This is a genomic window from Pseudoalteromonas luteoviolacea H33-S (genome assembly GCF_001625695.1).
In the GTDB taxonomy this organism is placed as follows: domain Bacteria; phylum Pseudomonadota; class Gammaproteobacteria; order Enterobacterales; family Alteromonadaceae; genus Pseudoalteromonas; species Pseudoalteromonas luteoviolacea_B.
Genome location: NZ_AUXY01000100.1, coordinates 1 through 57,671, shown reverse-complemented (window position 1 = coordinate 57,671; position 57,671 = coordinate 1). Strand labels below are relative to the sequence as shown.

Genomic DNA, 57,671 nt, shown 5'->3' with positions numbered 1-57,671 from the left:
AATCAAAGTGGCTGTATTTAACCAAGTTGAATTTGATAACCATGAGCAAGTCGTGTTTTGCTCGGATAAAGAGTCGGGCTTAAAAGCAATTATCGCGGTTCATAGTACTAAACTAGGCCCTGCTGTAGGTGGTTGTCGTCTATGGGATTATGCAGAAGATCAAGATGCAGTGTATGACGTACTTCGCTTATCAAAAGGCATGACATACAAAAATGCCGTTGCGCGTTTGCCATTTGGTGGTGGTAAATCAGTCATCATTGGTGATGCAAAAACAGTTAAATCGGAAGCGCTATTTAGAGCATTTGGCAAGCATTTAGAGAGACTAGGCGGTAGCTACTACTCAGCTGAAGACGTAAACATCACAACTGGTGATGTTATGATGATGCATAAAGAAACAAACTATGTGCTTGGCTTAGAGGGCAAAAGTGGTAACCCATCGCCATTTACTGCGCTTGGTACTTTCTTAGGTGTGAAAGCTGCATATCAGCATAAGTTTGGTCATCAAGATTTATCTGGTGTAAAAGTGTCAGTTCAAGGCCTAGGTGCAGTGGCATATACACTATGTAGATACCTTCACGAAGCTGGTGCAGAGTTATTTGTTACTGATATCAATGAAGAGTCGGTAGCACGTGTGGTAAATGATTTTGGTGCAACAGCGGTTGCTATTGATGAGATCTATGACCTAGATGTCGATGTTTATGCACCTTGTGCACTAGGCGCGACTATTAACGATGAGACAATCCCACGCATTAAAGCTTCTATTATTGCAGGTTGTGCTAATAACCAATTAGCAGAGCCAAGACATGGTGATGTATTGCGTGAAAAAGGCGTATTGTATGCTCCGGATTATGTGATCAATGCTGGTGGTATTATCAACGTATACTATGAGACTAAGCCTGAAGGCTATGATGAAGCCCTTTCTACAAAACATGTAGAAGGTATATACGATACATTGGCTGAGATCTTCAAGCGTTCTGATGAAGAGCAGAAGTCTACGCACATCATAGCGGATGAGCTTGCTCAAGAAATCATAGAAAACGGGCTATAATCTAACTAGATTACAGCTATAATTAAGGGCGTTTTACGCCCTTTTTTATTGCAGTAACCTATGAAAACAATAGATCTATCTAAGTGGGAACGTGCTGAACACTTTAAATTCTATCAGCATTTTGAAGACCCTAATTTCAATCTTGTCACTTCTGTTGATACCCACACGCTTTATGCAGACGCTAAAGCTGCCAATATTTCTTTTACTGATTGTTATCTCTATTGCTTGAGTCAAGCCCTCCAGTCATGTGATTTTATGCGCTTTCGGATTGTTGATCAGCTACCGATAGATGTTGAAAAAGTCGCGATAAGTAGTACATTTTTAGCAGAGGATAAAACTTTCCGTTTTATTCTGTTAGATAACGCCAACACCGTTGATGAGTTTGTCACAAAAAATAAAGAGAAGAAGCAAAGAGGACTTGGACAACCACTTTTGAGCGATGATTTTTTATCTTATAGTGGCAATGTTGATTTGGTATTTGTTTCCATTTTACCTTGGTTTGATATATCTGGATTTAAGCATGCTAGGCATAATGGAGATAATTTAGGCATACCTAAGGTTGTTTTTGGAAAATTTAATATAGAAGAAAATCGTTTACCTGTATCGATAGAGGTACACCATGGTTTAGTCGATGGTTATCATTTATCACTGTTTTTAAATGAGTTTTTTCTTAATATCATTGCATTATGTGAATACTTACGAAGTAAAAATAATTTTTAGAGTTGATAATATTGTGTTATATGCAATTCTTTTTTACAGCAAAATTGGCCTAAAGCAATGAATTATAAAGCCAAAATTGCATATTGAAACGTGTTTTTAAGCTAGCTTTGGTTAATTTTCGACTGTAATAAATTGTTAATTAAGTTGCTTTGTGTATGAAAAGTAAGTGATTTAAGTTTTTTTTCTTTGTTTTGTTGTTAATGCAATGTTTTATTTCAATTTATTAAAAGTGGTGATGCAAAATTAGTTTTGAACATGAAGTTGACATGGGCAAATGCATTTAGCATTATTGCACGGTTGATACTTCTAAAAAGGTATCCGGGGTACTCTTCTTTAGTTGAGTGCAAAAATTATAAAAGTAACATTACTTAATTGGTTGGGAACTATGTCTGTTAAAATCAGAAAGAGTCTTGTAGCTTCAGCGTTATTTGGCGCAGCAGCATTTGCAAGCAGCAATGTGATGGCAGATCCTTTGAATGACATACAGAAAGTAGGTCAGCAAACTCAAAAGGCTGCTCAAAAGTCTCAAGAAAAAGTTGATAACATTTACAGTCAGTCAATCGACATGATTGCTGATTACCGTACGACTGTAGATGAAACAGAGCTTCTAAAAGTATACAACGACCACGTTGCACGTTTGGTAGCGGACCAAAATGCAAACATTGAGTCTCTAGAGCGTCAGATCGCAACAGTTGATAAAACTAAGCAAGACGTTGTGCCTTTGATGTATCGCATGATTGATACACTCGAGCAATTCATCAAAGCGGACGTCCCGTTTGATACAGAAAAGCGTTTAGAGCGTGTTGAAAGACTACGCGTAACACTTTCTAACGCAAAAGTAACCACTTCTGAGAAATTCCGTCAAGTACTTGAAGCATACACAGTTGAAACTGCTTACGGTACTGCAATGACTGCTTCTCAAGGTTCACTGGAAATCAACGGTAAGAACATCAACGTTGACTTCGCACGTCTAGGTCGTATTGCATATGTTGCTCAGTCATTCGATCAAAAGAATGCATGGGTTTGGGACAACAGTGCAAAACAGTGGCAATCGCTAGGTGAAGAGTACCTTAAGCCTGTTAAAGACATGATCCGTATCGCACGTGGTCAGGCTGCTCCTGAACTAGTTAAACTTCCTATTTTCGGCGCGGAGTAATAAAACATGAAGAAACTATTTAAAGGTTTTGCAGTTGCTGCAGCATTAACCGTTTCTGCTGGTGCCGCGTTGAATGCACACGCAAACACGGAAGCACTAGATCAGATCCTTGAGCAAGTTAAGCAAAACCGTATCTCTGAAGGTAAAATTAACAAAGCTCGTGAGCAAGAGTTCTTGTCTGATCGCGCAGACAAGCAAGCACTTCTTAACAAAGCTAAGCGTGACCTTGCTGCTGAAAAAGCACGTGGTGAGCGTCTGAACAAACAGTTCAAGCAAAACGAAGTGACACTTGCAGATAAAGAGACTGAGCTTGTAAATGCACAGGGTACTCTAGGTGAGATGTTCGGTGTTGTTCGTCGTTCAGCTGCAGATGCTATCGGTTCAATCGAAGCGTCAATCGTTAGTGCTGAAAAGCCAGGACGTGCAGAAGTTCTTCGTTCACTAGCTGCTGCTAAAGAGCTACCAACGACACGTGAGCTAGAAGACCTTTGGATTGCATTCCAAACTGAAATGACTGAATCTGCAAAGACTTCTACTTTTGAAGCTGAAGTAGCTGAGCTAAGCGGTGACATCAATGTTAAGTCTGTTACTCGTATTGGTAACTTTAACCTAATCACTCAAGATGGTTACGTTGTATACGATGCAGAGAACAAATCAATCGTTCCTTTAGGTAAGCAGCCTGCATCAAACGTTGTTGCTACAATTGGTGATTTACTAAATACACCTGCAACTGGCTTTGTTCCTTTCGTAGTTGACCCAACTCGTGGCGCTATCCTTCGTCTAAACACGCAAAAAGCAAGTGTTGAAGAGCGTTGGCACCAAGGTGACACTGTAGGTTACATCATCACTGCATTACTAGCACTAGGTGCTCTTATTGCATTGGTACGTTTTGTTGACCTAATGCTTGTTGGTGCGAAGATCAAATCTCAAATCAAGAACGCTAGCAACCCAACAGATAACAACCCTCTTGGTCGTATCTTGAAAGTGTACCATGATAACAAGAATCAAGACGTTGAAAACCTTGAGCTTAAACTTGACGAAGCAATTCTACGTGAAACGCCTCGCATCGAAGCTGGTATCAACATCATCAAGATCCTTGCAGCTATCGCACCACTACTAGGTCTACTAGGTACGGTTGTTGGTATGATCTTGACGTTCGAATCAATCACTCTATTCGGTACTGGTGATCCGAAGATCATGGCAGGTAACATCTCTCTAGCACTTGTTACTACAGCGCTTGGTCTAATTGCAGCACTACCATTAATCCTACTTCACGCAATCGTTGCTGGTCGTAGTAAATCAATCCTACACATTCTTGACGAGCAAAGCGCGGGTATCGTAGCTGCGCACGCGGAGAAGGAGAAAGCATAATGCTAGTCCTGGTGGAGACGTGGGAATCTATCAGGGATTTTGTTGCTACAGGCGGTAACGTATTGATCGTTGTCGCAATGGCACTCTTTCTTATGTGGGTATTAATGATTGAGCGCTATTGGTTCCTACTAGTTGAGTTCCCTAGAATGCATAAGGGGATTGTAACTAAGTGGGATGCCCGCCAAGATACTACATCTTGGTACGCACACAGAATCCGTGAAACATGGGTTTCTGAAGCGTCTGAAAAATTAGATGAGCGTATGTTGATTATCAAGACATTGGTTGCAATGTGTCCATTAATCGGTCTACTAGGTACAGTAACAGGTATGATTTCAGTTTTTGAAACCATGGCTACACAAGGTACAGGTAATCCGCGTTTGATGGCGTCAGGCATTTCAATGGCAACGATACCAACAATGGCTGGAATGGTTGCGGCACTATCAGGTGTATTCTTTAGCACTCGTCTTGAGGCGAGAGCAAAAATGGCTAAAGAAAAACTAATCGATAGCTTGCCACATCACTAGAGAGAGATATAAATATGGCACGTAAACAGCGTTTTCGTGAAGAAGAAGAAGCAGCAGTAGATATGACGCCGATGCTTGACATCGTATTCATCATGTTGATCTTCTTCATCGTAACTACCTCTTTTGTAAAAGAGGCAGGCATTGAAGTTAAAAAGCCAAAAGCTGCACAGGCTCAAACTAAGAAAAATGCAAACATCTTTATCGCCATCCGTGAAAACGGTGAGATTTGGATGGACAAGCGTCAGGTTGATGTTGAGCGTGTGAGCGCTAACCTTGAGAACCTATTAGCTGAACAACAGACTGAAACAGTCATTATCCAAGCGGATAAAGGCGCTAAGCACGGTGTTGTTGTGAAGGTAATGGACCAAATCAAGGCGACTGATGACGCACTGAAGATTTCAATAGCTGGAGCTAAGTAATGATTCGATTTCTGTTTTCACTTCTAGCAGGTGGGGCAGTAACTTTCGGCTTATTTTTCTTCATGTCTTACCTTATCTCCGGTGGAGCTGAAAGGGCAGACAACCAGAAGGAAGAGATCATAGTCGAGATTATGTCGAATCCGCCTGAATCAGATGTGCAGGAGAGGAAGCGTGTACCGCCTCCACCTCCTCCACCGCCAAAGCAGCCGCCTAAACCGCAGCCGCCACAGCCAGAGACGTCAAATCCTGCTGCTGGTGCTGTAGGTTTCAACATGCCTAGCATCAACATTGGTGGTACGGCAGGTGGCTTAAGTGGCCCGGGTGATTTCGGTCGTGATGGTGAAGCAACACCTATCGTTCGTATTGAACCTAAATACCCACCGCAAGCTGCGCGTGATGGTAAAGAAGGCTGGGTACAGCTTGAATTTACAATCAACGAGCTAGGTGGTGTAGAAGATATTAAAATTATTGCAGCTGAACCAAAGCGTATTTTCAACCGCGAAGCGCAACGTGCACTTCGTAAGTGGAAATACAGACCAAAAATTGTTGACGGGAAACCGGAGAAGCAATTTGGTATCCAGGTTCAACTTGATTTCAACCTTAACCAGGACTAAGGAGTAAGATATGAAGCAAATGTCAAAAGCAACAGCTCTTGCTCTGATGATGTCACTAGCTGGCGGTGCACTTAGCACCGCGGCTATTGCAGCGCCAGATCCAGCAAAGATCGAAGAGCGTAAAAATGCAAAGACTCAAGTCATGGGCGAGCGTGTTGGTAAAAAGGTCATTAAAGCATTTGACCTTTACAACGAAGATAAAGTTGATGAAGCAATTACTTTACTTCTGGAAATCGATGCATCCGACGATTTTGATAGAGCCACAGTTAATCGCTACCTAGGTAACCTTTATGCTCAGAAAGAAGAGTATAAAACGGCTATCAAGTATATTCGTCAAGCAGTTGCGCCTGATGTACTTAACTTCAAAGATCATGCAGATCTTATGAAGCTTCTCGGTGACCTATTGATAGGTACTGAGCAGTACGAAGGTGCTAAAAAAGCTTATTATGACTGGATGGACTTTACCGGCGAACAAGACGCTAAAGTTTACGGTCGTATTGCACAAGCAAACTATGAGCTTAAAAAGTTTGCTGATGTAATTGAGCCTGCTGACCAAGCGATTGCCTTAAATAAAGAAGAACCTAACAAATCTTTCTATATGCTGAAAATTGGCTCTTATTTTGAGCTAAAGCAGTATAAGAATGCAGTTAGTGTTGCAGAAACGCTTGTCAAAATCTTCCCTGAAGATAAGCAAGTGTGGACTCAACTTGGTTCTTTCTATATGCAGACAGAGCAGTACCGTAAAGGTCAAACTGTGATGGAAATTGCATATGACAAAGGCTATTTCGAAAAAGAGAACCACTACAAGATTCTTGGTAGTTACTATTCATTGAATGAGATCCCTTACAAAGCGGCTATTACGTTTGAAAAGGCGATCAAAAACAAGCACATTGAGCGCACTAAGCAAAATGTGACTGCGACGGCAAGTTACTTCCACCAAGCGAAGAACATTGACAAAGCAGCGAAGTACTACGAAGAAGCAGCTAAGTTTGATAACGATGCAGAGATGTATAGAAAGGCAGGTAGCTTGTTGCTACAGGACCTTCAATATGCAGCTGCTGTTGTTCGTTTAAACAAGGCGCTTGAGTTGGGCTCTAAGAAAAAGGGTACAATCTACTCTGATTTAGCCGAGGCTTATCTTTATCAAGAAAAGTACAAGCAAGCTTATCGTGCGATTACTAAGGCTCAAGAAGATCCTAAGACTCGCAGATTTGCTCGCAGCTGGGCTGCTTTCATAAAAGAAAAAGCACAGCGTAAAGGCATCAGTCTTTAATTTAAAAGCCCCAACAGGGGCTTTTTTATTGTCTGTAGAAAAGTTTGATTCAAAACACACCCACAACGCATTTTTTACGTAAACTAGCAAGTTCTGTATTTCTGAGTAAATCTAGCTCTTATCCGGTTGGAATAGAGATATAGCTAAGTTCAAATCTAACAAGTTAAATTTAGGCCATCAGAGAGCCGTTTGTTTGGAGAGAAAATGTCAAAAAGTCGTGTATTTGCCACCGTGCTGTCTAGCATATTTATTTTAAGCGCTTGTAGCGAATCTAAAGCGCCTGTTAACTTAGCTGACTTTACGCAAAAGCTTCATGCTCTAAACTGGTTTATGTCTGGCTCTCAAGAGTCTGATTTTGATAAGGCAATGCCATATGATGAGGTGTACTTATCACAAAGGCATGCGTTGCTTGATTCAATTAATGCACAAGAGTTGTCTCAGTTCGACGCGAGCACAATTATGTATTTAAAAATACAGCAGCGCTATCCTGAGCGTTATTTAAGCTGGCCGGTACAGACTAATGTTCTAGCATTGTCACAAGCCTATTTTTCACCTCAAGAAATTGATACATGGTTACTGAATGTCAAAAGACGATTGGAAGATGGGGCCGAGAGTAATATCTATCTCTCTAGAATCGAAAAAAGCCAATTAATGGATTATTTATCTGACTCAGATCACCAAAGTGATACGGTAAATGCGTTTAAGGCGTTTCTTACACAATATAAAACGCGTTCAGGCATTGGACTATCTCAACTTCCAAACGGCACAGAGTGGTATCAAAGTAAGCTAAATTACTATACTAGAACAGTGCAAGCGCCACATGACTTTTTGCGCATATTACAAGACAGTAAAAAGAAAGGCTTGTCGAAAGTCGCTTTTGAATGGCGTTCTGTAGGATATAACAAACCATTTGTGTTGGCTTTTCTCGCAAATGCCTGTCAATACAAATCAGGTTTAAATTGGCGAGACCATTTTATTGATATTCGTGAAACGTTTAGTCGTTGTGAATATAAATTAGATAACGATAATCTCTATATTGCCGCCATTGTTGCTGAAGTAGACCTAGGTGTACATGCATTTTCATGGTCACAGCAACAAGCAATGCATAGGCTACAATCTAAATTAGCGCTGGATGAAGCGCAAGCCTATGCTTTACTCAAAAATATCGTATTTTATCCTGCTTCGATATTTGTATTGCTTGAGCAGTTTAAGCCTCTTTAATTTTTGTTACTGGGCAACATTGTGTGCACCTTTGTGTCGCAGGATCTTGCATTAATAAGGCGTCTTCGATTTCTTGTTCACAATCGCAACAAAAGCCAAATTGGCCAATATCAATTTGACACAAAGCAGCTTCTAGTTGTACTAACCGTTGATAGCTCGGAAATTGGCTTGGGCATATCTTCTCGTTAATGCTATCAATCCAATCAGACGGTGCCGTATTTTCTAATAACTCCGCTAACGCCAATATAACGGGGTTTGTGTTTGTTTTTAAATCCAGGACAAAGCTTGCTCGTGTACGAGCAAGCTCTTCCCTTAACTTTTCTTGACATTGCTTTAGTAGATTTTCATTCATGGGCTGCTTCTCCTCTGAAGGCCCATTATCTATTGCAGAGTAACTTAGACGTTATGATTTGAATCAAGAGACGGAGATTTTACGTATTTCTGTAATATGCTAACAACTTCGGATTTGGCTTTTAAGCGTTTTATTTCCTCGAATAAATCGTGCGCTTGAGGATATTGTAATTTTAGGTAACCAAGCCACTGTTTTGTTCTGGCAGAAAAGTATTTCTCACTGACATTCTCATCTTGATGCATAGAGGAGTGGACAATATGGTATACCACCTCTTGCCATTCAAGTGGTTTATAATCTTGTTTATTGATATGTGCTTTTATCTTTGCCGCCAAATCAGGGGTAGCAAGGGCACCACGGCCTAACATTAAATCTTCACATTGACTTTGCTGTTGGCACCTAATTGCGTCTTCTACTTGCCATATTTCACCATTAGCAACGACTGGGATGGTGAGTCTTTCAAGTAGAGGAGGGATTTTTTCCCAATACGCAGGAGGGCGATAGCCGTCGCGTTTAGTTCTTGCGTGAATCGCTAAGCTAGACGCTCCTGCACTTTGCACTGCGTCGACAATTTCACTGCTATTTGCATCATCATCGAATCCGAGTCGGATCTTCGCGCTTACCACATGCTCGTAAGGCACAGCTTCACGCACTGCCTTGATGATTTGGTAAATTTGTTCTGGCTCTTTGAGTAATACGGCACCGCCTTTACTCTTATTGACTGTTTTTGCAGGACAGCCAAAATTTAAGTCAACACCATGTGACCCTAGCTTGACTGCTTTTCGAGCGTTCGCTGCAAGTACATGAGGTACTTGACCTAACAATTGTATTCTAACGGGGGTGCCTGCTCGTGTAAGTCCACCGTTGAGTAGTTCTGGGCAATAACGGACAAATACACGTCTAGGCAAAGTTAAGTCAACAACACGAACAAACTCAGTGACGCATAGGTCAAAACCACCGATATCTGTGAGTAATTCACGCATTTTAAAGTCGACAACGCCCTCCATTGGGGCCAATATAAGCTTCATCAGTACTGCACCAAATTAAAATTCGGGCTATTCTATATGAGATGGAGCGAATTATTAATATAAATCTTATCTGTTCCTCATACTCTAAGTACCCACTGTGTATGGCTGTACACTCAAAAAAGAAAAACTTTGAAATTTGTTTTCAGGTAACTGGGTCTATTAAATGAACCCGAATTAATGATTGAGAGAAAAATTATGAATACAGTAAAGAAAAATTCCTTAGCGTTAACTTTAAGTGCAGCAGTTGTAAGCTCTGCAGCTTTGGCTTCTGGAGAGGCGTCTGCAAACCCATTTTCTTATGAAGTTATGACGTCGGGTTATCAAGTAGATGCGAGTGAAGGCAAGTGTGGCGAAGGTAAGTGTGGTGGTGACGCAAAGAGCAAAGAAGGCAAGTGTGGTGAAGGTAAATGCGGCGGTGCTAAAAGCAAAGAAGGTAAGTGCGGCGAGGGTAAATGTGGCGGCGCTGCAAAAAGTAAAGAAGGTAAGTGTGGCGAAGGTAAATGTGGTGGCGCAGCAAAAAGTAAAGAAGGCAAGTGTGGCGAAGGTAAATGTGGTGGCAGCACTAAAAGCAAAGAAGGTAAATGCGGCGAAGGAAAATGTGGTGGTAGCCACTAATAAATAGTGTCGAGTGGCATGTAGATTAGGAAGTGATAATGAATAAGAGTTTCGGCCATGTCGGACTTGGCCTGCGTAGAGAAATGTTAGATGACATTTTGAACAGTGCGCCTAACACGGTGGATTTTTACGAGGTTGCACCAGAAAATTGGATGACACTGGGTGGGCGGTTTGCTAAGCAGTTTGAGCAGTTAACTGAGCAGCATAATTTTGTTTGTCATGGTTTATCGTTATCACTTGGCTCCTCAGATCCGCTAGATACTCAATTTATTGCTGATTTAAAAACTTTTTTTGAGCAGCATAACGTCAAGTGCTACAGCGAGCATCTCAGTTATTGTTCGGGCAATGGGCATATGTATGATTTGATGCCCATCCCATTTACTGAAGAAGCGGTCATGCATACAGCCAAGCGGATTGCTGAGGTTCAAGAGCGACTTGAGAGGCGCATAGCTGTAGAAAATGTATCGTATTATGCGGCGCCAGGGCAAGAAATGTCTGAGCTTGACTTTACGCTCGCTGTTTTACAAGAGGCAGATTGTGATTTGCTATTGGATATCAATAATATCTATGTAAATTCGATTAATCATAGCTACGATGCCATGTCTTTTCTTGCTGCAATGCCAACTGAACGAATTGCATATGGTCATATTGCGGGCCACTACGAAGAGGCGGAAGATTTATTAGTCGATACTCATGGGGCAGACGTATGTGACCCTGTTTGGGCGTTACTGCAAAAAGCATATGAGTTACACGGGCTGTTTCCAACGCTATTGGAGCGTGACTTTAATATTCCACCTTTAAATTTACTGCTCACTGAAGTGCAACAAATACATCAAGCTCAAGCAGTGCATCAGAAGCTGCAAAGAGGGATTGCTTAATGTCGTTTCAAGAAGTTCAAGCTGCTTTTGTTGCCCATATTAAAGATCCTGAAAATGCAGTAAAACCTAGCGATATTGAAGATCGCAGAATGAAAATTTACAGAGAGTTGTTTTTTAATAATGTAGAGGGGTTTGTTGCATCAGCGTTTCCTGTATTAAAAAGCCTATATGATGAGAAAAGCTGGATAGCATTAGTCAGGCAGTTTTTTGCTGAGCATCAATGTACAAGTCCTTATTTTTTGGAGATCAGTCAGGAGTTTTTAAAGTATTTGGATCAAGGTTATCGCCCTAAAGAGTCAGATCCGGTATTTATGTTTGAATTAGCACATTATGAATGGGTGGAACTGAATGTGTCGATTTTGCAGCGTGATAATTATGACTTGCTATTTGATGCTGAGCTCGACGAACATCAACCCTTATTTCTTTCTAGTGTTGCTCAATGTGTGCAGTACACCTTTCCAGTCCACCAAATTCAAGTTGGCTATCAACCAGAGCAACCTCAAGAGGGGCCATATAGCTTTGTCGTGTATCGAGATTTAGAAGAAGAGATCCAGTTTATCGCATTAAATCCAATGACAAGTCTATTGCTGGCGAGCGTTGAGCAGCAACCAGGTATGAGTGTTTTGGAGATTTGTGAGCAAATAGCCCAACAAACTTCTGGTTTTACAGCTTCACAATTGGTAGTGGGCGCTCTACAAACTTTACAGCAGTTCGCTGAAAAAGGAATTGTTGTAGATAAAAGCAGCCGCTCACCTTTATTGATGTCATAAGTTCTACTAAGATGTGAACGCGATTTGTGCTAACGCCTTGACTCTCTTATTTGGTTTCAAGGCACAAAACTAAGGTTGTTCTCATGTCTAACTCTGAACGAAAAGATCCATTCAAACTTTCCTATTTTCTCGCTTTTCTTGCATGCTTTGTTGGTATCGGATGCTTAAATGCGATCCTTGGCTGGATCTATTTAGGTGGCTAAACTTCTAGATGCGTCTAAGATAACAAATTAGCAAGATTTTATGGGTTACTTATTCACCGAGTTTGGCCCATTTATTGTACCTTTACTCGTTTTTTCTTCGATTTTTTTCCATTCTCGTTTAAAGTCGATCCTTTCTTGTTATAATCACTTTCTTTCTAAAAGAAATCTGAAAAACGAACGATTATGACACAACAAAACTTGTCTTTGATCAAAGATAGCATTGCAACTGTTCCAGACTACCCAAAGCCTGGGATCATGTTCAGAGATGTAACTACATTACTTGCTAATCCAAAAGCATTCCAAGCAACAATCGACGCTTTTGTTGCAGCGTATAAGGACCAAGGATTTGATAAGATTATTGGTACTGAATCCCGCGGGTTTATTTTTGGTGCCCCACTGGCATTAGCGCTTGGTATTCCATTTATCCCTGTGCGTAAACCGGGCAAATTGCCAAGAGAAGTGATCAGTCAGTCTTACCAATTAGAATATGGTGAAGATACATTAGAGCTTCATACTGATGCAGTAGTAGAAGGTGATAAAGTATTGTTGGTTGACGATTTATTGGCAACTGGTGGCACAATTGAAGCGACAGCGCAATTGGTATCTCGTTTGGGTGGGCAAGCGACAGATGCTGCTTTTGTTATTTCACTACCTGAATTAGGCGGTGAAGAGCGAGTGACTGCATTGGGCATTAATATTCTAAAATTAGTAGAGTTCGACGGCGAGTAGTATCAATGAGCTATCAGGTCTTAGCAAGAAAGTGGCGACCCCAGTCATTCCATGAAATGATGGGGCAGAAACATGTAAAACAGGCATTAATAAACGCCTTAAATGAGCAAAGGTTACACCACGCTTATTTGTTTACAGGTACCCGAGGTGTGGGTAAAACGACTATTGCTAGGATCTTCGCGAAAAGTCTAAATTGCGAAGAGGGCATATCATCGACACCTTGTGGTCAATGTAGCACATGTATAGAAATCGAATCAGGTAAGTTTATTGATTTGATTGAGATCGATGCTGCTTCAAGGACAAAAGTCGAGGACACAAGAGAGATCTTAGATAATGTCCAATATGCCCCCACTCGTGGACGCTATAAAGTGTACCTCATTGATGAAGTACACATGCTGTCTAAGCATAGTTTTAATGCTTTGCTTAAAACACTGGAAGAGCCCCCAGAGCACGTCAAGTTTTTATTAGCGACGACCGATCCTCAAAAGCTCCCGATTACGATTTTATCGCGCTGCCTACAGTTTAACCTTAATGCAATGGCAAAAGGACAAATTGTAGAACAGCTGGCTAAAATACTGCCGCAAGAAAGCTTTCAGTTTGAAGATGATGCGCTCAGTATTTTGGCAAAAGCTGCCGATGGCAGTATGCGTGATGCGTTGAGTTTGACTGATCAAGCTATCGCGCAAACGAATGGTAATTTGACCGTCACAGCGGTACAACAGATGCTTGGATTGATGGACAGTAGCCATGCGATGTTATTGATGAGCGCAGTGTTATGTCAAGATGGCAATGCCATGATGGCAGAAGTTGAAAATATCGCACTCAAAAATGGAAACTTTGTCAGTGTAATCGATGATTTAATCTCGCTATTACACGTTATTCAATTGACTCAGTTGGTGCCACAAGCAGCACATATAGGTCAATTTGACCAACAGCAAGTTAAAACACTTGCAGAGCAATTATCCCCTCAAACAGCACAGTTGTTATATCAACTACTTTTAAGTGGTAAAAAAGACCTGAGCTGGGCTCCAGATGCAAAACTTGGCTTTGAAATGGTGATGTTGAGATTGCTTGCTTTTGAAGGCACTGATTTTTCACAAGCGAGCATAGCGCCAGTTTCCACTTCTTCAAATCATGGAGAGGCTAAAAAGTCTAAGGCTGGTGCACTGCGCGATATACTGAATCAAAACCAAAAAAAAACAGTTCAAAACGTACCTGAATCGAATGTAGCTAATGCTTCACATGCAGCAGCGCAAGGTATGTCTCAGCCAGCACAAATGCAGTCGCAGACAGTACTAGAGCAACATGCGCCTCAGCAACCATCTATGCAGACTCCGCAGGCGGTGCCTGAGCAACATGCGCCTCAGCAACCATCTATGCAGACTCCGCAGGCGGTGCCTGAGCAACATGCGCCTCAACAACCATCTATGCAGACTCCGCAGGCGGTGCCTGAGCAACATGCGCTTCAGCAACCATCTATGCAGACTCCGCAGGCGGTGCTTGAGCAACATGCGCCTCAACAACCAGAGCCTGCTAATCCCTCTTTACTTGAGAGTGATTCTTCGCAGGTAGACTCAGGCCCATCAGAGTTTGATCAACAGTATAACGATATAATGGCTCAAGCGACTGCGCAGGGCTTTAGTGAATCGGGTTCATCAGAAGGCTTTTCAAATTCTGGCGAGATGTCATCGCCAGGCAGTGCAGAGATTGCGCCGTCGGCTAGTCAGCTTTATTCCCAAAAGCAAGGCCAAGCACAATCAGCGATAGCCAAAATCTTACAGAACAGACAAATATCTGGCGCAGGCAAGCTACTGGGCGGCACTGAAGAGCCCAAAAAGCCTGAGGCTAATCAAAGTACTTTGAATTCTCACAGAAGCGCTGTGAATAATTCGAATATGCCTGCACAAACTCAGACACAGCCTTCTTCTACGACGGCGCAGCCTCATAGTAGCGAACGATCTAATACACATACGGCGACGACCCATCGTGTACCAGTATCTCGTGCTAAAAAGCCAGAAATCACAGAGCGCTTTAAAAAAGACGAGAGTAAATTAGCGCCAGAATTACTCGAGCAGTTATCTCCTGCTCCGGCCAAAACAGATGAGCCAGAGCACGTGATTGAAATGCCGATCCCTGAGAATTTTACGAGTCCAATTAGTAGCTTGAAATTTGCTTATGAGAAAGATGATTGGGCAAACTTGATAGAGAAAATGGGATTGAGTGGTCGTGTTAGACAGTTTGCTTTGCATGCCATGTTTGAAAAGCAGGGTAATACATGTGTTTTGAAGGCTGAACAGAGCCAACAACATTTAGACTCACCTATGCTAAGGGATAAATTGCAGCAATCATTCACACTTGCTTTGAACGAGCCAGTGGAGTTGCAAATGGAGTTTGTTGAACAGGTGCAATTAACGCCATTTTTAATTCAACAAGATATTGATCAAAAACGGTATTTAGAAGCCGTTGACGCAGTAAACTCAGATCCCATAATTCAGACTATGGTGGTTGAGTTTGACGCGGTAGTAAATGAAAAATCGGTAAAGGCATTGTAATTGACAGCAATAGACTTTATCTTTGAGCCAATTAAATTATTGAAGTAAGAGAGTACACTATGTTTAAAGGTGGAATGGGCAATATCATGAAGCAAGCTCAGCAAATGCAAGAGCGCATGGAAAAAGCCCAAGAAGAAATCAAAAGCTTAGAAGTAACTGGTGAAGCAGGTGCTGGTCTTGTGAAGGTAACTATGCTTGGTAGCCACAACGTTCGCCGTGTAGAAATTGATGAAAGCCTAATGGAAGACGACAAAGACATGATCGAAGATTTACTAGCCGCTGCAGTAAACGATGCTGTTCGCCGTGTAGGTGAAGAGTCACAAAAGCGTATGTCTGACGTAACTGGCGGAATGCAAATGCCACCAGGGTTTAAAATGCCTTTCTAAATTAGAAGCGAATGAACTTCTAACTTATCTGTAGCGGCTTTTATTTGCCAATTGCAAATTATGAAGACTTCTTCTTCAAGCCGCTATATTATTCCAATGACATCAAGCAGTAAGATAGATTGGAATGCGCATCTCAAAATTTCTTTTTCCAACTAATTTTAAATACGTCCTTTATGCATCGTTGACAATGATTGTCGTGATGTTGGTCAGTTCGTTTGGAGTGCCTGTCGAAAAGCTGGGTATTATCCCTCTTAGCCAAAATCATATTACGGGTATTGTGACAGCGCCTTTTGTACATGATTCTTGGTCCCACTTAGGTGGAAACTTAGTCGGTTTAATGATTTGTGGCTACTTGGCCAGTCGGTTACCCGGTTTTAAGACGGCCAGTACAGCGATCATTTCTTTAACGGGTATACTTGTTTGGTTGTTTGCGGGTAGTGGTAACCATATCGGTGCTTCAGGCGTTGTAATGGGGTACTATGGTTTTCTAATTGGCTATGCTGTTTTTAAAAGAAACTTACTAAGTGTCATCAGTTTAATTTTATTAGCTGCGGCCACTTATTATGCAAATATAAACTTGCTTGCCACATTATTTGACTTTTCAGAAAATATTAGTAGTGAGAGTCATTTATTTGGTTTTGCCAGTGGTGTGCTTACAGCTTACTTTTTGAGGTTTAAGAGGCAAAAAAGCACTGATTCTGCAAAGCGTTCGTCTAAATAACAAACACTCATGATGATTTTTGAACGCTTGGTAGTGACTGTACTTTGATACCTTTCAATCAAGCGCGTGATGTCTTATTATCGCGTTTTAAAGATAAAAGTAACTGGTGTTTAGCGCCTAACTTGAGGATATATGCAATTATCACCTAAATTAGCGGCTTTAGTTGAAGCTCTGAGATGTTTGCCGGGGATCGGTCCAAAATCAGCTCAACGAATTGCGTTTCATTTATTAGAAAGAGACAGAGAGGGTGGTTCTCAGTTAGGTAATTGCCTTACACAAGCGATGCAAGATATTGGTCATTGTGAATCTTGTCGCACTTTTTCTGAAACACCCATTTGTGATATCTGTGATAGTGTAAAACGTCAAGATACAGGTTTATTATGTGTTGTTGAGTCTCCGACGGATGTACTAGCAATTGAGCAAACCGGTCAATATACGGGTTTGTATTTTGTATTAATGGGGCATTTATCACCTCTTGATGGCATTGGCCCGCAAGAGATTGGTTTAGATAAATTGCAACAGACTTTGCAAAAGGGAAACATAGAAGAGGTGATTTTGGCTACAAATCCAACTGTTGAAGGCGAGGCCACAGCACACTACATTGCTGAATTGTGTAATAACTCAAATGTGAAAGCTTCTCGAATTGCTCATGGTATGCCTGTTGGTGGAGAGCTTGATTTGGTTGATGGTATGACATTGATGCATGCATTTTCGGGACGTAAGATGCTGTAACCTATACTATTTTGTTTTATTAAATATAGATGCTCTTTTGTACCGTATCGTATTAAATATCGCCTTTTGGTTAGGTTTGTTTAAAAGTTGTAAAATTAAAAGTTGCAATTAGGTATAGAGAAATTTATTATCGGAGAGCTGATAGTTTTTACATCATTAGACGGCTAAAAGCTTGTTATTTTACGATATATGTTTGGTTTTGATTGACATGGAGTTATTAAACAAGTAATCAAAGAGGACACGTCTAGTTTTCTATCTTATTTAAATATATAAGGTTTTCATTGTGATAATGCTCATCGCCGCTATATTGCTTTATATTATTGTTATCGCTATATGTATTTCTGTAATAGTTAAAGGCCACAACTTAAATTTTATTGAAAGAAAAATAAAAAATGTGACCCTGGATAATAAAGATTTTGTAGATCAAGAGATTTCTGAAAAGGACTACCATCAGGCATATGAAATAGTTGATGATCTTGCCGTTGTATTGCAATGTGACAATGATATGGTTAAGTATAATGGTGTAAAGAGTGTGTTTAGACGTGTAGAAGCGTTTAGAGATCAAAAACATGACGTCATGAACAAAAATAATTCGCTTGATGATATAACTAAAGAATTACCTGATGAAAAGAAAGCCAATCTATGGGTCGTTAAATAAAATCCCTATTGTACTTTTTGAATCAAACCCTGTTTCATAAATGAAGTTTTTCATTAGATTAAAATCATTTATGTTTGTTTTGGCACAGGTTAAGTGCATCAATGCAGTCATAAACACTGGTAAAGTTTGCTCTTGAGTACTTAAAAACAAAAGTTTGCCTTTATGGATGAATTAATAAATTTAGCAGCTTGGTTCTCAATCGGGTTTGGCTGTTTTGTAGTATTTAGTTTCCTATACCTTTTTAAAGAGCGTTGGGTGCAACTTGTCTTCGCTGGCAATACAAGTTTAAAAACCAAGTCTGACCATGAACTGCATTCATGCTTCCTAACTGCGTTTGTAACTGTCGCTAGTTTTATTTTATTCCACCAATTACTGGAATTTTTGCCAAGTTTACAAATAGATAAAATGGTAAAAAGGCAAATTCTTTACTTTGTTGCTGCCAGTGGAAGTGCATCATTTATTATTGCACTAACCCTCTTGCATGCAATAAGAGAGTGCACTTTTTCTCAGGATGCCAGGTATGCCTGCTATTTATCATTTGCAGCAATGCTAATAAAAACGGTGCAGTTAGTCCTTTATGGCTATTTAGATATCGAATGGTTTTATCCTTACTACATGTTGTCTATATTAGTGCTTAGCACTGCACAAAGCTTGTTGGTCGCAAAATATCCGTTTAACTGCTTTATGCAAAGAAAGTATGCAAAGGATTACTAGTATGCCATTGTTGATTGTTATTCTATTGATACACTGCCTTGTTATTTGCTTTATTCTTGCGGCCATTATTAATGGCCACAACTTAAATCGATTTGAAGAAAAAATAAGAGCACTCTTTATTAAGCCAAATTCGGAAGAAGAGGTACCGGATGAGCTATATGACGAGGCATATGAAATTGTTATGGACCTTGGAAAGGCGTTAGAAATAGATAACGATATGACAAAACATGATGCAGTTCAGATGGCATTAAAGCGTGTTGAAGGATTTAGAGATGACTCAAAGGATTATAGTCTAAATCCACAGGAACATAGTCCACAAAAAGCAAAGTTAAAAGTTATAAAATAAACTTATTATTTGTATAAAAACGTGGATCAACTAATTTTTTTACTCTGATTGTTAGTTTGCTTATTTAAGAATGGTTCAAGGTCTCTGAGTAAAATCTTTCCACAACTTTCAAAGTTAACTTCTTTTCCTCTTTTAAACCAACCCAAGTGGCAAATGAATAATAAGCTTTCTTTAGCTGTTTTGATAAATTCGTCTTCAAAGTCTTTGTTATACGATTGGGTTACATTAGCCGAGGTCATACCTTGATTAGAAGTATCCCCATTGGGTCGTTGTTCACCAGTAATTAACCAATAAGCGTGGCCTTCTGTTAATGGGTGTGAAAAAAACTTTTCAATTACTGATAGAGTCGGCTCTCTCTCTCCCTTCTCATACTTGCGATAAGAGGCTGTAGGTATATCTAATATTTCAGAAAAACTGATTTGAGATTCCTCTAAGGAAACCCTTAGTTGTTTCAATCTTGTTGCAAAAGATGTTGACATATAACCCAATCCGATCAATTATTTACTCAGTTGACCCAGATAGCCTACATTAAATGTAACAAGTTGTCTAATTGGGTCGGGGTTAATTTTAATCATTTTTTCTGACATGCGTACTTCTACCAAACTTGCAAAAAAGCAAGTATTGTTAAGTAGCTTGTCAGTATGGTGATGTAATAATACGGATATGTTATGAGTATAATCTCTAGAAATGAACGCTCTCGCAGAGCTCAGACACAAGATGCAAAGCGCTACATCCAGATGACGATACGCAGAATGCGTCAAGACATGAACCTAACTCAAGCACAATTGGGAAAAAGTTTAGTAACACCTGTCGATCAGGCAACCATTTCTAATTGGGAATCTGGTAAAACTGAGCTGTCAGCCTCCCAGCTTTTAGATGTTATGATGCTGTTCGGTAAGCCTAATTTCTTAATGTTACTTGACCAATGTGATGTTCAGAGTAATACATTTGAAGATAAGAGAAGCGCTTAAACTCCCCTGACTCAATATGTAGTTGTGTACTGTACTTCTCTGCCAGTAAGTGCAGTACCATAAAGCGGGTGCTCCTGCCTGTTCTTTACAAAAAAAGTAATCTAAAAAAAATCTACTCCAGCCCCTTGAAATATAACGTCACAGCACAATATATCTTTTCATATTACGATTAACAGGTTTAGACCTGGGTACTAAATAGATTAGGATATAGTCGATGTCTGATATTAAAAATAAAGAAAATCATCAGTTTGGAACAGATGTAGGTAAACTATTAAACCTTATGATCCACTCTTTATACTCTAATAAAGAGATATTTTTACGTGAGTTAGTGTCTAATGCCTCTGATGCGGCTGATAAGTTGCGTTATTTGGCCCTGCAAAATGGCGATTTGTATGAAGGGGATGCTGAACTAAAAGTAAGAGTTAGTGCTGATAAAGATGCTAATACGGTTACCATTTCTGATAATGGTATCGGTATGACTCGTGATGAAGTGATCAATTCTTTAGGTACAATTGCTAAATCAGGCACAGCTGAGTTTTTCCAAAATTTAACAGGCGATCAAGCTAAAGATTCTCAGTTAATTGGTCAATTTGGTGTTGGCTTTTACTCTGCGTTTATTGTTGCCGATGAGGTTACTGTCCGTACTCGAAAAGCTGGAGAGCAGTCTGCGATTGAATGGCAATCTAAAGGTGAAGGTGAGTACAGCTTAGTCGAAATTGAAAAAGCCGAGCGTGGTACTGAAATTGTTTTGCACCTTCGTGAGGATGAAAGTGAGTTCTTAGATGAATTCCGCTTGCGTTCAATCATTACTAAGTACTCAGACCATATTTCTATTCCTGTTGAAATGTTTAAAGCGCCAGTACCTGAGTCAGAAGGTCCTGACGGTGAAAAAATTGAAGCGCAACCAGGTGAGTGGGAAGCGATTAACAAAGCGACAGCACTTTGGACGCGTGACAAGTCAGAAGTATCTGAAGAAGAATACAAAGAGTTTTATAAACACGTTGGTCATGACTGGGAAGAGCCTTTAACTTGGGCTCACAATAAAGTAGAAGGTAAGACTGAGTACACAAGCTTACTTTACATCCCTAAAAAAGCGCCTTTTGATCTTTGGAATAGAGATCGTCAAACAGGTCTAAAATTGTATGTTCAGCGTGTCTTTATTATGGATGACGCTGAGCAGTTCATGCCAAGTTACTTAAGATTTGTAAAAGGTCTGCTTGATTCTAACGATTTACCGCTTAATGTATCTCGTGAAATTTTACAGGACAATAAGATCACCCAAGCTATCCGCAAAGGCTGTACATCTCGTGTGCTTAAAATGCTAGACAGAATGGGCAAGAACAAAGTTGATGAATATCAGACCTTCTGGAATGAGTTTGGTCAGGTTATCAAAGAAGGCCCAGCTGAAGATGCAGCAAACAAAGAGGCTATTGCAAAATTACTTCGCTTTAGTTCAACACATACGGATGAGAGTACACAAAATGTATCTTTAGCGCAGTACATTGAACGTATGCAAGAAGGTCAAGATAAGATCTATTATGTTGTTGCAGATAGCTTTGCTACTGCTAAGAGCTCTCCGCATCTTGAGATCTTCCGTAAGAAAGGCATTGAAGTTCTTCTTATGTCAGATCGTGTTGATGAATGGATGATGGGACACTTGACAGAGTTTGATGGAAAGCAATTCCAGTCTATCACACGCGGTGATTTAGATTTAGGTAACCTAGAAGATGAAGAATCTAAAAAAGCGCAAGAGGAGAGTGAAAAAGAAGTTGCGGGTCTTGTTGAGCGTATTACTGAGTCACTAGGTGATAAAGTAAAAGAAGTTCGATTTACACATCGTCTGACAGACTCTCCAGCGTGTGTGGTTGTCGATGATCATGATATGAGTTCTCAGATGCAGAAGTTAATGGAATCAATCGGTCAATCTGCTCCAGAGAGCAAGCCTATCTTCGAACTTAACCCAGAACATCAATTGGTTAAGCATTTGAATGATGAGCAAGATGAAGATAAATTTGCACAGTGGTCTGAAGTACTTCTTGACCAAGCACTGCTTGCAGAGCGTGGCAGCCTAAAAGATCCGGTTGGGTTTGTAACGCGCTTGAACAAATTAATGCTAGATCTTAGTAAATAGCAGACAAAGAGATGATTGTTTAAAGCATGATTTTAGTTGAAATAGTGCTTTTAAATTACAGGGGCTAGTTAGCCCCAATAGATCAAAATAAAAGAGCCAGCATTTGCTGGCTCTTTTATTTTGCATTTAAAACGCTTGAACTAGAGTGCTTTCAACGTGTCTATCACTTCTTCGTAATTTGGTTCAGAAGCGAGATTACTGATCAGTTGCTTGTATTTTACTTTGTGCTTTTTATCGAGGATAAATACGGCTCTGCTTAATAAGCCCATATCTTTAATCAATAGACCATATTGCTCCCCGAAGTTGCGCCATACAGCATCAGAAAGCGTTTGGACTTTATCGACACCTTCTTGCTTACAAAAGCGTTTTTGAGCAAAAGGCAAATCGGTGCTTATTGTGAGCATTGCAATATTTGGATAGTCACTTGCAACTTTTTCATTAAAGTACTTAGTTTGTAGACTGCAAATGCCAGTATCTAAGCTTGGTACTACACTGATTAATACGGCTTGTCCTTCAAATTGAGAAAGCGCAACTGGCGTAAAGTCAGCATTGACGACTTTAAAATTAGGCGCTTGATCACCAATTTCTACACCAGAACCAAGCAAGGTTACAGGTTTGCCGCCAGCGGTGACCTTACCCTTATCAAGTTGGTTCTCATCAAGGGATGCACTGGCAGAAAAGCAGCTCAGTGCGAATATGGTTGTAGTAATAAAGGGGACTTTACGCATAACGTATTCCTTTTTAAATTTTTCGCAATTCACGACAGTGTATTATACTGATTTTATATAACCAAGCTTTGGTAGTAATTTGGATTGTAAATTAATCATGCATTGATTAACATATTTAATCTGAACACTGCTGTTTGATAACTATAATTAGAATTTTGGGTAGTGCACCCAATAGATAGAGAGCTTTTATGTCTACACCTGTCCTAATCTGTGATGATTCCAAACTTGCAAGAAGGCAGCTCGCGCGTTCTTTACCTGACGATTGGGACATCAAAGTAGAATTTGCAGAACATGGATTGGATTGTATTGAAAAGATTAAACAAATCTCGCCTGAAATATTATTTTTAGACCTCAATATGCCACATATGGACGGGTATGAAGTACTGCAAGCAATTCAAGAGCAAGATTTAAATGTATTGACTGTTGTGGTATCCGGAGATATTCAACCTAACGCCCATCAGCGAGTCATGGAACTCGGTGCCATAGACTTTATTAGAAAGCCTTGCGATGCTAAAAAGTTGGAAGAAATAATCACACAGCATGGTATTAAAGATAAGGCGATCCGAGAAAGTTTAGTACATAAACTAGGCGAGCAAGTTGAGCCTGAGTTGCGTGACATTTACCAAGAAATTGCGAATGTCGCGATGGGGCAGGCTGGTGATTTACTTGCAAGATTACTTAATGTGTTTGTTGAACTGCCAATACCTAATGTAAACGTTCTTGAGGTCAATGAACTGCACATGGCATTGCAAGCCATAGATGCCAACGCTTCTACATCCGGCGTTTGCCAAGGGTTTATTGGCGGAGGAGTTTCAGGAGAGGCACTGCTGCTGTTAAATGACTCTAGTTTCAAAGAAATTGCATCTTTGATGAAATATGACGGGAAGTTAAACCAGAAAGTTGAGCTGGAATTACTAATGGATATTAGTAATATCTTGATCGGTGCCATTCTGACGGGATTATCTAAGCAATTAGACATGCCTTTTAGCCAAGGGCACCCCGTTGTTCTTGGTCAGCACTGTGAAGTATCTGAGTTGGTTAAAGCCAACAAATCAAGGTGGCAGAGGACATTGGCAATAGAAATTAGCTACGGAATTGAACACCATAATATTAACTGCGATTTGATGTTGTTGTTCACAGAAGACTCTCTGAAGACGTTGAGATACAAAGTCGCATACTTATTAGAAGATTAGAATTATGCCTGCATCTGATTTTGATATGAATGAAATCCATTGGTTAATGGATATGTTTAACACGGTAGATGTTGGGTTAGTTGTTTTAGACAGAGACTATCGAGTGTGTGTTTGGAACGGCTTTATGGAAAACCACTCTGGTCTATTGCCCAGTGCTGTAAAAGACAAAGATGTCTTTGATTTATTTCCCAGTATTGATGAGTCTTGGTTTCGCGGAAAAGCCGAGCCTGTATTTGTGCTGAAAAACCGCTCATTTACTATTTGGGAGCAGCAACCTTATATCTTCAAGTTTAAAAATTATCGGCCAATAACAGGCAAAGCCGAGTATATGTATCAAAATGCGACATTTATCCCTCTTACTACTTTGACAGGGGAAGTGGGGCATATTTGCGTGATTCTGTACGATGTTACTGACGAAGCGATGAATAAGCTTGAGTTAGAAAAAGCAAATAAGACATTAGAAGAGATGAGCCGTACAGATGCTCTGACGAAGTTATCCAATCGAGGATATTGGGAAGAGTGCTCAAGAACTGAATTCAAGCGTTTAAAGCGTAATCACGGCACAAGCTGTCTGCTTATGTTTGATATCGACTTTTTTAAAAAAATTAACGATGCATACGGTCACAGTGGCGGTGATGAGGCGATACGGCATATTTCTGATCTGTTGAAAAAGACATTACGTGAAACAGATGTTGCTGGTAGGTATGGCGGCGAGGAATTTGCGGTGACACTTGTCGATACTGATGCTGATGGCGCATTGATTTTTGCAGAGCGACTTCGTAGCATGATAGAAAACTCTGTCATTTATTATGATAGTAAAGAAATTAAGTTGACTGTGAGCTTGGGTATTGCTTGTTATGATGAGGCTTTTGAAAAGCATGAGCAATGGATTGAAGCAACGGATATTGCATTGTATCAGTCAAAGGAGACTGGTAGAAATAAAGTCACCGTGTATGACCCGAGCATGTCACAGTAGTTAAATATTTTAAACATCATATCTCAGTTAATATTTAACGAGCTTGCGTCGTAGTTTTTATTCCAAAGAGCTACGACGGTCGATAAACTTCCTATATTCATAGGTATGATACTCACTCTGTCCTTACTTTATTTTTTGCTTACAAGGAAGCTATCCTCTAAGGCGACCCTCATCTAACATCTTTAAAAGTTTTAAGTTTAGCGCTGCTTTTTGGGGGGCTGTACACGACTATATGAATGGCATCATATGGGGAGTTTTTAGAGAAGTGCTTTATAAGCTTGTTGTAAGTGGACTTACAATACAGTTGTATTGAATAATCTGTATCGTAAGCCCGTTTTGATTTAATCGCTGTCAGTGCTTGCTGGTGGGCATTGACCAAGCGTATTAATACTGCCATCATCTTCTACTTGTTCAAGCCTAACCTCAAAGCCCCAGAGTCTATATAGGTGCTTGAGCACTTCTATTTTCGATTCTGCTAACGGGATTTTATCTTGAGGGACATATCTTAACGTTAAAGACCTGTCGCCGCGAACATCTACTTTGTACACTTGAATATTCGGCTCGTTATTACTGAGGTTATAATGCGCAGATAGACTATTTCTTACTTTCTGATAGCCAGGCTCATCATGGATTGCCCTCACCTCTAAGTGAGGAGATGACTCTTTGTCCAATATCGTAAATAATTTGAAGTCACGAATGATTTTCGGTGATAAAAACTGGCTAACGAAACTTTCGTCTTTAAAGTTTTCCATCGCAAAATGAAGTGTGTCTAGCCAGTCTTTACCTGCAAATTCAGGAAACCACTCTTTGTCTTCTGCAGTTGGATTTTCGCAAATGCGTCTGATGTCAACCATCATATTGAAGCCAAGTGCATAAGGGTTTATACCCGAATAAAACTTACTATTGTAGGGCGGTTGATAGACGACATTGGTGTGGCTTTGCAAAAACTCCAACATAAACGCATCACTTAACTTACCTTCGTCATATAAATGGTTAAGAATGGTGTAATGCCAAAAAGTAGCCCAGCCTTCATTCATGACTTGCGTTTGTCTTTGTGGGTAAAAGTATTGTGAGATCTTTCTTACGATCCTAATGATCTCTCGCTGCCAAGATTCAAGTAAAGGTGCATTTTTCTCTATGAAGTACAGTATATTTTCTTGAGGCTCAGAGGGGAACTGAGGTAAATCTTCGGTATCCTCTTGCTTGCTTTTTGGAATTGTTTTCCATAGCTCATTAACCTGGGATTGCAGATAATCTTCACGTTCTTTTTGCCGCTTTTGCTCTTCAAACAAAGAAATCTGCTGTGGGCGTTTGTACCTATCAACACCATAATTCATTAATGCATGACATGAATCTAGTAAATTTTCGACTTCCTCAATGCCATACTTTTGCTCACACTCTGCGACGTAGTTTTTGGCAAATACTAAATAGTCAATTATTGAAGAGGCATCAGTCCAAGTTTTAAATAGATAGTTGCCTTTGAAAAAAGAGTTGTGGCCATAGCAAGCATGCGCCATCACCAATGCCTGCATTGGCATGGTGTTTTCTTCCATCAAATATGCGATACAGGGATCGGAATTAATGACAATTTCATACGCAAGCCCCATTTGGCCACGCTTGTAATTTTGCTCAGTTTGAATGAACTTTTTGCCATAAGACCAATGTGCGTAACCGATTGGCATACCTACGCTGGAGTAGGCATCCATCATCTGCTCCGCAGTAATTACTTCGATTTGATTAGGGTAGGTATCAAGTCGATAGTGCTCTGCAACACGAGCAATCTCGGCTTGATATACTTCCAATCTTTCAAAAGTCCAATCTGGACCATCATTCAAAGGGTTATAGGTCATTAGCGCTTCCCCTCCTGTTTATGCTGCACCTTGCTGTTTTTGGCGGTTCTTTTTAAAGAGCTCTCTAAAGATAGGGTAGATATCTTCCACGGAGCGTATGTGCTGCATAGCAAAATTGTTGTAGGCTGCAGATAACCCTTGATACTCTCTCCAAAGGCTCTGATGTGCTCTTGTTGTTATCTCGATGTAGGCGTAATAACGCACTACTTTAAGGAGCTTATTTGCAAGAATATCAGTACAGTGAGGAGAGTCATCTGCCCAATTGTCCCCATCAGATGCTTGTGCTGCATAAATGTTCCAATCACCTTGGGAATACCTCTCAGCGACGATTTCATCCATTAATTTTAATGCGCTGGATACTATGGTGCCGCCTGTTTCCTGAGAGTAAAAGAACTCTTGCTCGTCCACTTCTTTTGCTTGTGTATGGTGACGAATATACACAACCTCAATGTCTTTGTAGGTTCGAGTCAAGAACTGATAAAGCAAAATATAAAAACGCTTTGCCATGTCTTTAGTTGCTTGGTCCATTGAGCCTGATACATCCATCAAACAAAACATAACGGCTTTGCTGGTGGGATGTGGACGTTTTTCATAGTTTCTAAATCTGAGATCGTAATTATCTATGAATGGCACAGCGGCAATGCGCCTTCTCAAGGTCTCTATCTCTGCTTCAAGCGTCTCTATTTTATGCTGTGGTGGCACCGGCTCAGCCAATAATGCTTCAAGCTCTTTTTCGAGCTCCTTTAGCTTGTTACGCTTACTGGCTGTCATCGCTATTCGTCTTGCGATAGAGCCTTTTAACGAGCGAACAATATCTAGATTACTGGGCATGCCATCGTTGCAAAACCCAGCTCTGTGCGTTTTCATTTGTACCAGTTTATCAAGCTGACTCTTTTGTAAGTTGGGTAACTCCAAATCTTCAAATAACAGGTCAAGATATTCATCTTTAGAAATTGAAAAGACAAAATCATCTTGTCCCTCACCTTGATCACTGGCATTGCCCTCTCCAGCACCTCCCCCTTGGCCGGAGGGAGGGCGCTGTATCTTGTCGCCAGTACTAAACTGATCGTTACCAGGGTGTATATGCTCACGGTTTCCACCTTTACCTTGATGGAACACAGGTTCACTAATATCACGTTGCGGTATCGATATACTCTCGCCGCTACTAATATCTGTCACACTACGTTTATTAATAGCATCTGACACTGCTTCTTTAATTTGCTTTTTATAGCGTCTAATGAAGCGTTGCCTATTTGGCGTACTTTTATTTTTACCGTTCAATCTTCGATCGATGAAATGTGCCATTGACCACCCTCCAATCGCTAGATTACTGTGACTTCCGAACTCTTAAATACCATTCAGAAAGCAAACGTACTTGCTTCTGGGTGTATCCTTTCTCCATCATCCGGTTAACAAAGTCCTCATGCTTTTTCTGATCTTCTGCCGATGTTTTGGCATTGAAGGAAATAACAGGCAGCAAGTCCTCTGTGTTTGAGAACATTTTCTTCTCAATGACTGTTCTAAGTTTTTCGTAGCTCGTCCATACAGGGTTATCGCCATTATGGTGTGCTCGTGCTCTTAGGACAAAGTTGACGATTTCATTTCGGAAGTCTTTCGGATTTGAAATACCTGCCGGTTTTTCAATTTTCTCAAGTTCTGCGTTAAGAGCTGCTCTATCGAAAAGTTGACCAGTATCAGGGTCCCGGTATTCTTGGTCTTGGATCCAAAAGTCTGCATATGTGACATAGCGGTCAAAAATATTTTGGCCATACTCAGAATATGACTCAAGATATGCGGTTTGCAATTCTTTCCCAATAAACTCAACGTATTGCGGGATTAAGTAGCCTTTAAGGTGACTCAAATATCGCTCTTGTACTTCTGCGCTAAATTGTTCTCGCTCAATCTGCTGCTCTAGCACATAGAATAAATGCACTGGGTTGGCGGCGACTTCTGCGTGATCAAAGTTAAACACGCGAGATAAAATCTTAAATGCAAAGCGTGTAGAGAGGCCATTCATACCTTCATCAACACCTGCATAGTCACGATATTCTTGATAAGACTTCGCTTTCGGATCGGTATCTTTTAAGCTCTCGCCATCGTAGACGCGCATTTTTGAGTAAATACTAGAGTTTTCTGGCTCTTTAATGCGTGACAATGATGAAAACTTAGCCAGCGTTTCTAATGTGCCTGGGGCGCACTGAGCTTCTTTAAGTTCACTGTTTTCAAGCAGTTTTTTATAAATCTTCACTTCTTCAGACACTCTCAGACAATAAGGTACTTTTACGATAAATACCCTGTCTAAAAATGCTTCATTGTTTTTGTTATTTTTAAAGGTCTGCCACTCAGATTCGTTAGAGTGCGCGAGAATAATGCCATTAAATGGTAATGCGGATATGCCCTCAGTACCGTTGTAGTTACCTTCTTGTGTTGCAGTTAATAGTGGGTGTAGCACTTTGATAGGTGCTTTGAACATCTCAACAAATTCCATTAGGCCTTGGTTGGCTAAACATAGCGCCCCAGAATAGGCATAAGCATCTGGATCATTTTGGGCAAAATGTTCAAGCTTGCGGATGTCCACTTTACCTACCAATGCAGAAATATCCTGATTATTTTCATCACCTGGTTCTGTTTTGGCAATCGCAACTTGGTCAAGTATTGAAGGATAACGCTTGACAACTTTGAACTTACTGATGTCGCCGTTGTATTCGTGTAACCGCTTGGTAGCCCAAGGAGACATGACCGTTTTAAGGTAACGTTTCGAAATGCCGTATTCTTTTTCTAGTAACTCACCATCCTCTTGAGGGTTGAATAAGCTCAAGGGATGATCGTTAACAGGTGAATCTTTAATTGCGTAAACAGGCACCTGTTGCATTAAATACTTTAGCTTTTCAGCGATAGATGATTTACCACCACCGACGGGCCCGAGCAAATACAACACTTGTTTGCACTCTTCTAAGCCTTGAGCGGCGTGTTTTAAGTATGAAACGATTTGTTCAATGGCATCCTCCATGCCATAAAATTCGTTAAAAGCGGGATAACGTGCTATCACACGGTTTGAAAAGAGTCGACTCAGTCTTGCATCTGTTGACGTGTCGATCATTTCTGGCTCACCGATCGCCATGAGCAACCGTTCAGGCGCACTGGCGTAAGCTGCCTTATCCTCTTTACAGATCTCAAGAAATTCAGCAATTGTGAATTCTTCTTCTTTTGCTGCTTCGTATCGGGATTGGTAATGCTCAAATATTGTCATATCAAACTCCAATAACCTGTTAAATAAAATGCGTGGGCTAAAATGCTAGGCGTACTTAAAGCTTAGTCAGGTTCTGGGATATTTGCTTAAAAAATATGAGAATTTAATGTGATAGAGGTTTTTGATGAGGGGTAAAAAAGGCGCTTACGCGCCTTGTTTATTGCTTAAATTGGTACAGTTATACTGTTGTAATTAAGCTAGATTTTGGTTAGCAAAATCCCAGTTTACAAGTGACCAGAAACCTTTTAGGTACTCTGGGCGAACATTGCGGTAATCGATATAGTAAGCATGCTCCCAAAGGTCAACAGTAATAAGTGGTGTTACACCATCTTGTGTCAACGGAGTTTCTGCATTTGATGTATTAATGATGTCCAAAGAACCATCAGCTAGTTGAACTAACCAAGTCCAGCTTGAGCCGAAGTTATTTACTGCTTTGTCGTTGAAAGCGTCTTGGAATGCCGCAAATGAGCCCCATTTTGCGTCAATCAGTTCTGCTACTTTACCTTTAGCTTCGCCACCACCATTTGGTGCAAGGCTGTGCCAGTAGAAAGTGTGGTTCCAGATTTGTGCTGCATTATTAAAAACGCCGCCTTCAGAGCTAACAATAACTTCTTCTAGAGTTTTGTTTGCAAAGTCAGTACCTTCTACTAGGCCATTCAGCTTAACAACGTAAGTGTTGTGGTGTTTGCCATGGTGGAATTCTAAAGTTTCTTTAGAAATATGTGGCTCTAATGCATCGATAGCATAAGGAAGTGACGGTAGTTCAAAAGCCATTTTAATCTCCATTTTTATGTTGGATACTCTAAACAGTTAAAAAAGATGCCATTGCTAGGGCACTTTTAAGTACGTTTTAGTGCTATATAGTGATACTATAATTCCTGAGTATTTTACTCAAGTTTTGGTAAACAGCAATGCCCGAGGCCAAGACTTGTAGTGTGAATTTTTCGTATGCGTTAATTTTGAGCAAAATGTTGCATGCGAACAGTTAATATCGTCATTTGAGGTATATATGGAAACCATTGATAAGATCAAACAGCAAATTGCAGAAAACCCAATTCTTCTATATATGAAGGGATCTCCTAAGTTACCTAACTGTGGTTTTTCTTCTCAAGCTTCACAGGCGTTGATGGCATGTGGAGAGCAATTTGCGTATGTAGATATCCTTTTAAACCCAGATATCCGTGCAGAGTTACCACATTACGCAAACTGGCCAACATTCCCACAGCTTTGGGTAGAAGGCGAGTTAATCGGTGGCTGTGACATCATCATTGAAATGTTCCAAAAAGGCGAACTTCAACCACTGATCACTGAGACAGCTGCTAAATATAAAGAAGAAGCCGCAGAGTAATCATGCCGCTATAATTCTGAAGAGCCCGAATTTATTTCGGGCTTTTTTGTGTCCGTAGTATTTACTTTCCACTCTCTAAACTCAATCAACCCGTGTTTACCTCCCTATATATGTTGAAGAAATATCAAATATTGCTTTAGTGAATATTTATTCATTACCGGGTTTCTTTACGTTTACGTAAACTGTTCTTTTTTCTTTCCTTTAAATCAAAAGTTTAACATTTGATACCGGTGTCAATTCTTTTTGAGGAACTAAAAAAGCCCGTTTAGTGCATTATATTAAATTTTGGTTACGTTATGGGGTCGTTGAAAAATATTCAACGTAGTGAATATTTATTCGATATCTTGTTGACTCACTTTGATTTCAGCGCTAATTTTGAATATCTGCCAGTAAATCGTCGAAGTCATTCAAGCTGGCAGGTGTAGCAAGGGGAGGGGTCTATGTTATACGACTCGGCATTAGAAAAAGATAACTGCGGGTTTGGTCTGATTGCACATACACAAGGCCAAGCAAGCCATAAATTAATACGTACAGCGATCACGGGTCTTGATCGTATGCAGCACCGAGGTGGGATAGCTGCAGATGGTAAAACAGGTGATGGTTGCGGTTTACTGTTGCAAAAGCCAGATAGCTTTTTTCGCGCTATAGCAGCCGAAAATGAATGGCGGTTAGGCAAAAACTATGCAGTTGGTATGGTTTTCCTAAATGCTGATGATGCGTTGGCACAGTCTGCTAAACGCATTATTAATGAAGAATTAGAAAAAGAAACGCTGAGTATAGTCGGTTGGCGAGTGGTGCCTACTCAACCTGATATGTTGGGACCAATTGCTAAGTCACAATTACCGCAATTTGAACAAGTGTTTGTCAGTGCGCCTGAAGGCTGGCGACCAAAAGATTTAGAGCGCCGCTTATATGTTGCAAGGCGGCGAATTGAAAAGCGCATTACATCGGATGAGCAGTTTTATATTGCGAGTCTTTCTGGCCTTGTCACTGTGTATAAAGGGCTGATGATGCCCGCGGATTTACCAAACTTCTATTTAGATTTGGCAGATCTGCGTATGACCAGTGCCATATGTGTTTTTCACCAACGATTTTCAACAAATACTCAGCCTAAGTGGCCACTAGCACAACCATTTCGTTATTTGGCACATAATGGTGAGATTAACACCATCATGGGTAACCGGCAGTGGGCACGTGCTCGCGCGTATAAATTCTCATCGCCTCTATTACCAGATCTGCAACTGGCTGCGCCCTTTGTCAATGAAGCCGGTTCTGATTCATCCAGCTTAGATAATATTTTAGAGCTATTTTTAGCGGGTGGAATGGATATTTTCCGTGCTATGCGTATGTTAGTGCCGCCTGCTTGGCAAAAAAATCGCGCCATGGATGATGACCTTCGTGCATTTTATGATTTTAATTCAATGCACATGGAACCTTGGGATGGACCTGCAGGTATCGTGATGTCAGATGGCCGCTTCGCCGCATGTAATCTTGACAGAAATGGTTTGCGTCCTGCGCGCTATGTGATTACACAAGATGGTTTTATCACAGTCGCGTCAGAGATTGGGATCTGGGACTATGAAGCTGATGAGGTGGTTGAAAAAGGTCGAGTAGGGCCTGGTGAGCTGCTGGTTGTTGATACGCTTCATGGTAAAATTTGGCAATCTTCAGAAATTGATCAAGATCTTAAAGCAAGACATCCATACAGAGCTTGGCTCGAACAAAATGTTCAGCGCTTAACACCATTTGAGCAGCTCGATGAGAAAGATGCTGGGCAAAGAGACTTTTCTGAGGAAACATTACTGACCTATCAAAAGCAATTTGGTTACAGTAATGAAGAAGTCGAACAAGTGATAAGCGTAATGGGTGCGAATGGTCAAGAGGCTACTGGTTCAATGGGAGATGACACGCCATTTGCTGTGCTCTCGCAAGGGACTCGCTCAATTTATGATTATTTTAGACAAAAGTTTGCGCAAGTAACTAACCCGCCAATTGATCCATTACGTGAAAATCACGTGATGTCATTGGCAACATGCATCGGTCGTGAGCAAAACGTATTTAATGAGACCACAGGTCATGCGAAGCGATTGCAGTTTGATTCACCCATATTGACGTATTCAGATATCAAGCAACTAACTGAAGCAGATGACGCTCACTATCAAGTTGGCAAAGTAAATCTTAATTATGCACCAGATGAAGGCTTGCAAAATGCCATTGTGCGAGTGTGTGATGAGGCTCATCAAAAAGCTGCCAGTGGCTGTGTGATGATTGTGGTGAGCGACAGAGATATTGCTAAAGGCCAGTTGCCAATACCCGCGGCTATGGCGGTAGGTGCCATTCAACAGCGTTTAGTGAATGAAAACCTGCGCTGCGACTCTAACATTATTGTAGAGACGGGTAGTGCGCGTGATCCGCATCAATTTGCTGTACTACTCGGTTTTGGTGCCACAGCAATTTACCCTTACTTGGCCTACGAAACGCTCGTTTCTCTATGTGACAAAGGTGTGATTAAAAAATCATATCGAGATGTGACACTTGCTTATCGCAACGCTATAAACAAAGGCCTGTATAAAATCATGTCGAAAATGGGTATTAGCACCATTGCGTCATATCGTTGCTCTATGTTGTTTGAAGCTGTGGGTCTTGCTGATGATGTTGTGGATCTGTGCTTTAAGGGAGTGGTAAGCCGTATAAAAGGCGCAGACTTTAGTGATTTTGAAGCTGAGAGCAAACTATTAAACCAATTGGCGTTTAGTAAACGTAAACTATTAAGTCATGGTGGGTTACTTAAATTTGTCCACGGTGGCGAATACCATGCTTACAATCCTGACGTTGTGCAATCATTACAAGCAGCTGTTAAGTCAGGGAAATACGAAGACTATCTAAAATATGCAGATATTGTTAATAATCGTCCAGTCACTAATTTAAGAGATTTATTGAAATTAAAACCAGCACATAACGCGGTTTCAATTGAAGATGTGGAGCCTGCAGAGGCTTTGTATAAGCGATTTGACTCTGCCGCGATGAGTATTGGCGCGCTTTCTCCAGAAGCGCACGAGGCGCTGGCAATAGCGATGAACCGTTTAGGTGGTTTTTCAAATTCAGGAGAAGGTGGCGAGGATAAACTACGATTTGGTAATGAGAAAAACTCTCGCATCAAACAAGTTGCCTCAGGCCGATTTGGCGTTACCCCCCACTATTTGCAAAGTGCTGATGTGATCCAGATAAAAGTCGCGCAGGGTGCAAAACCAGGTGAGGGTGGGCAATTACCGGGTGAAAAAGTCACGCCATATATAGCAAAACTCAGGTACTCAGTACCAGGTGTCACTTTGATTTCACCTCCCCCGCATCATGATATTTATTCCATCGAAGATTTAGCTCAGCTTATTTTTGATTTGAAGCAAGTTAATCCTAAGGCGATGATCTCGGTGAAGTTAGTATCAGAACCAGGTGTCGGCACCATCGCAACAGGCGTAGCTAAAGCGTATGCTGATCTGATCACTATCGCAGGTTATGACGGTGGTACAGGTGCAAGTCCTCTTACTTCGGTTAAATATGCGGGTTGTCCGTGGGAGCTAGGTCTTGCAGAAACGCAGCAGGCACTGGTAGAAAACGGTCTACGTCACCGGATCCGTTTGCAGACTGATGGGGGATTAAAAACGGGCTTAGACATCATCAAAGCCGCTATTTTAGGTGCAGAGAGTTTTGGTTTTGGTACTGGTCCTATGGTTGCACTAGGTTGTAAGTACTTACGTATCTGTCACTTAAATAATTGTGCCACAGGTGTTGCAACACAAGATGATACTTTGCGTCAGCGTCATTATCATGGCTTACCAGAGATGGCGATGAATTACTTCAAGTTTATTGCACAAGAAGCGCGAGAATTAATGGCTACCTTAGGTGTGACTAAACTAACGGACTTAATTGGTCGCACTGACTTGCTGGAAGTACTTGAAGGCAAGACGAGTAAGCAGCAAAAGCTGGATTTATCGCCAATTTTGGCCAAGCCGAATAACCCAAGTAATCAAACCTTGTACTGTAGTGCTGAAAATACCTCGCACTATCGAGGTGAGTTAAATGAATCTTTGCTCAATAAGGCACAGCAAGCCATCGACGACAAGAGTGGGACATCGCTAGTCAGCCGGATTAGGAACACAGATCGATCAGTAGGCGCGATGCTGTCAGGCTATATTGCTAACTTATACGGAAATCAGGGAATGGCAGCAGATCCAGTGGCAATTGAGCTACACGGTACTGCTGGTCAATCATTCGGTGTGTGGAATGCCGGTGGTTTGGAGTTAACCCTTGTTGGTGATGCAAATGATTATGTTGGCAAGGGCATGGCAGGTGGAAAGTTAGTGATTAGGCCACCACTTGGCTCTAGTTTCAAGTCTCATCAAGCGACGATTGCTGGAAATACCTGTTTATATGGTGCAACGGGCGGAAAGTTATTTGCTGCTGGAAAAGTCGGTGAGCGCTTCGGTGTACGTAATTCTGGTGTACACGCTGTCGTTGAGGGTTTAGGCGATAACGGCTGCGAGTATATGACAGGTGGCGTAGTGTGTGTGCTTGGCCAAATTGGCGTGAACTTTGGTGCCGGTATGACAGGTGGCTTTGCCTACGTTTTAGACGAAGAAAACGATATGGATAAACGCTTTAATCCAGAATTGGTAGAGGTATTAACGTTAGATAACTTGCCTTCTCATCAAGAGCATTTAAGAGGCATGATTGCTGAGCATTTGGAGTGCACAGGCTCAGATAGAGCTGAGCAAGTACTTGCTAACTTTGAATTATATGTTCCTATGTTTAAGTTAGTGAAACCTAAGTCAAGTGATGTAAAGAGCTTACTTGGACATCGAGCGCGCAGCAGTGCGGAACTTAGAGTACAGGCGCAGTAAAGGAGGAGTTATGAGCGAAAACGTTTACCAATTTATCGATGTTCAGCGCGTTGACCCAAGAAAAAAACCGATATCAACACGCAAGAGCTCTTTTGTTGAGATTTATGAGCCTTTTTCAGGGCAGCAAGTGGATTCACAAGCTGACCGTTGCTTAGATTGCGGAAATCCATATTGTGAATGGAAGTGTCCAGTTCACAACTATATTCCTCAGTGGTTGAAGCTGATCCGCACCGGACGGATTTTTGAAGCCGCAGAGCTATCTCATCGTACAAATAGTTTACCCGAGGTATGCGGACGAGTATGCCCACAAGATAGACTTTGTGAAGGGTCTTGTACTTTGAATGAAGAGTTTGGTGCGGTGACCATTGGTAATATCGAAAAGTACATTACCGATACTGCCTTTGCCCAAGGTTGGAAACCTGACCTTTCGTATGTTACTTGGACAGACAAAAAGGTTGCCATTATTGGTGCGGGACCAGCAGGGCTTGGTTGTGCTGATATTTTAGTTAGAAATGGCGTTAAAGCGGTTGTCTACGATAGAAACCCAGAGATCGGCGGTTTGCTTACATTTGGTATTCCATCTTTTAAGCTGGAAAAAACGGTAATGGAAAAGCGTCGTGAGATCTTCACTGAAATGGGCGTTGAGTTTAAGTTAAATACGGAAGTTGGCAAAGATGTGACAATGGATGAATTAATTGCCCAATATGACGCTGTGTTTGTCGGTGTAGGTACTTATCAATATATGCGCGGAGGCCTGGAGAATGAGGATGCTAAACAGGTGTATGATGCCTTACCATTTTTAATTGGTAATACAAACCGCGTGATGGGTTATGACGAGTCCCAGCAAGCTTATATTAGTATGGCAGACAAGCGTGTAGTGGTTTTGGGCGGTGGTGATACTGCTATGGACTGCGTTAGAACTTCTGTGCGTCAAAAAGCTAAATCAGTGGTATGTGCCTATCGTCGTGATGAAGAAAATATGCCGGGCTCTAAGCGTGAAGTTAAAAACGCAAAAGAGGAAGGGGTTAATTTTCAATTCAATGTGCAGCCTAAAGGCATCGTGTTAAATGAGCAGGGCAATGTAACTGGTGTGCAGATGGTCAAAACAGAGCTTGGTGAGGCTGACAGTAATGGCCGTCGACGAGCGCAGGAAGTCGCAGGTTCAGAGCATATCATAGATGCAGACGCTGTCATCCTTGCGTTTGGTTTCAAACCACACAACCTAGATTGGCTCGCTCAGTATGATGTCGAAATTAATCACTGGGGCGGGATCGTTGCACCAGAGCAGGGGGCCTTTACACATCAAACGAGTAACCCCAAGATTTTCGCTGGTGGTGATGCAGTAAGAGGCTCTGATCTGGTTGTAACGGCAATTTTTGAAGGCAGAAACGCCGCTGAAGGCATTTTAGATTACCTTGAAGTATGACCAAAAACTTAAGATAACTTAGTACTTTGCTTAAAGCCCCGTCATTTCAATGATGGGGCTTTTTTGTTTTAGAGTCGCTAACACCTTACCACTGGCCTTACGTTCTATTTTTTGAATACTTTGTCCATAATTAACCGCAATACAAGGGGGGGCGTTTAGCATTATCATAAGCTTTAAGATTAAACTTAAGTAACAAAATGATTGAGGTATCTATGGCGTTTAAAAATAGCGATACAGACTATGGCAGTATTGCCAAGTGGATCCATTGGCTCATGGTTATGTTATTTTTAGCAGCATATGTGAGCGTATATTATCGCCAGTGGTTTACAGAGGTCAAAACCCCCGAGAACTGGACGGCATTGCAATTACACTTATCGTTTGGCGTATCCATTATGGCCATTGTGCTGCTGAGATTAGTGTGGCGCGCAATGAATAAGTCACCAAAACCAGAGCCGGGTACTAACTTGGAGCATATAGCCGCACATTTAGGACATTACGCCCTCTATGCAATCATGATTATTGCGCCGATAACAGGGTATATTGGCACAGGTGTACATACTGAATTTTTCTTTTTATTCGATATACCAAAGTTTTCCGATACAGCGCTGTTTCAATATCTTGTAGTGGAAAGTTGGGGGCTGACTTTCAAAGAGTTTGAAAAGCCGATTGATTTTATTCATAAAGAAATTTTAGGCGCATGGCTTATGTGGATATTGATTGTCGGGCATGCCGGTGCTGCGTTGTTCCACCATTTTGTAAAAAAAGATCGCACCCTTAAAAAAATGACCTCAAGCGCACCCTAATTACTTCATGAGAGGTATCAATCTTGATACCTCTTTGCTTGTCTACCGCGGCTTAACAGCCCTGCACACTGAGTAGCTCTTTGGCACTGGCTCGCGTGGTATCACTTACGCTGTCACCACCGAGCAAGCGGGCTATTTCATCTACTCGTTTTTGCTCATTTAGCGATACCATCGAGGTGTAAGTTTGCGCATTCTCAACTGTTTTTTGCACAAAAAATTGTTGATGACCGCTGCAGGCAACTTGCGGCAAGTGCGTTACACAAATGACTTGTGTTGATTTACCTAATAAACGCAATTGCTTTCCTACCTGAGACGCCGTAGGGCCAGAGATACCCACATCTACTTCATCGAAAATCAAAGTAGGTGTAGTGACTTTATTTGCGATAATCACTTGAATTGCTAGACTTATTCTTGACAATTCACCACCTGAAGCAACTTTAGCGAGTGCCTGCATCGGTTGACCCGGGTTAGTAGATACCAAAAACTCAATATTATCCATACCGAGCTCATTGGGGCGTCTATCTGCTTCTTTGCTGAGCTCAATAGCAAAGCGGCCATTTTCCATAGACAATTCATGCATACTGTTTGTGATCAGCGTGTTGAGTGTGCTCGCAGCAATGGCACGGCTTTCACTTAGCTGGCTAGCAGAAATGTGGTAAGCGTGTAATGCTTCTGCAATTTCATGCTCTAAGTCGTCGATACGCGCGTTATCTGAACAGATGTTATTTAGCTCTTGCTTTAAAGCAAAATGGTGAGCCGCGAGCTGATCTGGTTGAATTTGGTGTTTTCTTGAAAGCGCCATTGCTTGCGTGATCCGCTCTTCGATTTCTTGTAAACGGATAGGGTCTTGCTCAACGCTTTCACCATAGCTACGGATCTCTCGGCAGGCTTCTTCTAATTGTACAGCCGCTTCGCTGAGCATTTGAGATATTCCTTCTAAAGATTTATCTAACGTACTCAGCTCACTAAAAGTTTGTACACTGTGTTGAAGTTGGCCAAGTACTGTTTGGTCATCTTGTTCATACAGACTCATTAGCTCACGTTGCGAACTCTCCACTAAAGTTTGGGCATGGCTAAGTCTGTTATGTTCAGCTTCAATTTGCTCAAACTCACCCTCTTGAAGCGCAAATTCATCGAGCTCTTCGACTTGATATTCAAGCAGTTGCTTTTTTGCTGCTTGTGCATGCTGCTGTTTTAACAAGCTGGCGTGTTCTTTTTGCAGCTTGTGATAGTGGTTATATTGGGTTTTGACTGCACTTAGCAGGTTATGGTGGCCCGCATACGCATCGAGTAGCCCAAGCTGATGGTCGGGCTTTAACAGCAATTGGTGGGCGTGCTGTCCGTGAATGGCTATCAAGATTTGGCCCAGCTCTTTAAGCTGAGCGGCCGTTACAGAGGAGCCATTGATAAAACTTTTACTGCGACCATTTCGTGTGATCACGCGACGTAAAATACAGTTTTGCTCTTCATCATCGAGCAGTAACTCAGAAAGAAATTTCTGTGCTTGTGGCAGCTTACGAATATCAAATTGCGCAGAAATTTCTGCTTTACTACTTTCAGGACGGATCGCATTTGCATCAGCGCGTTCGCCAAGACAAAGGGATAGGGCATCAATTGCTATCGACTTACCCGCACCGGTTTCACCAGTAATGGCTGTCATGCCGGAACGCCAATCGATGTTAAGTTCACTGACTATGGCAAAGTTTTTAATTTGCAAACTAGTAAGCATGCTGTATATCCAAACAGTATTTTACTGTTAATTTATACAGCATTTCTTAAAAAATCAACTTTTAATTGATTGCGTCAGCTGCTTGTCTTGATGGAGGGGGCGCTTGTTCACTGCTATCGTTAGAGACGTCTTCAGATTCAGTGCCTACTTCATGCTCTGATTCAGGTTGTATCGCTTCGTATGAATCTGGTGTCTGTATTCGAGATATCAGCGCTGGCAGAATTTCTGTATAAAAGTTTTTATTGTAAGCAATACCAGCTGAAGGCAATTCAGCAGCAAATAAAAATAGCTGTTCGGTTAATAAATCTACCGTGTCATTGCTGCGGCATTTGTTTAACTCTGAGCCAACTTGGCTTAATAAATGCTCACTAACTCTTTCTAGGCGTGCCAAGTTTTCTTCATTATGCGCTTGAACTACGAAAAAATTGCCGACAATAGCGTTAAATTTTGGCGCATGCTTGGGTCTGATAAGTTTACAGTCAACATACTCTGCTATTTTTCTCTTATACAAAGAAGTAATGTCTTTTACGCGCTCATTAAAAATTTTTTTCTCAGCGTCACGGGCTTTTTGTCGATTGTTTTCAATGACCATGTATACGCCGAGGATAGTGATGAGCAACACTATCGATACAAACACTATGTAAGTCATGTTGTCTTACTTTTCCCTAAATTAGAAAATAAATCTGTCCTATTCTGCTTAACAAATTCACTTTAGTAAAGCCTACTGCCCCAATTTAGTTTTTCTCTAAGAACATGGTAGTAGGAATAGCTTGTTGGATGGATAAGTCTCAGTTTTTGTGTTGCTTTTTTAATCACCACTTCATCTCCAGGCAGCAGTGCTAAAACTACATGACTGTCACAACTGACCTGTAAACTCGCGGTATTTTCAGGGCTGAGCTTAAGTTTTATTTGCTTATTCGCATCCACGACCAAAGGTCGGCTTGATAGTGTATGCGGAAACATGGGGACCAAGGCAACGGCATTAAGCTCTGGGGTCAAAATAGGACCACCACCAGATAGTGAATATGCAGTAGAACCTGTAGGAGTGGTGACTATTAATCCATCTGAGCGCTGTGAGAAAACAAATTGCTCATCAATAAAAGCTTCAAACTCGATCATATGCGCAACTTTATCGGCATGGAGTACAGCTTCATTGACGGCCAAATTGGCGCTTTTTAGCTGAGCATGGCGATATACTTCCACTTCTAACAAGAAGCGATGCTCCTCAACAAACTTACCACTGAGTACTTGTTCAAGTGCGGGTTCGAAATCATGTGGATTTAAATCGGTTAGAAAACCAAGATTTCCGCGGTTCACACCTATCACTGCAACATCAAAACGAGCTAGCACTCGCGCAGCGCCAAGCATATTACCGTCACCACCTACCACAACGGCAAGATCGCACTTTTCTCCAAGTTCGACAAGGTCGAGCAACTGTTCATCTTGCAAAACGTCCAGTTGTTTGCCTGCTCGACGTTCAACAAAAACGTCATAGCCCAGTGCTTGCAAAAATGTATAAAGGCGATGTAAGGTCTGAGCCGCGCCGTCATGATTCGGTTTGCCAATAAGGCCGATGGTGTTAAATGGAGAGCTCATTTTTAACGCAAATCCTTGGTGTGAAAACTCTCACTAAGATTATCTTAAATTTGAAGCGCTTGAAACTTAGAAATTCGTCCCAACATAAAGAATTATGAAATTAAGTGCTCGTGATAAACAAGTTTTCTCTGCGGTTATGACGCTTTACTGTAATGGTGAAGGGTTACCTGTCGCGTCGAGTAAAATTGCAAAAATGAAAGGCATGGCCATTTGCTCGGCAACGGTGCGCAATGCGATGGCACGTCTTGAAAACTATGGATTACTCTTTTCACCCCATACATCGGCGGGGCGTGTGCCATCAGATGTTGGTATAAAGTATTGGCTACAAGAATATTTTGAGCTAGATAACATAGCTACCTACTGGCAGCCAGAGCAAGAACACTTAGTCACTTTAGCGCACTCATTGAGTCAGCACTATCAAGTGTGTTGTGTAGTCGGCTTACCTCAAGTTAGTAGTCAACAGGTGTTTCGTGTTGAAGTGTTGGATTTTGACCGCAAGCATTGGCTAGTGCTACTTATTGATAAAGCTGGGCAATCACAGAATATTTGTATCAACAAGCCCACCGACAACTCCGATGAAATGCGTTACCAGTTTGCACTTTGGATGAATACTGTATTTAGTCAGCACACGCTAAAAGAGGGATTGCATCGAATGCGCGCAATGGCCAATACGGCAATGCCAGATTGTCGAGCGCTACTAACACAGTGGACTCGCGAACTCAGTTTGCAATTGGGTACTGATAATAGCATCGTGGTTGGAGAGCGGCATATCTACAATCGACTCGGCAAGAGTAATGAAATTAGTTTAGGGGTGCCTTTTTTACATCAGATAGAAGACAAGCTGGCTTTTCGTGACGGATTATCCGTCATACTTGGCAGTGAAGTTGATGCGGACAATTTATCGCGGTACGTTATTTTAAGTGTGCCCTATTTTATGGACCAAGAATATCAAAGTCGATTTTGTGTCGTGTGTCCAGCAGAGGCACCAATTGAAGCAATAATTGATGAATTTAGTCGGTTAGAGCAAAAAGACTCTTGAAACTAAAAAATCAATCCCCATAATTACGGCAGTTGTAAAGAATCGGAGAGTAACTTTCATGTCTGAGCAGACAAAAGCACCAGAGCAGGAACTAGAAACTGCACAAGAAGAAGTAGTAGAACAAGCTGCTGAAGCGCAAGCACAGGAAGAAGCGCCACAGTCTGAACAAGGCGAAATAAGCCCTGAAGAAGAAATTGCTGGTTTATACGCTGAGCTTGAAGCTGCAAAGCAAACGATTGAAGGCCAAAAAGATGGTGTAGTTCGCGCTGCAGCAGATGTAGAAAATATGCGTCGTCGTGCAGCGCAGGATGTTGAAAAAGCACATAAGTTTGCACTAGAGAAGTTCTCAAATGAACTATTGCCTGTGATTGATAACCTTGAGCGCGCTATTGAATTTGCTGATAAAGACAACGAAGCAACGAAATCAATTCTTGAAGGCATTGAGATGACGCTGAAGAGCTTTTCTGATGCACTTGGTAAGTTTGGCGTTGAAGAAGTTAACCCGCAAGGCGAAGCTTTCTCACCTGAATTCCACCAAGCAATGTCTATGCAGCCAAGTAATGATGTCGCGCCAAATACTGTATTAGCAGTTATGCAAAAAGGCTATACTTTAAATGGTCGTTTACTTCGCCCTGCAATGGTTATGGTATCAAAAGCGGCTGAATAAACCGCATTTTGATCTAGAGAAGCCCGCACAAGCGGGCTTTTTTATTGGAATTTTTTCACCTCAACTCCAATGTGCTTTATTATTAATAGAGTAGCAATAGAGTTATTCTATTTTGGTCGAGGGCGCTGTCTTGTTGATATGCAATTTGATAAATAGAGTAGCGGTAAAAGAAATGAGTAGGAAGTAATATGAAACGAGTTGTTGCTTGTGTTATTGCAGCGATGTTTTTAGCTGGCTGTAAAACATCTCCGACCGGAAGAACCCAAATAATGCTGCACTCAGAGCAAAAAATGAATGAACTGGGAACAGCAGGCTTTGAGCAAATAAAGGCAGACCAAGCGGTAGAAGCAGATCCTAAAACGAACCAATATGTGAAATGTATAGCCGATGCACTTATCGCTCAGCTACCTAACAAATATGCAGAACAAAGATGGGAAGTAGTGGTGTTCAAAGATGACAGTGCAAATGCATTTGCACTGCCTGGTGGCAAAATAGGTGTTCACACAGGTTTATTAAAAGTAGCGCAAGACCAACATCAACTTGCAGCGGTAATGGGTCATGAGGTAGGACATGTAATTGCGCAGCATGCCAATGAGCGAATGACACAAAGTGGGTTAGTGCAGGCTGGCTTGCAACTGAGTAATACCGTGATGGAAATGAATAACGTTCAGTCGCGTAACGCCATAATGCAGGGGCTTGGTGTAGGTGCTCAAGTGGGCTTAACCTTACCTTTTGGCCGTGCACATGAAAGTGAGGCAGATGTGATTGGACTAGACCTGATGGCTAAAGCGGGTTTTAAACCTATTGGTGCCGTTGAGCTTTGGCAAAACATGGAAAAGCTAGGCGGAGACAGGCCTATGGAGTTTTTATCTACACACCCATCGCCGGATAACCGTATCGAAAAGCTTAACAGCAAAATGGCTGAGGCAAATACCCTATATAGAGCTGCAAAGCAAAAGGGATTTAGCCCACAATGCCGTGTGTGAGGTACCATTGAGTTAGCACAGATTTACTTTACTTTAGATCATTTATAAAAGTTAAGTGCTAACTCGTCTAAGACGATAAAAAGGCGTAAATCTAGCTCTAATTGATGATAATCGGGCTCCATGTTACAGCACAGTTTATAAAATGCTTTGTCATGTTCGGCATGTTTAAAGTGCGCTAATTCGTGAACAATGAGTGCGCGTAATATGGCTTCGGGCGCGTATTTCAGTTGGTTGTTTAAAGCTATGTCGTAACGTGCTTTGAGTTTTTGGCCATGACGATGCTGTTTGTGAGTGTGTGTGCCAAGCGTCCCTTTCATCATGTCTGTATGTTTAGTGAAGCTGACATTATTTAATCTTGGGGTATTTTTCAAAAAGCGCTGCTTAATATCAGTACAGTATTGATACAGCGCTTGCTGGTTTTGTAGTTGGTGGCTGCATGGGTATTTATTTTTGAAATAGCTTTGTAATTTATGCTCTTTTATCAAAGAAGCAATTTGTGCTTGTAAGCTGTCAGGATAGTGTTGAAAATACTTTAATTGCTGCATTTGTATTGTGTTTTTGGTCTTTTAATAGGTAATCTAGCGCAGAATTATAGCGCAAGGATAATGCAAATGTATAAAGCAAGCTGTCTATGCAAAGGTGTACAATTAGAGATTAATGGGTCTATTGACAATATCATTCATTGTCATTGCTCCTTATGTCGTAAATCAAGTGGTACTGCCTATGCGACAAATGGGTTTATTGATATATCCTCATTGAAAATCGTCACTGGTCAAGAGCTGGTAAATGCTTACGCATTTAAACCTGGCAGGTTACGGCATTTTTGTCGTAACTGTGCATCTCCTCTGTTTAGCTCCAATGCGGATTTACCCGAAAAGCTACGGATTCGACTCGGCATTCTAGATTCTGACATTAATGAACGTCCTGAATCCCATAATTTTATGGCTTCAAAAGCGAATTGGGATCAAGTAAATGCCAAGATCCCCCATTATGAAGAATTTGAACCGGGGCGGATGAATAGCAAACCTTAGGAACATATCATATAGAGAGTGTTAGCATTCTCTTTATACGCAAAACCTGTTTTAAGGTGGAAGTGATGAATGTCACAATAAAGATTGCTGCTCAGGCTGTTATTTGACAAAAAAGGGTGGAGTACGTTCAGCCAGATACTAAGTTATTGCACATCATATCAATGGATAAATGGCAGAAATGAGCTTGTTTAAGGAGCAATTGTGTTATGCAGTGACTAAAATAGCTGATTGTAATTCTGTAATATAAAGGCGAGTGCGAAGCACTCAGCTATAGGGTTGTTCCTTACAAAGCAGGACAACAAGATGTACCAGCAGTAAATACGCTACTCTCACCTCCAGCAATATTTTTAGTTAGTACTTTAGGTAAATGTAGCTTGTCATAAGATAATGTTTTAAATTGCTTTTTTTGTAGTTTTGGTAACATTTTCGGGTCCTTCATTGTTGTTATTAAATCTAAATTTACATTGCCACTTTATAATTATTCTGTCAAATATAACGCTAGGAGTGTTAACTGAAGTTGTTGTCTTACGTAAAAGATTAGAGTACTTCATGATAAAAATTAAGTGATTGGACTGTTAACCAAGGATTGAATGACTCGAAATGAGCTTGTTTAGGCTAGTTGATAATTTAGGAGCAGCATTAATGGACGCTGGTTAGTGTGTAATTGTATCTAACGCGCAACAGTTAGAGGCGCGTGATTCACTCCCCAGATTTTCCGTCTGCAACACCATGGGTTTGCGCTTCAGGCAAGCTAGCATTGTCATAGGATAAAGTTTTTACTCTTTTTTTTGTAGTTTTAGTCTCATTGTTATTGCTTCACTATCACTATTTTTCTTAAAACCAAATCCAGCAAGCCATCTTAGGTTAGAGTTGTCAAATTTCACAATAATGTTTGTTGTTGTGGTTGCTTTTCTGCAGGGAAAGGCAGTAGCACCTTGTGCTCAATGCCTAAGTCTTGAATAAATTGTCGCGCTAACAATGGCGCGTTGTAATTGTCCGCAGTGTGGAAAAATACGATGGGCTCTTTACCTGCGTCTATCCAAGTATGGATCTTTTTGATCCAAGGCTGATAAAAAGGACGATTATTTTCTAGCGCAGAGCAACCTACAAAACGCAACATAGGTCGCTCTCCGGTCGCAATGACGTTGACAGGGACTCTGGGCTTTTTACGCTGTGCATCTTCAATCGCCGGTGTGCTTGGCGTTTCGCTAAATAAAGGGCGCGTATCCATCATGATGCGGTTAATGTCTTTACTCATCAAAAATTGGTTTAAGCGTTTTTCATTATCGTCTTTACGAAAAAAAGCTAGGTTGCGTACTTCTATACCTAAACAAAGTTCACTGGGTAATTGAGCGACAAAGTTTTGTATCCTTGGGAGATGCTCGGGTCCACAACTGGCTGGTAATTGCAGCATGACCATACCTATTTTTTCGAATAGTGGCGCAAAGAGGGTTAACCACGACTCTAGTTCTTTGTGACAATTTTGCAGAGCTAGCTCATGAGATATTTGCTTAGGTAACTTAAAAGTAAACCTAAAGTCATCAGAGACGGCACTTTTCCATTGTAAAACGGTGTCAGGTTTTGGGTTAGCGTAAAACGTTGTATTGCCCTCAACACTATTAAACATGGTGGCATATTCACTGAGCATGTTGGCATTACTACAGTGCTGACTAAAAAACCGTCCTTTCCAGTGCGATGAGCTCCATTGTGGGCAACCTAAATACAACATAGTTCTCTTCATTAGTGTTTTTTTCGAGTTTAACAAATTGAGAGTACCTAAAAAAATCAACTTTGCGAAGATTCCTTGCTTTATAAGGATGACAAAGCCCCCCAGTTTTATATAATTGGCGATTATTTTTGTTAATTACGATAGCTATAGGCTGGATAGCACTTTTTCATGCAAGCCTAAGCAAATAGGAACGATATGCGCTCTATATACTGCGGAAATTTAAATAAGGACCACGTAGGTCAAGAAGTCGAATTATGTGGTTGGATCAATAAGCGCCGTGACTTAGGTGGATTAATTTTCGTCGACTTAAGAGACCGTGAAGGCTTGGTTCAAGTTGTTTTTGACCCAGAAGTTGAAGGCTTGATGGACGTTGCAAATACGCTGCGTCAAGAGTTTTGTGTGAAAGTGACAGGTAGTGTGCGTGCAAGACCTGACAGCCAAGTTAACAAAGACATGGCAACCGGTGAAGTTGAAATCTTGGGCACAGGCCTTGAGATTATTAACCGTTCTGAGCCTTTGCCGTTAGACTTTAACCAGCAAAACTCAGAAGAGCGTCGTCTAAAGTACCGTTATTTAGACCTTCGCCGTTTAGAGATGAGCGATCGTATAAAGCTACGTGCAAAAGCATCAAGTTTCGTGCGTCGTTTCTTAGATACTAATGACTTCCTAGACATTGAGACACCAGTACTGACGAAAGCAACGCCTGAAGGTGCGCGTGATTACTTAGTTCCAAGTCGTGTTCACAAAGGCAGCTTCTACGCATTGCCACAGTCACCACAGCTGTTCAAGCAGTTGTTAATGATGTCTGGATTCGACCGTTATTATCAAATCGTAAAATGTTTCCGTGATGAAGATTTACGTGCTGACAGACAGCCAGAATTCACCCAAATCGATTTAGAAACGTCATTCATGAGTTCTGATCAAGTGCGTGAAGTCACCGAGCGTATGATCCGTGAAATGTGGCAAGAGCTACTGAACGTTGATCTTGGTGAGTTCCCAACCATGCCATATGCTGAAGCGATGCGTCGTTTTGGTTCAGACAAGCCTGACTTACGTAACCCATTAGAGCTTATTGACGTTGCTGATATTGTTAAAGATGTAGAGTTCAAAGTTCTAGCGGGCCCTGCTAACGATGAAAAAGGTCGTGTTGCAGTACTAACAGTCCCTGGCGGCGCTGAGTTATCTCGTAAGCAAATCGACGAATATACAAAGTTTGTAGGTATTTATGGTGCGAAAGGCCTTGCTTGGATGAAGGTTAATGACCGTGAAGCCGGTATGGAAGGTGTGCAATCACCTATCGCTAAATTCCTAAACGAAGATGTGATCAGCGCATTACTAGAGCGCACAAACGCGCAAACGGGTGACATCATTCTATTTGGTGCGGACAAGCGCAACGTGGTGAACGAAGCAATGGGTGCATTGCGTCTGAAAGTAGGTTTAGAAAGAGAGATCACTGATCTGAACAAGTGGGCGCCACTTTGGGTTGTTGACTTCCCAATGTTTGAAGAAGATGACGAAGGTAACTTGCACGCGGTACACCATCCGTTCACAGCACCGAAGGACATCAGCGCAAAAGAGTTAGAAGCAAATCCAGCTGTGGCTATTTCTGATGCGTACGATATGGTTCTTAACGGCTATGAAGTCGGTGGCGGTTCTGTTCGTATCCACAATAATGAAATGCAGCAAGCAGCATTTAGAATCTTAGGTATTGAAGAGCAAGAGCAGCAAGATAAGTTTGGTTTCTTACTTGATGCATTGAAGTATGGTACACCACCACATGCTGGTTTAGCGTTTGGTCTTGACCGTCTAGTAATGCTTCTATGTGGTACAGATAATATTCGTGACGTGATTGCATTCCCTAAAACAACTCAGGCGTCTTGTTTGATGACGAATGCACCAAGTGTTGCAAACCCTGATGCACTGACTGAGCTTGCAATTGCAGTACAAGCACAGCAAGAGCAAAGTGAAGAGCAGTAATCACTGACTTACTTTGAAAAGGCGGCTTTAATGGCCGCCTTTTTTGTTTAACAACTGGAAATCCATACAGTATTTTGGCATGATGTTGAAAAAAGCAAAGAGGGCAGTGCCTTGGCAGTTATTTTGGGCATAGACCCTGGTTCGAGATTTACAGGTTATGGTGTTATTGAGCACCAAGGTGCAAAGTTTAAATATTTAGGCAGCGGCTGTATCAAAGTTGGAGAGCATGATTTTCCGACTCGATTAAAAATGATCTTTCAAGGTATTAGTCAGTTGATAGAACAGTTTTCTCCGGACAGCTTTGCGATTGAGCAAGTATTTATGGCACATAACCCAGACTCAGCGCTGAAGCTTGGACAAGCTAGAGGTGCCGCCATTGTTGCAGCCACTATGCAAGATGTGGTTGTACATGAATATTCGGCAAGGCAGATCAAACAGGCTGTGGTGGGCACTGGTGGAGCAAATAAGTCTCAGGTACAAGAAATGGTAAAACGCATTTTAAAATTACCGGGTACTCCACAAGCAGATGCTGCCGATGCATTGGCAATTGCAATTTGTCATGCACACTCTGAACAAAACTTAATTCGCTTAGCAGGCAATGCTAAAAAAACAGTTCGTGGAAGGTTAAGATAATTATGATAGGTAAACTCAGTGGTACTTTATTAGAAAAGCAGCCGCCAGAAATTCTCATTGATGTAAATGGGGTAGGCTATGAAGTACAAATGCCGATGACTTGTTTCTACGAGCTGCCAAGTACGGGTCAGCCAGCAGCGATTTTCACACACTTTGTTGTTCGTGAAGACGCCCAGTTATTATTTGGTTTCAATAACAAAATAGAGCGTGCTTTATTTAGAGAGCTGATTAAAGCAAATGGTGTGGGCCCTAAGCTTGCGCTCGCTATTTTGTCAGGTATGTCAGCTGAGCAATTTGTGCAATGTGTTAATCATGGTGATGCATCCACGTTAGTTAAAATCCCTGGTGTAGGCAAAAAAACTGCAGAGCGTCTAGTCTTAGAAATGAAAGACAAGTTAAAAGACTTTGGTCATGACTTGTTTACGCCATTTAGTGATAATGCCGTTATCCCGCCGCAGGACGATCCTACTGTGGGCAATTTACCGGCTGATGATGCCATTGCGGCGCTGCTGGCCCTGGGCTATAAGGCTGCTCAGGCACAAAAAGCAGTTAAAGCAGTAAAAGGCGATGGTTTAGATACTGAAACCATTATTAAAGAAGCGCTTAGGTCTATGATGTAATTATGATAGAAGCTGACAGACTAATCGAACCCGAAGTTCAGGGTAACGAAGAACAAATTGATAGAGCGATTCGCCCAAAGCTACTGAGTGACTACACAGGTCAACCTCATGTAAAGCAGCAAATGGAGATTTTCATTGAAGCTGCGCGCACACGTGAAGAGGCGCTGGATCACTTGTTGATTTTTGGCCCGCCAGGATTAGGTAAAACAACCCTTGCGAATATTGTTGCTAATGAGCTAGGCGTGAATATTAAAACAACATCAGGCCCTGTACTCGAAAAAGCGGGTGATTTGGCAGCGATGTTGACCAACCTTGAAGAAGGTGATGTGTTATTCATTGATGAGATCCATCGTCTCAGTCCGCAAGTGGAAGAGATTTTATATCCCGCGATGGAAGACTATCAATTAGATATCATGATCGGTGAAGGGCCTGCTGCACGTTCTATTAAGTTGGACTTACCGCCATTTACATTGGTCGGTGCGACGACTAGAGCGGGCTCTTTGACTTCACCGCTCAGAGACCGTTTTGGTATTGTGCAAAGGCTTGAGTTTTACTCAGTGGATGATTTGTCACAAATTGTCAGCCGTTCTGCACATTTTTTAAATTTAGAAACAACCGAAGAAGGCGCCCGTGAAGTTGCCAAAAGGGCACGCGGTACGCCGAGGATCGCAAACCGCCTGTTACGTCGTGTCCGTGATTTTGCTGATGTAAAAGGAGATGGCAGCGTCGATAAAACCATTGCTAACCAAGCATTAGATATGGTTGATGTGGATAAATGTGGTTTTGATTATATGGACAGAAAGTATTTGCTGGCCATTATAGAGAAGTTTACTGGTGGACCTGTGGGTCTTGATAACCTCGCAGCGGCAATTGGTGAGGAGAAAGAGACGATAGAGGATGTCATAGAGCCTTATCTTATTCAACAAGGCTTTATACAACGTACGCCGAGAGGACGGATAGTCTCTGACCGGGCGTATCTACATTTTGACCTTTCTAAAGAATAACGTCGATTAAGCCATCGTATTTACGATGGCTTTTTTGATTGTATTCATCTGAATTTGCTAGCCCTTCAATCTGAAATTAAATTTCAGACAAAAAAAAGCCCGCACATATGTGCGGGCGAAAACAACAAGTTGAAGGAAGTAATCCAGGGAACTGATGAGTCTGTTAAGGTTTTATCCAAAAGGTTCTCATCAAAAGCAACAGAGTAAATCAGAACTCTATCACTCGGTAACTGGCTTTGCATTGCGTTAAGCAGTGCGCTCAGTACAGGGTGTATATTAGAGATCTTATGGATTATTATCAAACTAGAAAAATTATATCTTTCAGATAAAAATAACTAATGCGAATCCTATTTACCATTTTTTACATTGGTAAAATATACGAATATTAATGTTTGTATCTATATGATTTTATTGGCTTTGTATTATTTATGCGCAAAATGTGAATATTAGATAATTTGTTGTTAATTGGTATTACCAATGATGTTTTGAGCATTTATTCGTGCAAAGTGAATAAATCCCTTACTTTATGCATTCTGAGTAAATAATTACGCTTGTTCTGATGGTTAGGAATAAAAATGTTAATTAATCAGTGAAAGCGGTAAATAAAATGATTTAAATACCGAAACAAACATATGGGGTTATAAAAGTCTTGCTAACTTAGACATTGTGCTATTTATCGACATTTAAGCTAATTTTATAGCTTTGTCGTTGTAAGGCCTTATTTGTGTGGTTAAACTACCTGAACCTTTTGTCGTGCTTGAAGTCTATCTGTTTAAAGGCGCCATGCCGGGTACACAATATTATTAGGAGTGTTAAAACGTGGAATCGGGTTTAAATTTCATCGATCTAATTTTAGAAGCCAGTGTGTTGGTTCAACTTGTTATGCTGACACTCGTTGGTATGTCCATCGCATCATGGGCGATTATATTCCAGCGCCGTTCGGTGATAGCAGAAGCGCAAAGCGAAGCCCGAAAGTTTGAACAACAGTTTTGGTCAGGTATGGACTTAGGCAAATTATACAACGAAATCACCGCACGCTCAGGAAGTTCTAAAGGGTTAGAAGCACTGTTCGTGGCAGGGTTCAAAGAATTTGCAAGACATAAAAAGAATAATACAGGCTCGGCGAACATGATTTTAGATGGCACGCATCGTTCTATGCGTGTTGCCTTATCCCGTGAAGTAGAAAAACTAGAAACCAGCTTGTCTTTTCTAGCGACTGTTGGCTCCATTAGCCCTTATATCGGTCTATTCGGTACGGTTTGGGGTATTATGACTGCATTTATTGCTTTGGGTAATGTGCAGCAAGCAACGCTACAAATGGTCGCGCCGGGTATTGCAGAGGCACTAATTGCAACAGCGATGGGTTTATTTGCCGCGATACCTGCGGTAATGGCATATAACCGATTCGCAAAACACGTTGAAAAGCTTGAAGTAAACTACGCCAACTTTATGGAAGAGTTTGCCAATATCTTACATCGTCAAGCTGCCACATTAGTGGAGACAAAAGCCAATGTATCAGCCTAAAAAAAGAAGACCGGTTGCAGAGATCAATGTTGTTCCCTACATTGATGTCATGCTGGTGTTGCTGATCATTTTTATGGCGACAGCACCCCTTATTACCCATGGTGTCAAAGTGGATTTACCACAAATGCAGGAGTCTGATTTAGTCGAGACTAAAGATGCACCGCCGATTATTGCCAGTATCGATGCAGAAGGTCGTTATTATGTGTCTGTCGGTACCGATCCTGAAGCACCGATGGATGCTGTTGAAGTGGCTGCGGTAATTAAATTAAAGCTGCAGCAAAATCCGGATACGCCAGTGATGATCAAAGGTTCTGGTCGAGTTTCATATCAAGAAGTTTTGTTACTTATGGACTTTTTGAAAAATGCCGGTGTGCCGTCTGTTGGCCTGATGACTAAATCGTTTGAGGATAATTAATGGATGCGTTAACAAGCGGAATTATCAAGTCGTTTCTGCTTCACATCGCGTTAGCGGGTATGTTGTTTGTTTCAGCTAATTTGCAAATGTCTAAGCCCACGGTAATGCAGGTGCAATTAAACCCAGTTATGCAAGAAGAGCAGGAAAAAGCGGTTTCAGCGATTTCTGTGGACCAGCGTGCAGTCGAGCGCAAAATTGCAGAGCTCAAGCAAGCTGAAGATGCTCAAAAGCGTGCAGAAGAAAAACGTATCCGTGATTTAGAGCGTCGCGCGGTACAAGCACGCAAAGATCGTGAATCGGAAGCAAGGCGCATTAAAAAGCTTGAACAGCAACGTCAAGCTAAGCTGGCTGAAAAGCGCAAAGCTGAAGCGCAAGCGAAAAAAGCCCGAGAGGTCGAGCAAAAGCAGCGCGCTGATGCAGAAAAGGCCAGAAAAGAAAGGCTACAAGCTGAGGAAGCTGCAAAAGCGGCAGCTGAGAAACGTAAATCTGAAGAGGATCGTTTAAGGCAAGCTGAAGCTCAGCGAAAACGCCAAGAAGAAGAGGCGAAACGCAAAGCTGAAGCCGCTGAGCAAGCTCGTCAAAAAGCCTTGCAAGAGCAATTATTGCAGGAGCAATTAGCACAAGAACAGGCGGCGCGCGCCAAAGTCAGGCAGCAACAAGTACTTGGTGAAGTGGACAAATATAAAGCCCTGATAATGCAGCGTATTCAGTCTAACCTATTAATAGACGAAAAAATGAAGGGTAAGCAGTGTCGTTTGAACATTCGTTTAGGCTTCAATGGTTTGGTTACGCAGGCTAATTCGTTAGGCGGAGATAAGTTAGTGTGTGAAGCGGCACTGCGGGCCGTTCGCATGGCAGATACATTGCCTGTTTCAAAAGACAAAGATGTGTTTGAACAACTTAAGAATATTAATTTAACGATTAAACCCAATCTTTAAAGGAAAACCATGTTAAAGCATTTAAAAAACATAGTTCTGGTTTTTGCTTTCAGTATGACAACACTTGTCCATGCGGCGTTAGAAATTGTCATCACTGAGGGCGTTGACAGTGCACGCCCGTTAGGTGTGGTGCCATTTAAATACATCGGTAACGGTGAAGCCCCTTCAGAGATTAGTTCGGTTGTTGCAGCAGATTTAATGCGCAGTGGTAAGTTTAAAGCGGTATCGGAAGATCAGATGCCGCAACTGCCAACCACAGATGAAGAAGTAGACTATGACGCCTGGGTTAATTTAGGTGTTGAAGCGATTATTGTGGGTACTATCACCCAACAGCCAGCAAATCGCTATTTGGTAAAATATGAGTTGATCGATGTTTTACGTGCGCAGATCACAGGCGGTGAAACGCGTATGATGAGCAACGGCAAGTTAATGAAAAGCCAAGACCATATTTTGGAAAGTCGTCAGAGCGTGATCGACAGTGATTCATTTAGATACTATTCACATCAGATAAGTGACGTTGTTTATGAAGCACTGACTGGCGAGCGCGGCGCATTTAGAACTAAAATTGCGTATGTGATTGTGCGAGAAGAGCAAGATAAACCTTATCAGCTTGTGGTTGCAGATTATGACGGCTTTAATGAGCAAGTATTACTGCGTTCAAAAGAGCCTCTGATGTCACCTGCATGGTCACCTGATGGCAATAAATTAGCGTATGTTACCTTTGAAAATCGTCAGTCTCAGGTCTATGTTCAAGATATATACACTGGTAAACGTGAAAAGTTAACCAGTTACTCAGGCATCAATGGTGCACCACAGTTCTCGCCAGATGGGTCACAAATGCTGGTTGTATTATCTAAAGACAAAGGCGGTGCGACAGAGGTGTACTTGATTGACTTAGAAACACGCGTCGAAAAGCGCTTAACTAAGCACAGAAGTATAGATACTGAGCCAAGTTGGCACCCAAATGGCCGTGAAATTGTGTATACGTCTGAAAGGGGTGGTAATGCCCAGATTTATAAGTTAAATTTAGATACTGGTAGATCTAGACGCGTCACCTTCGATGGCGATATGAACTTAGCGGGTTCAATTACGCCAGATGGTAAGCAATTAGTAATGGTAAATCGCACATTAGGTCAGTACCATATAGCAAAGAAAGAATTTGATTCAGGGCTGTTTCAGGTGTTAACTCGTACGAGACTCGATGAATCACCGAGTATTGCGCCGAACGGCTCTATGATTATTTACAGTACCCTGCATAATAATAAGCAGGTTTTGGCCCTGGTGTCGATGGACGGTCGCTTTAAAGCGAGATTGCCAGTACTTGACGGGCAAGTGAAGGCACCGGCCTGGTCGCCGTTTTTACAGTAATATTTACTGGTTAGACTTATAAAGATATAGGAATATACTCGATGCAACTTAACAAAACTTTAAAGGCTTTATTGGTAGCGTTGCCTGTAATGACTTTAGCTGCATGTAGCTCATCATCTGGTAATGTTGATGGTGGTGATAGCCAGCAGACAAATGCTTCTTCAAACAGCAATGACAAGGTTGATGTAAACACAATTGACCGTCCAAAAACAGCTGCAGAGATCCAACAAGAGAAGTACGAAACGTTGCGTCAAGAGCAAATCGTATACTTCGACTTTGACCGCTCTACAGTACGTAGTGAATATGTTGAGTTACTACAAGCACACGCAGACTTCCTAGTGAAAAATCCAAGTGTAAAAGTACTTGTTGAAGGTCACGCGGATGAGCGTGGTACACCTGAGTACAACATCGCACTAGGTGAAAGCCGTGGTAAGTCAGTTGCTAAATACCTTGAGAGCCTAGGTGTTTCTGAAAGCCAAATTTCTGTAGTGAGCTATGGTGAAGAAAAGCCAATGGTTAAGTCGCGCACAGAAGAAGCTTTTGCTAAGAACCGTCGCGCGGTATTGGTATACTAATTTAGACAAGAGATGTTATGAAGCCGAAAACTATTTTGGCAGCCATCATCTTTCTTAGCGGGAGCTCCCAGGTTTTGGCAGCTCCCGCTACTGTTTATGATGCTGCAAATAATCAAAAGTCGCTTGAACAGCGCGTTGCCGAACTTGAAAAAATGATGACAAATCGAAATCGAGTGCAGGCAGACCTACAATTACAGTTGCAGCAATTGCAAGACGAAGTCAGCCAAGTTCGTGGTTTTACCGACGAGCAAAGCTATAAACTGGAAAAAGTATTGCAGCGCCAACGTGAGCTTTATCAAGAAATTGAAAACCGCGTTAGCCAAGTGTATGAGCAGACCAAATCTGATATTGCTGCGACGGCTATTCCCACTGTCGGCGAGCAAGCGGTAAGCTCTAATCTATCTGAGAATGAAGCTTATGATCGCGCGGTTGCTCTGATCATGAAGGATAAGCGCTATGATGCGGCGATCCCAGAGTTTCAAAGCTTTTTGCAACAATTCCCAGAGTCAGTATATATTCCTAATGCGCATTATTGGTTAGGCCAGCTACAATCTATAAAAAGTAAGCCTGCTGAAGCGATTAAGCACTTTACCATTGTTGTTGAGCAGTTCCCTGACTCAAATAAGCGTCCTGATGCGATGTTGAAGCTTGGCACATTGGCTGCGAATGCTGGAGACAAGGCAAAAGCGACAGAATTGTTCAATGCGCTGATAAAAGAATACCCAAGCACCACTGCTGCAAAATTAGCAACAGAGCGTTTATCTAAGCTGTAATAAGCTGCTTTGTGAACACTGTGGTGTAAAAATAGGCGCTTAGGCATAAAATTTAAAAAAAACAGCGTAATTCAGTTGCACTAGAATTTTAAATAAGTATTATAAGCGCCCGCAGCAGGCGATACGTTATAAACATCTTGCTGCAATGAGTGGGTCATTAGCTCAGTTGGTAGAGCAGTGGACTTTTAATCCATTGGTCGATGGTTCGAGTCCATCATGACCCACCACTTTTGCTTAATTTTGATATGAGCGGGTCATTAGCTCAGTTGGTAGAGCAGTGGACTTTTAATCCATTGGTCGATGGTTCGAGTCCATCATGACCCACCATTAAGCTTAAAATTTCCCGAGCGGGTCATTAGCTCAGTTGGTAGAGCAGTGGACTTTTAATCCATTGGTCGATGGTTCGAGTCCATCATGACCCACCATTTTAAGTGTTATTCATATCCCCGAGCGGGTCATTAGCTCA

57 protein-coding genes and 3 tRNA genes are annotated in these 57,671 nt (G+C 41.5%); 45 read left to right on the top strand and 15 right to left on the bottom strand.

The genetic code is table 11. The features are described from left to right. The first annotated feature begins 7 nt into the window (after window positions 1–7). From N477_RS20370 to N477_RS20330, 9 genes are all read left to right on the top strand, one after another. Window positions 8–1,048, top strand: coding sequence for a Leu/Phe/Val dehydrogenase (locus N477_RS20370; RefSeq protein WP_063362017.1), 1,041 nt, complete (start codon window positions 8–10; stop codon window positions 1,046–1,048). A 60-nt stretch (window positions 1,049–1,108) separates the two neighbouring features. Continuing rightward, window positions 1,109–1,768: a CatA-like O-acetyltransferase gene (locus tag N477_RS20365; RefSeq protein ID WP_063362016.1), complete on the top strand. Its 660-nt coding sequence runs from the start codon at window positions 1,109–1,111 to the stop codon at window positions 1,766–1,768. A 385-nt stretch (window positions 1,769–2,153) separates the two neighbouring features. After that, entirely contained in the window at window positions 2,154–2,924 is a 771-nt protein-coding gene (locus N477_RS20360; RefSeq protein ID WP_063362015.1) for a DUF3450 domain-containing protein, read from the top strand. Window positions 2,925–2,930: 6 nt separating this feature from the next. After that, on the top strand, window positions 2,931–4,295 hold the full coding sequence (locus tag N477_RS20355) for a MotA/TolQ/ExbB proton channel family protein (protein ID WP_063362014.1): 1,365 nt from the start codon (window positions 2,931–2,933) through the stop codon (window positions 4,293–4,295). Further along, window positions 4,295–4,819 carry a MotA/TolQ/ExbB proton channel family protein gene (locus N477_RS20350; RefSeq protein ID WP_063362013.1) on the top strand — a complete coding sequence of 175 codons (525 nt, stop codon included), beginning with the start codon at window positions 4,295–4,297 and terminating at the stop codon, window positions 4,817–4,819. Before N477_RS20355 ends, N477_RS20350 begins: the two co-directional genes overlap by 1 nt. Window positions 4,820–4,833: 14 nt before the next feature. Next, entirely contained in the window at window positions 4,834–5,238 is a 405-nt protein-coding gene (locus N477_RS20345; protein ID WP_063362012.1) for an ExbD/TolR family protein, read from the top strand. Further along, complete coding sequence (locus tag N477_RS20340; RefSeq protein ID WP_063362011.1) at window positions 5,238–5,852, top strand: energy transducer TonB; 615 nt, start codon at window positions 5,238–5,240, stop codon at window positions 5,850–5,852. Before N477_RS20345 ends, N477_RS20340 begins: the two co-directional genes overlap by 1 nt. Before the next feature lie 10 nt (window positions 5,853–5,862). Then, entirely contained in the window at window positions 5,863–7,125 is a 1,263-nt protein-coding gene (locus tag N477_RS20335) for a hypothetical protein (RefSeq protein ID WP_063362010.1), read from the top strand. Window positions 7,126–7,329: 204 nt separating this feature from the next. Further along, window positions 7,330–8,346 carry a hypothetical protein gene (locus tag N477_RS20330; protein ID WP_081216465.1) on the top strand — a complete coding sequence of 339 codons (1,017 nt, stop codon included), beginning with the start codon at window positions 7,330–7,332 and terminating at the stop codon, window positions 8,344–8,346. Here the strand turns inward: N477_RS20330 and N477_RS20325 are convergent. Together N477_RS20325 and N477_RS20320 are read right to left on the bottom strand one after the other, a co-directional pair. Continuing rightward, window positions 8,333–8,698: a hypothetical protein gene (locus N477_RS20325; RefSeq protein ID WP_063362009.1), complete on the bottom strand. Its 366-nt coding sequence runs from the start codon at window positions 8,696–8,698 to the stop codon at window positions 8,333–8,335. The genes N477_RS20330 and N477_RS20325 overlap by 14 nt on opposite strands. A 44-nt stretch (window positions 8,699–8,742) precedes the next feature. Continuing rightward, window positions 8,743–9,723, bottom strand: a complete 981-nt coding sequence (locus tag N477_RS20320; RefSeq protein ID WP_063362008.1) for a tRNA-dihydrouridine synthase — start codon at window positions 9,721–9,723, stop codon at window positions 8,743–8,745. Between the two features lie 195 nt (window positions 9,724–9,918). Between N477_RS20320 and N477_RS20315 the strand changes: the two genes are divergently transcribed. The 11 genes from N477_RS20315 (at window position 9,919) to N477_RS20265 (ending at window position 19,027) form a co-directional block, all read left to right on the top strand. Then, entirely contained in the window at window positions 9,919–10,338 is a 420-nt protein-coding gene (locus tag N477_RS20315) for a hypothetical protein (protein ID WP_063362034.1), read from the top strand. Window positions 10,339–10,376: 38 nt separating this feature from the next. After that, the gene (locus tag N477_RS20310; protein WP_063362007.1) at window positions 10,377–11,216 is read left to right on the top strand and encodes a DUF692 domain-containing protein; all 840 of its coding nucleotides are present in this window, start codon (window positions 10,377–10,379) and stop codon (window positions 11,214–11,216) included. After that, window positions 11,216–11,986 carry a DNA-binding domain-containing protein gene (locus N477_RS20305; protein WP_063362006.1) on the top strand — a complete coding sequence of 257 codons (771 nt, stop codon included), beginning with the start codon at window positions 11,216–11,218 and terminating at the stop codon, window positions 11,984–11,986. Before N477_RS20310 ends, N477_RS20305 begins: the two co-directional genes overlap by 1 nt. A 386-nt stretch (window positions 11,987–12,372) precedes the next feature. Next, window positions 12,373–12,918 carry an adenine phosphoribosyltransferase gene (gene apt / locus N477_RS20300; protein ID WP_063362005.1) on the top strand — a complete coding sequence of 182 codons (546 nt, stop codon included), beginning with the start codon at window positions 12,373–12,375 and terminating at the stop codon, window positions 12,916–12,918. A 5-nt stretch (window positions 12,919–12,923) separates the two neighbouring features. Beyond that, a complete protein-coding gene (gene dnaX, locus N477_RS20295) occupies window positions 12,924–15,470 on the top strand; it encodes a DNA polymerase III subunit gamma/tau (protein WP_063362004.1) in 2,547 nt (848 codons plus the stop codon). Between the two features lie 59 nt (window positions 15,471–15,529). Next, window positions 15,530–15,856, top strand: coding sequence for a YbaB/EbfC family nucleoid-associated protein (locus tag N477_RS20290; protein ID WP_046356395.1), 327 nt, complete (start codon window positions 15,530–15,532; stop codon window positions 15,854–15,856). Window positions 15,857–15,980: 124 nt separating this feature from the next. After that, a complete protein-coding gene (locus N477_RS20285) occupies window positions 15,981–16,577 on the top strand; it encodes a rhomboid family intramembrane serine protease (protein ID WP_063362003.1) in 597 nt (198 codons plus the stop codon). 132 nt (window positions 16,578–16,709) lie between these two features. Beyond that, window positions 16,710–17,309, top strand: a complete 600-nt coding sequence (gene recR, locus N477_RS20280) for a recombination mediator RecR (RefSeq protein ID WP_063362002.1) — start codon at window positions 16,710–16,712, stop codon at window positions 17,307–17,309. 283 nt (window positions 17,310–17,592) lie between these two features. Then, window positions 17,593–17,967, top strand: a complete 375-nt coding sequence (locus N477_RS20275; protein ID WP_063362001.1) for a hypothetical protein — start codon at window positions 17,593–17,595, stop codon at window positions 17,965–17,967. A gap of 162 nt (window positions 17,968–18,129) precedes the next feature. After that, entirely contained in the window at window positions 18,130–18,681 is a 552-nt protein-coding gene (locus N477_RS20270; protein ID WP_063362000.1) for a hypothetical protein, read from the top strand. 1 nt (window position 18,682) lies between these two features. Next, on the top strand, window positions 18,683–19,027 hold the full coding sequence (locus tag N477_RS20265; protein ID WP_063361999.1) for a hypothetical protein: 345 nt from the start codon (window positions 18,683–18,685) through the stop codon (window positions 19,025–19,027). Between the two features lie 26 nt (window positions 19,028–19,053). On the opposite strand, the gene N477_RS20260 is transcribed toward N477_RS20265, so the two are convergent. Beyond that, complete coding sequence (locus N477_RS20260; RefSeq protein ID WP_063361998.1) at window positions 19,054–19,506, bottom strand: helix-turn-helix domain-containing protein; 453 nt, start codon at window positions 19,504–19,506, stop codon at window positions 19,054–19,056. Between the two features lie 189 nt (window positions 19,507–19,695). On the opposite strand from N477_RS20260, the gene N477_RS20255 reads away from it, so the two are divergent. Both N477_RS20255 and htpG read left to right on the top strand, forming a co-directional pair. Continuing rightward, window positions 19,696–19,998, top strand: a complete 303-nt coding sequence (locus tag N477_RS20255) for a helix-turn-helix domain-containing protein (RefSeq protein WP_063361997.1) — start codon at window positions 19,696–19,698, stop codon at window positions 19,996–19,998. 214 nt (window positions 19,999–20,212) lie between these two features. Further along, window positions 20,213–22,129 (top strand): molecular chaperone HtpG, encoded by a 1,917-nt coding sequence (gene htpG / locus N477_RS20250; protein ID WP_063361996.1) that lies wholly within the window; start codon window positions 20,213–20,215, stop codon window positions 22,127–22,129. A gap of 140 nt (window positions 22,130–22,269) precedes the next feature. On the opposite strand, the gene tpx is transcribed toward htpG, so the two are convergent. Beyond that, a complete protein-coding gene (tpx, locus tag N477_RS20245; RefSeq protein ID WP_063361995.1) occupies window positions 22,270–22,857 on the bottom strand; it encodes a thiol peroxidase in 588 nt (195 codons plus the stop codon). A gap of 188 nt (window positions 22,858–23,045) precedes the next feature. Between tpx and N477_RS20240 the strand changes: the two genes are divergently transcribed. Together N477_RS20240 and N477_RS20235 are read left to right on the top strand one after the other, a co-directional pair. Continuing rightward, window positions 23,046–24,050: a response regulator gene (locus N477_RS20240; RefSeq protein ID WP_063361994.1), complete on the top strand. Its 1,005-nt coding sequence runs from the start codon at window positions 23,046–23,048 to the stop codon at window positions 24,048–24,050. Between the two features lie 4 nt (window positions 24,051–24,054). Next, window positions 24,055–25,026: a sensor domain-containing diguanylate cyclase gene (locus tag N477_RS20235; protein WP_063361993.1), complete on the top strand. Its 972-nt coding sequence runs from the start codon at window positions 24,055–24,057 to the stop codon at window positions 25,024–25,026. A 341-nt stretch (window positions 25,027–25,367) separates the two neighbouring features. Here N477_RS20235 and N477_RS20230 read toward each other — a convergent pair whose 3' ends face one another. The 4 genes from N477_RS20230 to N477_RS20215 form a co-directional block, all read right to left on the bottom strand. Then, window positions 25,368–26,876, bottom strand: coding sequence for a SpoVR family protein (locus N477_RS20230; protein WP_063361992.1), 1,509 nt, complete (start codon window positions 26,874–26,876; stop codon window positions 25,368–25,370). An 18-nt stretch (window positions 26,877–26,894) separates the two neighbouring features. Continuing rightward, window positions 26,895–28,181 carry a YeaH/YhbH family protein gene (locus N477_RS20225; RefSeq protein ID WP_063361991.1) on the bottom strand — a complete coding sequence of 429 codons (1,287 nt, stop codon included), beginning with the start codon at window positions 28,179–28,181 and terminating at the stop codon, window positions 26,895–26,897. A 22-nt stretch (window positions 28,182–28,203) separates the two neighbouring features. Then, the gene (locus N477_RS20220) at window positions 28,204–30,126 is read right to left on the bottom strand and encodes a PrkA family serine protein kinase (protein ID WP_063361990.1); all 1,923 of its coding nucleotides are present in this window, start codon (window positions 30,124–30,126) and stop codon (window positions 28,204–28,206) included. A 192-nt stretch (window positions 30,127–30,318) separates the two neighbouring features. Further along, window positions 30,319–30,900 carry a Fe-Mn family superoxide dismutase gene (locus tag N477_RS20215; protein ID WP_063361989.1) on the bottom strand — a complete coding sequence of 194 codons (582 nt, stop codon included), beginning with the start codon at window positions 30,898–30,900 and terminating at the stop codon, window positions 30,319–30,321. 235 nt (window positions 30,901–31,135) lie between these two features. Here N477_RS20215 and N477_RS20210 point away from each other — a divergent pair, with 235 nt between their 5' ends. The 3 genes from N477_RS20210 to N477_RS20200 all read left to right on the top strand — a co-directional run bounded on the left by N477_RS20210 (window position 31,136) and on the right by N477_RS20200 (window position 37,798). Beyond that, window positions 31,136–31,474, top strand: a complete 339-nt coding sequence (locus N477_RS20210; protein WP_023402222.1) for a Grx4 family monothiol glutaredoxin — start codon at window positions 31,136–31,138, stop codon at window positions 31,472–31,474. 440 nt (window positions 31,475–31,914) lie between these two features. After that, a complete protein-coding gene (gene gltB / locus N477_RS20205) occupies window positions 31,915–36,372 on the top strand; it encodes a glutamate synthase large subunit (RefSeq protein WP_063361988.1) in 4,458 nt (1,485 codons plus the stop codon). 10 nt (window positions 36,373–36,382) lie between these two features. After that, window positions 36,383–37,798, top strand: a complete 1,416-nt coding sequence (locus N477_RS20200; RefSeq protein WP_063361987.1) for an FAD-dependent oxidoreductase — start codon at window positions 36,383–36,385, stop codon at window positions 37,796–37,798. 30 nt (window positions 37,799–37,828) lie between these two features. Here the strand turns inward: N477_RS20200 and N477_RS26620 are convergent, their stop codons facing one another. Then, window positions 37,829–37,960 carry a hypothetical protein gene (locus N477_RS26620; RefSeq protein ID WP_269200098.1) on the bottom strand — a complete coding sequence of 44 codons (132 nt, stop codon included), beginning with the start codon at window positions 37,958–37,960 and terminating at the stop codon, window positions 37,829–37,831. A 50-nt stretch (window positions 37,961–38,010) separates the two neighbouring features. On the opposite strand from N477_RS26620, the gene N477_RS20195 reads away from it, so the two are divergent. Further along, a complete protein-coding gene (locus N477_RS20195) occupies window positions 38,011–38,601 on the top strand; it encodes a cytochrome b (protein WP_063361986.1) in 591 nt (196 codons plus the stop codon). 52 nt (window positions 38,602–38,653) lie between these two features. Here the strand turns inward: N477_RS20195 and recN are convergent, their stop codons facing one another. The 3 genes from recN to nadK form a co-directional block, all read right to left on the bottom strand. Continuing rightward, the gene (gene recN / locus N477_RS20190; protein ID WP_063361985.1) at window positions 38,654–40,330 is read right to left on the bottom strand and encodes a DNA repair protein RecN; all 1,677 of its coding nucleotides are present in this window, start codon (window positions 40,328–40,330) and stop codon (window positions 38,654–38,656) included. Between the two features lie 61 nt (window positions 40,331–40,391). Continuing rightward, window positions 40,392–40,979, bottom strand: a complete 588-nt coding sequence (locus N477_RS20185; protein WP_063361984.1) for a hypothetical protein — start codon at window positions 40,977–40,979, stop codon at window positions 40,392–40,394. A gap of 62 nt (window positions 40,980–41,041) precedes the next feature. Continuing rightward, window positions 41,042–41,926, bottom strand: coding sequence for an NAD(+) kinase (nadK, locus tag N477_RS20180; protein ID WP_063361983.1), 885 nt, complete (start codon window positions 41,924–41,926; stop codon window positions 41,042–41,044). Between the two features lie 94 nt (window positions 41,927–42,020). Here nadK and N477_RS20175 point away from each other — a divergent pair, with 94 nt between their 5' ends. From N477_RS20175 to N477_RS20165, 3 genes are all read left to right on the top strand, one after another. After that, complete coding sequence (locus tag N477_RS20175; RefSeq protein ID WP_063361982.1) at window positions 42,021–42,965, top strand: HrcA family transcriptional regulator; 945 nt, start codon at window positions 42,021–42,023, stop codon at window positions 42,963–42,965. 58 nt (window positions 42,966–43,023) lie between these two features. After that, window positions 43,024–43,632: a nucleotide exchange factor GrpE gene (gene grpE, locus N477_RS20170; protein WP_063361981.1), complete on the top strand. Its 609-nt coding sequence runs from the start codon at window positions 43,024–43,026 to the stop codon at window positions 43,630–43,632. Between the two features lie 188 nt (window positions 43,633–43,820). Further along, the gene (locus N477_RS20165) at window positions 43,821–44,618 is read left to right on the top strand and encodes a M48 family metallopeptidase (protein WP_063361980.1); all 798 of its coding nucleotides are present in this window, start codon (window positions 43,821–43,823) and stop codon (window positions 44,616–44,618) included. 38 nt (window positions 44,619–44,656) lie between these two features. On the opposite strand, the gene N477_RS20160 is transcribed toward N477_RS20165, so the two are convergent. Next, window positions 44,657–45,163: a M48 family metallopeptidase gene (locus N477_RS20160; RefSeq protein WP_063361979.1), complete on the bottom strand. Its 507-nt coding sequence runs from the start codon at window positions 45,161–45,163 to the stop codon at window positions 44,657–44,659. A 66-nt stretch (window positions 45,164–45,229) separates the two neighbouring features. Between N477_RS20160 and N477_RS20155 the strand changes: the two genes are divergently transcribed. Next, window positions 45,230–45,649 carry a GFA family protein gene (locus N477_RS20155; protein WP_063361978.1) on the top strand — a complete coding sequence of 140 codons (420 nt, stop codon included), beginning with the start codon at window positions 45,230–45,232 and terminating at the stop codon, window positions 45,647–45,649. Between the two features lie 283 nt (window positions 45,650–45,932). Here the strand turns inward: N477_RS20155 and N477_RS26155 are convergent, their stop codons facing one another. Beyond that, on the bottom strand, window positions 45,933–46,073 hold the full coding sequence (locus N477_RS26155) for a hypothetical protein (protein WP_155731971.1): 141 nt from the start codon (window positions 46,071–46,073) through the stop codon (window positions 45,933–45,935). 456 nt (window positions 46,074–46,529) lie between these two features. Then, a complete protein-coding gene (locus N477_RS20150; protein ID WP_063361977.1) occupies window positions 46,530–47,378 on the bottom strand; it encodes a DUF72 domain-containing protein in 849 nt (282 codons plus the stop codon). A gap of 195 nt (window positions 47,379–47,573) precedes the next feature. Here N477_RS20150 and aspS point away from each other — a divergent pair, with 195 nt between their 5' ends. From aspS to N477_RS20085, 13 genes are all read left to right on the top strand, one after another. Continuing rightward, a complete protein-coding gene (gene aspS / locus N477_RS20145; protein WP_063361976.1) occupies window positions 47,574–49,355 on the top strand; it encodes an aspartate--tRNA ligase in 1,782 nt (593 codons plus the stop codon). A 111-nt stretch (window positions 49,356–49,466) separates the two neighbouring features. Then, window positions 49,467–49,988, top strand: a complete 522-nt coding sequence (gene ruvC, locus N477_RS20140) for a crossover junction endodeoxyribonuclease RuvC (RefSeq protein ID WP_046356426.1) — start codon at window positions 49,467–49,469, stop codon at window positions 49,986–49,988. Window positions 49,989–49,990: 2 nt separating this feature from the next. Next, on the top strand, window positions 49,991–50,608 hold the full coding sequence (ruvA, locus tag N477_RS20135; RefSeq protein ID WP_063361975.1) for a Holliday junction branch migration protein RuvA: 618 nt from the start codon (window positions 49,991–49,993) through the stop codon (window positions 50,606–50,608). A gap of 2 nt (window positions 50,609–50,610) precedes the next feature. Next, complete coding sequence (ruvB, locus tag N477_RS20130) at window positions 50,611–51,612, top strand: Holliday junction branch migration DNA helicase RuvB (RefSeq protein ID WP_046356427.1); 1,002 nt, start codon at window positions 50,611–50,613, stop codon at window positions 51,610–51,612. A gap of 819 nt (window positions 51,613–52,431) precedes the next feature. After that, window positions 52,432–53,136 (top strand): protein TolQ, encoded by a 705-nt coding sequence (gene tolQ, locus N477_RS20125; protein WP_039607801.1) that lies wholly within the window; start codon window positions 52,432–52,434, stop codon window positions 53,134–53,136. Then, a complete protein-coding gene (gene tolR / locus N477_RS20120; RefSeq protein ID WP_039607802.1) occupies window positions 53,123–53,551 on the top strand; it encodes a protein TolR in 429 nt (142 codons plus the stop codon). The genes tolQ and tolR overlap by 14 nt, the downstream gene beginning before the upstream one ends. Beyond that, window positions 53,551–54,489: a cell envelope integrity protein TolA gene (gene tolA / locus N477_RS20115; protein WP_063361974.1), complete on the top strand. Its 939-nt coding sequence runs from the start codon at window positions 53,551–53,553 to the stop codon at window positions 54,487–54,489. Before tolR ends, tolA begins: the two co-directional genes overlap by 1 nt. Window positions 54,490–54,498: 9 nt before the next feature. Continuing rightward, a complete protein-coding gene (gene tolB / locus N477_RS20110; RefSeq protein ID WP_063361973.1) occupies window positions 54,499–55,857 on the top strand; it encodes a Tol-Pal system beta propeller repeat protein TolB in 1,359 nt (452 codons plus the stop codon). A 41-nt stretch (window positions 55,858–55,898) separates the two neighbouring features. After that, window positions 55,899–56,432, top strand: coding sequence for a peptidoglycan-associated lipoprotein Pal (gene pal, locus N477_RS20105; protein ID WP_063361972.1), 534 nt, complete (start codon window positions 55,899–55,901; stop codon window positions 56,430–56,432). A 17-nt stretch (window positions 56,433–56,449) separates the two neighbouring features. Beyond that, a complete protein-coding gene (gene ybgF, locus N477_RS20100; protein ID WP_063361971.1) occupies window positions 56,450–57,205 on the top strand; it encodes a tol-pal system protein YbgF in 756 nt (251 codons plus the stop codon). A gap of 151 nt (window positions 57,206–57,356) precedes the next feature. Then, a tRNA-Lys gene (locus N477_RS20095) sits at window positions 57,357–57,432 on the top strand. 24 nt (window positions 57,433–57,456) lie between these two features. Further along, window positions 57,457–57,532 (top strand) — tRNA-Lys (locus N477_RS20090). A gap of 22 nt (window positions 57,533–57,554) precedes the next feature. Further along, window positions 57,555–57,630: transfer RNA gene (locus N477_RS20085), tRNA-Lys, on the top strand. Window positions 57,631–57,671: the final 41 nt, after the last annotated feature.

Coding starts and splice junctions, on each gene's coding strand:
- N477_RS20235 (WP_063361993.1), top strand. CDS start 24,055: ATGCCTGCATCTGATTTTGATATGAATGAAATCCATTGGTTAATGGAT.
- N477_RS20365 (WP_063362016.1), top strand. CDS start 1,109: ATGAAAACAATAGATCTATCTAAGTGGGAACGTGCTGAACACTTTAAA.
- recN (WP_063361985.1), bottom strand. CDS start 40,330: ATGCTTACTAGTTTGCAAATTAAAAACTTTGCCATAGTCAGTGAACTT.
- tolA (WP_063361974.1), top strand. CDS start 53,551: ATGGATGCGTTAACAAGCGGAATTATCAAGTCGTTTCTGCTTCACATC.
- ybgF (WP_063361971.1), top strand. CDS start 56,450: ATGAAGCCGAAAACTATTTTGGCAGCCATCATCTTTCTTAGCGGGAGC.
- N477_RS20310 (WP_063362007.1), top strand. CDS start 10,377: ATGAATAAGAGTTTCGGCCATGTCGGACTTGGCCTGCGTAGAGAAATG.
- N477_RS20340 (WP_063362011.1), top strand. CDS start 5,238: ATGATTCGATTTCTGTTTTCACTTCTAGCAGGTGGGGCAGTAACTTTC.
- N477_RS20165 (WP_063361980.1), top strand. CDS start 43,821: ATGAAACGAGTTGTTGCTTGTGTTATTGCAGCGATGTTTTTAGCTGGC.
- N477_RS20175 (WP_063361982.1), top strand. CDS start 42,021: ATGAAATTAAGTGCTCGTGATAAACAAGTTTTCTCTGCGGTTATGACG.
- apt (WP_063362005.1), top strand. CDS start 12,373: ATGACACAACAAAACTTGTCTTTGATCAAAGATAGCATTGCAACTGTT.
- N477_RS20185 (WP_063361984.1), bottom strand. CDS start 40,979: ATGACTTACATAGTGTTTGTATCGATAGTGTTGCTCATCACTATCCTC.
- tolB (WP_063361973.1), top strand. CDS start 54,499: ATGTTAAAGCATTTAAAAAACATAGTTCTGGTTTTTGCTTTCAGTATG.
- N477_RS20155 (WP_063361978.1), top strand. CDS start 45,230: ATGTATAAAGCAAGCTGTCTATGCAAAGGTGTACAATTAGAGATTAAT.
- N477_RS20230 (WP_063361992.1), bottom strand. CDS start 26,876: ATGACCTATAACCCTTTGAATGATGGTCCAGATTGGACTTTTGAAAGA.
- ruvB (WP_046356427.1), top strand. CDS start 50,611: ATGATAGAAGCTGACAGACTAATCGAACCCGAAGTTCAGGGTAACGAA.
- N477_RS20225 (WP_063361991.1), bottom strand. CDS start 28,181: ATGGCACATTTCATCGATCGAAGATTGAACGGTAAAAATAAAAGTACG.
- N477_RS20285 (WP_063362003.1), top strand. CDS start 15,981: ATGCGCATCTCAAAATTTCTTTTTCCAACTAATTTTAAATACGTCCTT.
- N477_RS26620 (WP_269200098.1), bottom strand. CDS start 37,960: ATGCTAAACGCCCCCCCTTGTATTGCGGTTAATTATGGACAAAGTATT.
- htpG (WP_063361996.1), top strand. CDS start 20,213: ATGTCTGATATTAAAAATAAAGAAAATCATCAGTTTGGAACAGATGTA.
- N477_RS20215 (WP_063361989.1), bottom strand. CDS start 30,900: ATGGCTTTTGAACTACCGTCACTTCCTTATGCTATCGATGCATTAGAG.
- N477_RS20350 (WP_063362013.1), top strand. CDS start 4,295: ATGCTAGTCCTGGTGGAGACGTGGGAATCTATCAGGGATTTTGTTGCT.
- N477_RS20270 (WP_063362000.1), top strand. CDS start 18,130: ATGGATGAATTAATAAATTTAGCAGCTTGGTTCTCAATCGGGTTTGGC.
- tolR (WP_039607802.1), top strand. CDS start 53,123: ATGTATCAGCCTAAAAAAAGAAGACCGGTTGCAGAGATCAATGTTGTT.
- ruvA (WP_063361975.1), top strand. CDS start 49,991: ATGATAGGTAAACTCAGTGGTACTTTATTAGAAAAGCAGCCGCCAGAA.
- aspS (WP_063361976.1), top strand. CDS start 47,574: ATGCGCTCTATATACTGCGGAAATTTAAATAAGGACCACGTAGGTCAA.
- N477_RS20240 (WP_063361994.1), top strand. CDS start 23,046: ATGTCTACACCTGTCCTAATCTGTGATGATTCCAAACTTGCAAGAAGG.
- N477_RS20160 (WP_063361979.1), bottom strand. CDS start 45,163: ATGCAGCAATTAAAGTATTTTCAACACTATCCTGACAGCTTACAAGCA.
- N477_RS20315 (WP_063362034.1), top strand. CDS start 9,919: ATGAATACAGTAAAGAAAAATTCCTTAGCGTTAACTTTAAGTGCAGCA.
- N477_RS20320 (WP_063362008.1), bottom strand. CDS start 9,723: ATGAAGCTTATATTGGCCCCAATGGAGGGCGTTGTCGACTTTAAAATG.
- N477_RS20305 (WP_063362006.1), top strand. CDS start 11,216: ATGTCGTTTCAAGAAGTTCAAGCTGCTTTTGTTGCCCATATTAAAGAT.
- N477_RS20290 (WP_046356395.1), top strand. CDS start 15,530: ATGTTTAAAGGTGGAATGGGCAATATCATGAAGCAAGCTCAGCAAATG.
- N477_RS20265 (WP_063361999.1), top strand. CDS start 18,683: ATGCCATTGTTGATTGTTATTCTATTGATACACTGCCTTGTTATTTGC.
- gltB (WP_063361988.1), top strand. CDS start 31,915: ATGTTATACGACTCGGCATTAGAAAAAGATAACTGCGGGTTTGGTCTG.
- N477_RS20360 (WP_063362015.1), top strand. CDS start 2,154: ATGTCTGTTAAAATCAGAAAGAGTCTTGTAGCTTCAGCGTTATTTGGC.
- N477_RS20355 (WP_063362014.1), top strand. CDS start 2,931: ATGAAGAAACTATTTAAAGGTTTTGCAGTTGCTGCAGCATTAACCGTT.
- grpE (WP_063361981.1), top strand. CDS start 43,024: ATGTCTGAGCAGACAAAAGCACCAGAGCAGGAACTAGAAACTGCACAA.
- N477_RS20335 (WP_063362010.1), top strand. CDS start 5,863: ATGAAGCAAATGTCAAAAGCAACAGCTCTTGCTCTGATGATGTCACTA.
- N477_RS20195 (WP_063361986.1), top strand. CDS start 38,011: ATGGCGTTTAAAAATAGCGATACAGACTATGGCAGTATTGCCAAGTGG.
- N477_RS26155 (WP_155731971.1), bottom strand. CDS start 46,073: ATGTTACCAAAACTACAAAAAAAGCAATTTAAAACATTATCTTATGAC.
- N477_RS20325 (WP_063362009.1), bottom strand. CDS start 8,698: ATGAATGAAAATCTACTAAAGCAATGTCAAGAAAAGTTAAGGGAAGAG.
- nadK (WP_063361983.1), bottom strand. CDS start 41,926: ATGAGCTCTCCATTTAACACCATCGGCCTTATTGGCAAACCGAATCAT.
- N477_RS20255 (WP_063361997.1), top strand. CDS start 19,696: ATGAGTATAATCTCTAGAAATGAACGCTCTCGCAGAGCTCAGACACAA.
- pal (WP_063361972.1), top strand. CDS start 55,899: ATGCAACTTAACAAAACTTTAAAGGCTTTATTGGTAGCGTTGCCTGTA.
- tpx (WP_063361995.1), bottom strand. CDS start 22,857: ATGCGTAAAGTCCCCTTTATTACTACAACCATATTCGCACTGAGCTGC.
- N477_RS20200 (WP_063361987.1), top strand. CDS start 36,383: ATGAGCGAAAACGTTTACCAATTTATCGATGTTCAGCGCGTTGACCCA.
- N477_RS20150 (WP_063361977.1), bottom strand. CDS start 47,378: ATGTTGTATTTAGGTTGCCCACAATGGAGCTCATCGCACTGGAAAGGA.
- N477_RS20330 (WP_081216465.1), top strand. CDS start 7,330: ATGTCAAAAAGTCGTGTATTTGCCACCGTGCTGTCTAGCATATTTATT.
- dnaX (WP_063362004.1), top strand. CDS start 12,924: ATGAGCTATCAGGTCTTAGCAAGAAAGTGGCGACCCCAGTCATTCCAT.
- N477_RS20345 (WP_063362012.1), top strand. CDS start 4,834: ATGGCACGTAAACAGCGTTTTCGTGAAGAAGAAGAAGCAGCAGTAGAT.
- recR (WP_063362002.1), top strand. CDS start 16,710: ATGCAATTATCACCTAAATTAGCGGCTTTAGTTGAAGCTCTGAGATGT.
- N477_RS20220 (WP_063361990.1), bottom strand. CDS start 30,126: ATGACAATATTTGAGCATTACCAATCCCGATACGAAGCAGCAAAAGAA.
- N477_RS20210 (WP_023402222.1), top strand. CDS start 31,136: ATGGAAACCATTGATAAGATCAAACAGCAAATTGCAGAAAACCCAATT.
- N477_RS20260 (WP_063361998.1), bottom strand. CDS start 19,506: ATGTCAACATCTTTTGCAACAAGATTGAAACAACTAAGGGTTTCCTTA.